General features: G+C 55.2%; 54 protein-coding genes (1 of these 54 only partly in view). 32 read left to right on the forward strand and 22 right to left on the reverse strand.

The features are described from left to right. Positions 1 to 38: 38 nt before the first annotated feature. The gene (locus tag FEM41_RS11805; RefSeq protein ID WP_138096157.1) at positions 39 to 497 is read right to left on the reverse strand and encodes a Cd(II)/Pb(II)-responsive transcriptional regulator; all 459 of its coding nucleotides are present in this window, start codon (positions 495 to 497) and stop codon (positions 39 to 41) included. A gap of 80 nt (positions 498 to 577) precedes the next feature. On the opposite strand from FEM41_RS11805, the gene FEM41_RS11810 reads away from it, so the two are divergent. The 6 genes from FEM41_RS11810 (at position 578) to FEM41_RS11835 (ending at position 8,211) form a co-directional block, all read left to right on the forward strand. Next, a complete protein-coding gene (locus FEM41_RS11810; RefSeq protein ID WP_138096158.1) occupies positions 578 to 2,839 on the forward strand; it encodes a heavy metal translocating P-type ATPase in 2,262 nt (753 codons plus the stop codon). Between the two features lie 495 nt (positions 2,840 to 3,334). After that, positions 3,335 to 3,721 carry an ectoine synthase gene (locus FEM41_RS11815; RefSeq protein WP_138096159.1) on the forward strand — a complete coding sequence of 129 codons (387 nt, stop codon included), beginning with the start codon at positions 3,335 to 3,337 and terminating at the stop codon, positions 3,719 to 3,721. 32 nt (positions 3,722 to 3,753) lie between these two features. Further along, on the forward strand, positions 3,754 to 5,385 hold the full coding sequence (locus FEM41_RS11820; RefSeq protein WP_138096160.1) for an electron transfer flavoprotein-ubiquinone oxidoreductase: 1,632 nt from the start codon (positions 3,754 to 3,756) through the stop codon (positions 5,383 to 5,385). Positions 5,386 to 5,400: 15 nt separating this feature from the next. Continuing rightward, a complete protein-coding gene (locus FEM41_RS11825; RefSeq protein ID WP_138096161.1) occupies positions 5,401 to 6,114 on the forward strand; it encodes an adenine nucleotide alpha hydrolase family protein in 714 nt (237 codons plus the stop codon). Continuing rightward, positions 6,111 to 7,040, forward strand: a complete 930-nt coding sequence (locus FEM41_RS11830) for an electron transfer flavoprotein subunit alpha/FixB family protein (protein ID WP_138096162.1) — start codon at positions 6,111 to 6,113, stop codon at positions 7,038 to 7,040. The genes FEM41_RS11825 and FEM41_RS11830 overlap by 4 nt, the downstream gene beginning before the upstream one ends. Before the next feature lie 436 nt (positions 7,041 to 7,476). Continuing rightward, positions 7,477 to 8,211 (forward strand): response regulator transcription factor, encoded by a 735-nt coding sequence (locus tag FEM41_RS11835; RefSeq protein ID WP_138096163.1) that lies wholly within the window; start codon positions 7,477 to 7,479, stop codon positions 8,209 to 8,211. A gap of 167 nt (positions 8,212 to 8,378) precedes the next feature. On the opposite strand, the gene FEM41_RS11840 is transcribed toward FEM41_RS11835, so the two are convergent. From FEM41_RS11840 to FEM41_RS11850, 4 genes are all read right to left on the reverse strand, one after another. Continuing rightward, complete coding sequence (locus FEM41_RS11840) at positions 8,379 to 9,143, reverse strand: UbiD family decarboxylase domain-containing protein (protein ID WP_138096164.1); 765 nt, start codon at positions 9,141 to 9,143, stop codon at positions 8,379 to 8,381. Further along, positions 9,144 to 9,314 (reverse strand): hypothetical protein, encoded by a 171-nt coding sequence (locus FEM41_RS24525; protein WP_168198786.1) that lies wholly within the window; start codon positions 9,312 to 9,314, stop codon positions 9,144 to 9,146. Then, entirely contained in the window at positions 9,301 to 11,724 is a 2,424-nt protein-coding gene (locus FEM41_RS11845) for an efflux RND transporter permease subunit (protein WP_138096165.1), read from the reverse strand. Before FEM41_RS11845 ends, FEM41_RS24525 begins: the two co-directional genes overlap by 14 nt. Before the next feature lie 68 nt (positions 11,725 to 11,792). Further along, positions 11,793 to 12,665: an outer membrane lipoprotein-sorting protein gene (locus tag FEM41_RS11850; protein ID WP_168198787.1), complete on the reverse strand. Its 873-nt coding sequence runs from the start codon at positions 12,663 to 12,665 to the stop codon at positions 11,793 to 11,795. A 327-nt stretch (positions 12,666 to 12,992) separates the two neighbouring features. On the opposite strand from FEM41_RS11850, the gene FEM41_RS11855 reads away from it, so the two are divergent. The 4 genes from FEM41_RS11855 to FEM41_RS11870 are packed head-to-tail and all read left to right on the forward strand — an operon-like array spanning position 12,993 to position 16,614. Next, the gene (locus FEM41_RS11855) at positions 12,993 to 13,685 is read left to right on the forward strand and encodes a phosphoribosylanthranilate isomerase (protein WP_168198788.1); all 693 of its coding nucleotides are present in this window, start codon (positions 12,993 to 12,995) and stop codon (positions 13,683 to 13,685) included. Continuing rightward, positions 13,678 to 14,475 (forward strand): tryptophan synthase subunit alpha, encoded by a 798-nt coding sequence (gene trpA / locus FEM41_RS11860; protein WP_138096168.1) that lies wholly within the window; start codon positions 13,678 to 13,680, stop codon positions 14,473 to 14,475. The genes FEM41_RS11855 and trpA overlap by 8 nt, the downstream gene beginning before the upstream one ends. Next, the gene (locus tag FEM41_RS11865) at positions 14,465 to 15,334 is read left to right on the forward strand and encodes an AfsA-related hotdog domain-containing protein (protein ID WP_206665526.1); all 870 of its coding nucleotides are present in this window, start codon (positions 14,465 to 14,467) and stop codon (positions 15,332 to 15,334) included. The genes trpA and FEM41_RS11865 overlap by 11 nt, the downstream gene beginning before the upstream one ends. Next, entirely contained in the window at positions 15,331 to 16,614 is a 1,284-nt protein-coding gene (locus tag FEM41_RS11870) for a protoporphyrinogen/coproporphyrinogen oxidase (protein WP_138096170.1), read from the forward strand. The genes FEM41_RS11865 and FEM41_RS11870 overlap by 4 nt, the downstream gene beginning before the upstream one ends. A gap of 655 nt (positions 16,615 to 17,269) precedes the next feature. On the opposite strand, the gene FEM41_RS11875 is transcribed toward FEM41_RS11870, so the two are convergent. From FEM41_RS11875 to FEM41_RS11900, 6 genes are read right to left on the reverse strand one after another with little or no spacing between them, the layout of a single operon-like run. Next, positions 17,270 to 18,562 carry a sensor histidine kinase gene (locus FEM41_RS11875; RefSeq protein ID WP_168198789.1) on the reverse strand — a complete coding sequence of 431 codons (1,293 nt, stop codon included), beginning with the start codon at positions 18,560 to 18,562 and terminating at the stop codon, positions 17,270 to 17,272. Continuing rightward, positions 18,555 to 19,301, reverse strand: coding sequence for a response regulator transcription factor (locus FEM41_RS11880; protein ID WP_138096172.1), 747 nt, complete (start codon positions 19,299 to 19,301; stop codon positions 18,555 to 18,557). The genes FEM41_RS11875 and FEM41_RS11880 overlap by 8 nt, the downstream gene beginning before the upstream one ends. Positions 19,302 to 19,320: 19 nt before the next feature. Beyond that, the gene (locus tag FEM41_RS11885; protein WP_138096173.1) at positions 19,321 to 20,637 is read right to left on the reverse strand and encodes a hypothetical protein; all 1,317 of its coding nucleotides are present in this window, start codon (positions 20,635 to 20,637) and stop codon (positions 19,321 to 19,323) included. Beyond that, positions 20,634 to 21,419, reverse strand: a complete 786-nt coding sequence (locus FEM41_RS11890; RefSeq protein WP_138096174.1) for an outer membrane lipoprotein-sorting protein — start codon at positions 21,417 to 21,419, stop codon at positions 20,634 to 20,636. Before FEM41_RS11890 ends, FEM41_RS11885 begins: the two co-directional genes overlap by 4 nt. A 10-nt stretch (positions 21,420 to 21,429) precedes the next feature. Then, the gene (locus FEM41_RS11895; RefSeq protein ID WP_138096175.1) at positions 21,430 to 22,818 is read right to left on the reverse strand and encodes an ABC transporter permease; all 1,389 of its coding nucleotides are present in this window, start codon (positions 22,816 to 22,818) and stop codon (positions 21,430 to 21,432) included. Further along, positions 22,815 to 23,531, reverse strand: a complete 717-nt coding sequence (locus tag FEM41_RS11900; RefSeq protein WP_138096176.1) for an ABC transporter ATP-binding protein — start codon at positions 23,529 to 23,531, stop codon at positions 22,815 to 22,817. Before FEM41_RS11900 ends, FEM41_RS11895 begins: the two co-directional genes overlap by 4 nt. 458 nt (positions 23,532 to 23,989) lie before the next feature. On the opposite strand from FEM41_RS11900, the gene FEM41_RS11905 reads away from it, so the two are divergent. The 12 genes from FEM41_RS11905 (at position 23,990) to FEM41_RS11960 (ending at position 36,142) form a co-directional block, all read left to right on the forward strand. Continuing rightward, the gene (locus FEM41_RS11905) at positions 23,990 to 25,000 is read left to right on the forward strand and encodes a beta-ketoacyl synthase N-terminal-like domain-containing protein (protein WP_138096177.1); all 1,011 of its coding nucleotides are present in this window, start codon (positions 23,990 to 23,992) and stop codon (positions 24,998 to 25,000) included. Continuing rightward, entirely contained in the window at positions 24,990 to 26,195 is a 1,206-nt protein-coding gene (locus FEM41_RS11910) for a beta-ketoacyl-[acyl-carrier-protein] synthase family protein (RefSeq protein WP_168198790.1), read from the forward strand. Before FEM41_RS11905 ends, FEM41_RS11910 begins: the two co-directional genes overlap by 11 nt. 28 nt (positions 26,196 to 26,223) lie before the next feature. Next, the gene (locus FEM41_RS11915; protein ID WP_168198791.1) at positions 26,224 to 27,369 is read left to right on the forward strand and encodes an acyl-CoA dehydrogenase family protein; all 1,146 of its coding nucleotides are present in this window, start codon (positions 26,224 to 26,226) and stop codon (positions 27,367 to 27,369) included. A 2-nt stretch (positions 27,370 to 27,371) separates the two neighbouring features. After that, entirely contained in the window at positions 27,372 to 28,856 is a 1,485-nt protein-coding gene (locus FEM41_RS11920; RefSeq protein ID WP_138096180.1) for an AMP-binding protein, read from the forward strand. A gap of 25 nt (positions 28,857 to 28,881) precedes the next feature. Continuing rightward, positions 28,882 to 29,136 carry an acyl carrier protein gene (locus tag FEM41_RS11925; protein WP_168198792.1) on the forward strand — a complete coding sequence of 85 codons (255 nt, stop codon included), beginning with the start codon at positions 28,882 to 28,884 and terminating at the stop codon, positions 29,134 to 29,136. A gap of 31 nt (positions 29,137 to 29,167) precedes the next feature. After that, entirely contained in the window at positions 29,168 to 30,214 is a 1,047-nt protein-coding gene (gene trpD / locus FEM41_RS11930; RefSeq protein ID WP_138096182.1) for an anthranilate phosphoribosyltransferase, read from the forward strand. Continuing rightward, the gene (locus FEM41_RS11935; protein ID WP_168198793.1) at positions 30,211 to 30,909 is read left to right on the forward strand and encodes a beta/alpha barrel domain-containing protein; all 699 of its coding nucleotides are present in this window, start codon (positions 30,211 to 30,213) and stop codon (positions 30,907 to 30,909) included. Before trpD ends, FEM41_RS11935 begins: the two co-directional genes overlap by 4 nt. Positions 30,910 to 31,165: 256 nt before the next feature. Then, positions 31,166 to 31,624, forward strand: coding sequence for a (2Fe-2S)-binding protein (locus tag FEM41_RS11940; RefSeq protein ID WP_138096184.1), 459 nt, complete (start codon positions 31,166 to 31,168; stop codon positions 31,622 to 31,624). Then, complete coding sequence (locus tag FEM41_RS11945) at positions 31,621 to 33,867, forward strand: xanthine dehydrogenase family protein molybdopterin-binding subunit (protein WP_138096185.1); 2,247 nt, start codon at positions 31,621 to 31,623, stop codon at positions 33,865 to 33,867. Before FEM41_RS11940 ends, FEM41_RS11945 begins: the two co-directional genes overlap by 4 nt. A 30-nt stretch (positions 33,868 to 33,897) precedes the next feature. After that, on the forward strand, positions 33,898 to 35,226 hold the full coding sequence (locus tag FEM41_RS11950) for a c-type cytochrome (RefSeq protein ID WP_138096186.1): 1,329 nt from the start codon (positions 33,898 to 33,900) through the stop codon (positions 35,224 to 35,226). Positions 35,227 to 35,420: 194 nt separating this feature from the next. Beyond that, positions 35,421 to 35,504: a hypothetical protein gene (locus FEM41_RS25170; RefSeq protein ID WP_421805437.1), complete on the forward strand. Its 84-nt coding sequence runs from the start codon at positions 35,421 to 35,423 to the stop codon at positions 35,502 to 35,504. Positions 35,505 to 35,566: 62 nt separating this feature from the next. Continuing rightward, complete coding sequence (locus FEM41_RS11960; protein ID WP_138096187.1) at positions 35,567 to 36,142, forward strand: nucleotidyltransferase family protein; 576 nt, start codon at positions 35,567 to 35,569, stop codon at positions 36,140 to 36,142. Here the strand turns inward: FEM41_RS11960 and FEM41_RS11965 are convergent. Together FEM41_RS11965 and hpxD are read right to left on the reverse strand one after the other, a co-directional pair. Further along, positions 36,126 to 37,100: a PDR/VanB family oxidoreductase gene (locus FEM41_RS11965; RefSeq protein ID WP_138096188.1), complete on the reverse strand. Its 975-nt coding sequence runs from the start codon at positions 37,098 to 37,100 to the stop codon at positions 36,126 to 36,128. The two genes, FEM41_RS11960 and FEM41_RS11965, sit on opposite strands and share 17 nt — an antisense overlap. Positions 37,101 to 37,114: 14 nt before the next feature. Continuing rightward, a complete protein-coding gene (gene hpxD / locus FEM41_RS11970) occupies positions 37,115 to 38,152 on the reverse strand; it encodes a molybdenum cofactor-independent xanthine hydroxylase subunit HpxD (protein WP_138096189.1) in 1,038 nt (345 codons plus the stop codon). 118 nt (positions 38,153 to 38,270) lie between these two features. On the opposite strand from hpxD, the gene FEM41_RS11975 reads away from it, so the two are divergent. After that, positions 38,271 to 39,176, forward strand: coding sequence for a LysR family transcriptional regulator (locus tag FEM41_RS11975; RefSeq protein ID WP_138096190.1), 906 nt, complete (start codon positions 38,271 to 38,273; stop codon positions 39,174 to 39,176). Here the strand turns inward: FEM41_RS11975 and hpxO are convergent. Continuing rightward, positions 39,173 to 40,327 carry an FAD-dependent urate hydroxylase HpxO gene (gene hpxO, locus FEM41_RS11980; protein WP_138096191.1) on the reverse strand — a complete coding sequence of 385 codons (1,155 nt, stop codon included), beginning with the start codon at positions 40,325 to 40,327 and terminating at the stop codon, positions 39,173 to 39,175. The genes FEM41_RS11975 and hpxO overlap by 4 nt on opposite strands. Before the next feature lie 355 nt (positions 40,328 to 40,682). Between hpxO and FEM41_RS11985 the strand changes: the two genes are divergently transcribed. From FEM41_RS11985 to uraH, 3 genes are read left to right on the forward strand one after another with little or no spacing between them, the layout of a single operon-like run. Beyond that, positions 40,683 to 42,065 (forward strand): nucleobase:cation symporter-2 family protein, encoded by a 1,383-nt coding sequence (locus FEM41_RS11985; RefSeq protein WP_138096192.1) that lies wholly within the window; start codon positions 40,683 to 40,685, stop codon positions 42,063 to 42,065. Then, on the forward strand, positions 42,043 to 42,543 hold the full coding sequence (gene uraD, locus FEM41_RS11990) for a 2-oxo-4-hydroxy-4-carboxy-5-ureidoimidazoline decarboxylase (protein WP_138096193.1): 501 nt from the start codon (positions 42,043 to 42,045) through the stop codon (positions 42,541 to 42,543). The genes FEM41_RS11985 and uraD overlap by 23 nt, the downstream gene beginning before the upstream one ends. Next, on the forward strand, positions 42,540 to 42,875 hold the full coding sequence (uraH, locus tag FEM41_RS11995) for a hydroxyisourate hydrolase (RefSeq protein WP_138096194.1): 336 nt from the start codon (positions 42,540 to 42,542) through the stop codon (positions 42,873 to 42,875). Before uraD ends, uraH begins: the two co-directional genes overlap by 4 nt. A 675-nt stretch (positions 42,876 to 43,550) precedes the next feature. Here the strand turns inward: uraH and guaD are convergent. Further along, positions 43,551 to 44,870 (reverse strand): guanine deaminase, encoded by a 1,320-nt coding sequence (guaD, locus tag FEM41_RS12000; RefSeq protein ID WP_138096195.1) that lies wholly within the window; start codon positions 44,868 to 44,870, stop codon positions 43,551 to 43,553. Beyond that, the gene (locus FEM41_RS12005; RefSeq protein ID WP_138096196.1) at positions 44,867 to 46,375 is read right to left on the reverse strand and encodes an NCS1 family nucleobase:cation symporter-1; all 1,509 of its coding nucleotides are present in this window, start codon (positions 46,373 to 46,375) and stop codon (positions 44,867 to 44,869) included. Before FEM41_RS12005 ends, guaD begins: the two co-directional genes overlap by 4 nt. A gap of 107 nt (positions 46,376 to 46,482) precedes the next feature. On the opposite strand from FEM41_RS12005, the gene FEM41_RS12010 reads away from it, so the two are divergent. Genes FEM41_RS12010 through puuE form a run of 3 tightly spaced genes read left to right on the forward strand, consistent with a single transcriptional unit; the run spans position 46,483 to position 48,879 of the window. Further along, on the forward strand, positions 46,483 to 47,190 hold the full coding sequence (locus FEM41_RS12010) for a GntR family transcriptional regulator (protein WP_138096197.1): 708 nt from the start codon (positions 46,483 to 46,485) through the stop codon (positions 47,188 to 47,190). Positions 47,191 to 47,192: 2 nt separating this feature from the next. Next, on the forward strand, positions 47,193 to 47,930 hold the full coding sequence (hpxA, locus tag FEM41_RS12015) for an allantoin racemase (RefSeq protein ID WP_138096198.1): 738 nt from the start codon (positions 47,193 to 47,195) through the stop codon (positions 47,928 to 47,930). A gap of 7 nt (positions 47,931 to 47,937) precedes the next feature. Further along, positions 47,938 to 48,879, forward strand: a complete 942-nt coding sequence (puuE, locus tag FEM41_RS12020) for an allantoinase PuuE (RefSeq protein WP_138096199.1) — start codon at positions 47,938 to 47,940, stop codon at positions 48,877 to 48,879. Between the two features lie 68 nt (positions 48,880 to 48,947). On the opposite strand, the gene FEM41_RS12025 is transcribed toward puuE, so the two are convergent. The 6 genes from FEM41_RS12025 to FEM41_RS12050 all read right to left on the reverse strand — a co-directional run bounded on the left by FEM41_RS12025 (position 48,948) and on the right by FEM41_RS12050 (position 53,216). Next, positions 48,948 to 49,253 carry an addiction module antidote protein gene (locus tag FEM41_RS12025; RefSeq protein WP_138096200.1) on the reverse strand — a complete coding sequence of 102 codons (306 nt, stop codon included), beginning with the start codon at positions 49,251 to 49,253 and terminating at the stop codon, positions 48,948 to 48,950. Between the two features lie 3 nt (positions 49,254 to 49,256). Next, positions 49,257 to 49,553: a type II toxin-antitoxin system RelE/ParE family toxin gene (locus tag FEM41_RS12030; RefSeq protein WP_138096201.1), complete on the reverse strand. Its 297-nt coding sequence runs from the start codon at positions 49,551 to 49,553 to the stop codon at positions 49,257 to 49,259. A 119-nt stretch (positions 49,554 to 49,672) separates the two neighbouring features. Next, positions 49,673 to 50,047, reverse strand: a complete 375-nt coding sequence (gene hpxZ, locus FEM41_RS12035; protein ID WP_138096202.1) for an oxalurate catabolism protein HpxZ — start codon at positions 50,045 to 50,047, stop codon at positions 49,673 to 49,675. Continuing rightward, complete coding sequence (locus FEM41_RS12040; RefSeq protein ID WP_138096203.1) at positions 50,044 to 51,441, reverse strand: AtzE family amidohydrolase; 1,398 nt, start codon at positions 51,439 to 51,441, stop codon at positions 50,044 to 50,046. The genes hpxZ and FEM41_RS12040 overlap by 4 nt, the downstream gene beginning before the upstream one ends. Beyond that, on the reverse strand, positions 51,438 to 51,620 hold the full coding sequence (gene hpxX / locus FEM41_RS12045; RefSeq protein ID WP_138096204.1) for an oxalurate catabolism protein HpxX: 183 nt from the start codon (positions 51,618 to 51,620) through the stop codon (positions 51,438 to 51,440). Before hpxX ends, FEM41_RS12040 begins: the two co-directional genes overlap by 4 nt. Before the next feature lie 12 nt (positions 51,621 to 51,632). Then, the gene (locus tag FEM41_RS12050; protein ID WP_138096205.1) at positions 51,633 to 53,216 is read right to left on the reverse strand and encodes a gamma-glutamyltransferase family protein; all 1,584 of its coding nucleotides are present in this window, start codon (positions 53,214 to 53,216) and stop codon (positions 51,633 to 51,635) included. A gap of 150 nt (positions 53,217 to 53,366) precedes the next feature. Between FEM41_RS12050 and hpxU the strand changes: the two genes are divergently transcribed. From hpxU to hpxK, 3 genes are all read left to right on the forward strand, one after another. Next, complete coding sequence (gene hpxU / locus FEM41_RS12055) at positions 53,367 to 54,206, forward strand: MurR/RpiR family transcriptional regulator HpxU (RefSeq protein WP_138096206.1); 840 nt, start codon at positions 53,367 to 53,369, stop codon at positions 54,204 to 54,206. A gap of 223 nt (positions 54,207 to 54,429) precedes the next feature. Beyond that, positions 54,430 to 55,665, forward strand: a complete 1,236-nt coding sequence (locus tag FEM41_RS12060; protein WP_138096207.1) for a pyridoxal-phosphate-dependent aminotransferase family protein — start codon at positions 54,430 to 54,432, stop codon at positions 55,663 to 55,665. Continuing rightward, positions 55,662 to 56,609: the 5' portion of an allantoate amidohydrolase gene (gene hpxK, locus FEM41_RS12065; RefSeq protein ID WP_138096208.1), read on the forward strand. The gene runs 318 nt beyond the window's last position; 948 of the gene's 1,266 nt are visible here — the first part of the coding sequence; it begins with the start codon at positions 55,662 to 55,664; the stop codon falls past the right edge of the window. The genes FEM41_RS12060 and hpxK overlap by 4 nt, the downstream gene beginning before the upstream one ends.

Raw genomic sequence — 56,609 nt, forward strand, 5'->3', positions numbered from 1 at the left:
TCAGCGCGGCGGCGGTGGTCATAGGGATTTCTTCTGGCTTAATGGCGGTGCACGCCGCCGGGATGTTCCTGATTCAGCGGGATCAGAGTGTCTTCGCTCTCTCTGGGGCGGGTCAGGGTGTGGACTATTCCACATTCGCTGACCGGCCTGCCAGATCCGCAGTGGTCGCTCAGGGTTTTAAGCTGATGTTCCAGCGCCAGCAGCTCCTGAATACGCTGCTGCACGTGGTGCAGATGCTCATTAACGATGTCGTCGATCTGGCTGCAATCCTCATCGTTACGGCTCAGCGCCTGCAACAGACCGCGAATCTCATCGTGGGTCATATCCAGAGCCCGACAGCGGCGAATAAACAGCAGTCTTTCCAGGTGGCTGCTGTCATAGTGCCGGTAATTATTGGCGCTATCACGCAGCGGCAGGTGCAGCAGCCCCTCTTTTTCGTAGTAACGTACGGTTTCCACCGGGCAGTTTGCCTGGCGGGCCAGTTCACCAATTTTCATTTGTCGCTCTCCCGGGGTTGACCCTGTAGTGACTTCAGGGTTTGTAATGACCAGTATAGAGAACCGACGGGACGAAGAAAATGAGCGACTGTGGAATAAAAAATAAACCGGATCAGGAAGCCGACAACCCTTGCGGCTGCCAGCATTCGTCCGGGCATCAGCACGATCATCAACATTCTCATGACCATAATGGCGACAGTTGCTGCGGGCCTGCGCCGGTCAGCTTTAATCCGCTGGGGGCTTCTCAGGCAGTGGCCGGAGGGCTGCGCACCGATATCCGCATAATGCAGATGGACTGCCCGGTGGAAGAGAACCTGATCCGTAAAAAACTCGGCGGCATGGACGCGGTGAAGGCGCTGGAATTTAACCTGATGCAGCGGGTACTGACGGTGACCCACACCCCGGAAGCGCTGGAGGCGATTCTGGATGCCATCCGAACGCTCGGCTTTGAGCCGGAACTGTCGGTTCAGGGAGAACCTAAGGTTGAAGAAAAGAAAAAGCCCTGGTGGCCGCTGGCACTGTCCGGCGTGGCGGCGATTGCCGCAGAAGTCACCCACTGGGCCGGGTTGCCCGAATGGCTCACCGCCGCTCTGGCGCTGCTGGCGGTGTTCTCCTGCGGGTTCACGACTTACAAGAAAGGCTGGATATCCATCCGTAATGCCAACCTCAACATTAACGCTCTGATGAGTATTGCCGTCACCGGCGCGCTGATTCTGGGTCAGTGGCCTGAGGCGGCGATGGTGATGGTGCTGTTTACCATCGCCGAACTTATCGAAGCAAAGTCGCTGGACCGCGCCCGTAACGCCATTGGTTCGCTTATGAGCCTGACGCCGGACACTGCCGTAGTGCAGCAGCCGGACGGTAGCTGGCAGGAGGTGGAAGCGAAAAGCGTACAGCCGGGAAGCGTGGTGCGGGTTAAACCCGGCGAGCGTATTGGGCTGGATGGTGAAATTGTACGTGGGCGTACCACCGTCAATCAGGCGCCGATTACCGGTGAAAGCCTGCCGGTAGATAAAACCAGCGGCGATCCAGTGTTCGCAGGCACCATCAATGAATCTGGCGTCTTCGACTACCGGGCTACGGCGGCGGCCAGCGATACCACTCTGGCGCGCATTATCCATGCGGTGGAAGAGGCTCAGGGGATGAAAGCGCCGACCCAGCGCTTTGTCGATAGCTTCTCGCGCATCTATACGCCGGTAGTCATCGGCATCGCCGCGGCGGTGGCGGTTCTTCCGCCGCTGTTCGGGGCAGGAAGCTGGCAGGAGTGGATCTACAAAGCGCTGGTGATGCTGGTGATTGCCTGCCCGTGCGCGCTGGTGATCTCCACGCCGGTGACCATCGTTAGCGGCCTGACCGCCGCGGCGCGTAAAGGGATTCTGGTTAAGGGCGGCGTTTATCTGGAGCAGGGCCGTAAGCTTGGCGCGCTGGCGCTGGATAAAACCGGCACCATCACCCACGGTAAGCCGGTACAGACCGATGCCACTATTCTTGATGGCGTGGACGATGCTGAAGGTCGGCTGCTTGCGGCAAGCCTTGCCAGCAATTCGGACCATCCGGTATCGCTGGCGGTAGCCGCGGCCGCGGCGGGGCAGTTTACGCTGCGCGAGGTGGATAACTTCGAAGCGCTGGCCGGGATGGGCGTGTGCGGCGATATCGACGGGCAGCGCTATTACCTTGGCAACCTGCGGCTGGCCCGGGAAACCTCTGGCTGTCCCCCGGAGATCGCCGAACGGGTACAGGCGCTGGAAGGCCAGGGCAAAACCGTGATTCTGCTCAACGACGGTCAGCGGGTGCTGGGGCTGTTTGCCGTGGCGGATACCGTAAAAGAGAGCAGCCGCGAAGCCATCGCCCAGTTGCATGCCCTGGGGGTGAAAACCGTGATGCTGACCGGCGATAATCCCCACACCGCCCGGGCCATTGCCGCCCAGGTGGGGATTGATGAGGCCCGGGGCAATCAGCTTCCCGCCGATAAATACGCTGCCGTGCAGGCTCTTTCCGGCCAGGGCGTCGCCGGCATGGTGGGCGACGGCATAAACGATGCCCCGGCGCTGGCTGCTGCCGATATCGGTTTCGCCATGGGGGCGATGGGCACCGATACCGCCATTGAAACAGCGGACGTGGCGCTAATGGATGATGATCTGGGCAAAATCCCGGCCTTTGTCCGTCTCTCTAAACAGACTTACGCGCTACTGGTGCAGAACATCAGCATAGCGCTGGGAATCAAGGCTCTGTTTCTGGCCCTGACCCTTGCCGGTATGGGCACCATGTGGATGGCGGTATTCGCCGACGTCGGGGCCAGCCTGCTGGTGGTGGCTAACGGGCTGCGGTTGCTGCGTAAATAGCCTTTATCTTTATGGCCCCGTTATGAAGGGAATCAGGCCTGTATGTTTGCAAGGCTTGTTGAGGTGAAAGATTCTCACGATCGCTACCTATAAATCACAGTGGGTTTTCATATTACTTATCATATCGACACCAGGTTTTCGATGGTGTCGATATTTTTCTGATAGATTCGTCGGACCTGTCGATACGCCACATATTACACATCACGCGGTACTACAAAGATATCCTCCCTTACACTATAACTACTGCCTGATATTAATGGGTTGAGGCTGTTTCTTTAGATGTTTTAAGTGGTTTTTTATGTGATTTTTTGTTATCGAGAAATTTATTTTTATTTAATGGCATTAAATATGATTTTTTTAGTATTAAATTAATGGCGATTTTATTTTTGGTTTTGATATAAAAGTAATGTGTTCCAGTAATTGACCGGTTGTGGTTCAGTTGGGTTACTTAACTGGAGCTTTTAATTGTTAATTAGTGATAATAAGGAGATGTATATGATAATTCGTTCGTTGGATGATATAATAAATACTGAACGTGATGTGTCCTGGGGGGCAGGTAAAAGTCGGCGCTTGCTTCTGGAAAAGGATGGTCTTGGTTACTCGATTATGGAAACTATCGTTGAGTCTGGTAGTCAATCTGTACTGGAATATACCAATCACCTTGAAACATGTTACTGCATTGAGGGCGAGGGTTGGGTAAAAGACCTGGCAACTGGAGAGCGGCATGAGATTTATCCCGGTGTCATGTACTCTTTGAATAACCATGATAAACATATCCTTGCCGCAACTACACGGTTAAAACTACTCAGCGTATTTATGCCTGCGTTGATTGGTCCGGAATCGCACAATCTACGCGAAGATGGCGGTAGTTCCAGTTATTAACTCCCCTTCCATTACCGTACGGGATCTAAGATATGGAGCAGTCCATACAGGTAGATGTGCTTATTATTGGTGCCGGTGTGACTGGTTTAACTGCCGCACTTCGGTTGCTACAACAGGCTGAGAGTCATCGGCAGCAGTTGAGTGTTTGTTTGCTGGAAAAGTCCGATGAAATAGGTGGGCATATTATATCCGGTGCGGTAATGGATACTCGTGCATTGGACGAACTGTATCCAGACTGGGAAAAGGAAGCAAGTACATGGTTAACGCCGTGTATAGAAGAAATGCTTCATTTTATGTTGACCCGGAGACAGGTTATCAGTTTACCTGACCATGTTATTCCGGAAGTATTTTTGCATCGCCAGTGTCGGCTGGTCAGTTTATCTGAATTATGCCGATGGCTGGCGGGTAAAGTTATCGCTGCTGGTGGCGATATTCTGACGGGCGTTAGTGGTAGCCAACTGACATTTGATCATGCAGGACGCGTCAGTGGTGTAATCACTGGTGATTATGGCCGGGAGTCGTCGGGTGAACCTGGCCCCGGCTTTATTTCTGGCATGCGGATTCAGGCGCGTCAAACGCTACTGGCGGAAGGTACCCGTGGTTCGCTTAGTCGTGATGCTATCGGGCATTTTGGGCTGGCGGCGACAGCCAGTCAGCCACAGCACTATGCATTGGGATTAAAGGAGCTGTGGCAGATAGATGAGAGTTTGCATTTCCCTGGTCGCGTTGAGCATTTCACGGGGTGGCCGTTGGCACCGCTGAGGGTTAATGGCGGATTGTTTGCTTACCATATGCCGAATTGTCAGTTGGCGTTGGGGATGGTCGCCGATCTGGATTATAGCGATATTCGATTTAATCCTTTCGAAACTTTCCAGCGCGCCAAGCATCACCCCCGACTGGCACAGTTACTGGCTGGAGGGGCACGTATTGCTTTCGGCGCTCGTGCGTTAGCGAAAGGTGGATTAAAGGCCTTACCCCAAATGACGTTTCCGGGCGGTATGCTGCTGGGATGTGCCGCAGGTACGCTCAATCCCCAGCGCATGCAGGGGATTCATACCGCAATGAAAAGCGCTTTATTAGCCGCGGATGTGCTTTATCCCTGGTTACAGGGCCAACCGAACGATGGCCAACTGGCGCAGGCGTTTTCAAATGCCTTTCGGGAATCCTGGCTGTGGAATGAGCTGTATGATGCTCGTGATTTTCCCGTTACAGTGCGACGTTTCGGTACATTGTGCGGTACAGCGCTGTGGTGGGTAAGCGGCTTCTCTTTGGCACGCATCTGGTTGTCGCGACTGACGCCACCTTTGGCGGATCATCGCCATGTTTCTGTCTCCTCGCGCTCCGCGAAGCTGCCGAAATTTGAGCCTGATGGCGTATTGAGTTTTGATCGCGCCTCTTCGCTGTACCTGAGCCGTATCGTCAGCCGTTCAACACAGCCTTGCCATTTGCGGTGTACGAACATGACACAACAACAGAGTGAAATGGCGACACACTACTGTCCGGGCGGGGTATTTGTCTGGCAAGAAAATGAATCCGGGCGGTGCTTACATATCAATGGGCAAAACTGCCTGCATTGCAAAACATGCGACATCAAAGATCCGCAACAAACATTGCGTTGGCACCCTCCAGAAGGGGGAAGTGGGCCACGTTATCAGGATATGTAATCAAGGGATGGGAATATGAAAATTCTGGTGGGGATCCATGAAGCCACAGAGTGGGATGATGCGCGTAAAAACGCGGTAGCGCGAACGGGAAAGCTAGACGAATTTTGCGCTGTTGCTCTGGAACAGGCGTTACGCCTAAAAGAACAGCATGAAGATGTTCAGGTTCTCGCGTTTTGTGCAGCTTCTACGCCGGAGGCCGTGTTGCGCCAGGCACTGGCTTTGGGGGCTGACCGAGCTATCGGGTATCGATTGACCGCACATGATGATCCCTGGCAGGTCGCCCGACTAATAGCCCAACTGGCCAGACAGGAGAACCCAGCGCTGATTTTATTGGGGAAACAGAGTACAGACTGGCAAAGTGGCGTTATGACTGGTCTGGTTGCCGGCCTGTTGAATTGGGCGCAGGCCGAACCGGTGAGCGAACTGCAGTTTGCCGCAGGGAAATGGCGGGCCTTGATCTATAACGAATATCATCAGGTATGTTCGGTGTTGGCACCCCCTGTAGTATTGGGCGTTGAACTGGGGGGAGCGGAGCCGCGTTACGCGACTTTACCGTCTATCCTTCGTTCTCGCCGTTTGCCGCTGGAGTGGTTGTCCGCAGAGCAAATAAACGACTCTTTGCTGACGTATACCGCGTTGACTCCCTGCCAGAGTCGACGCCGGGCGCAACAGTTGCATTCTATCGATGAACTGGTGTCATTACTGAAATATGAGGCAGAGAACAAATGACCATGATTAAGGTTTCCCTCATCATGCGCGTTGAGGAGGTGTCAGGCAGTGCTCTGCCTGCGGTGATAAGTATATTGCAAGGCTGGTCTGCGTCGATCGAGCTGTTGTTACTGACAGAAGCGCCAGTGACGGAGCCTGTAACACTGCCGATTGGTCTGGTGCAGGCACGGTGGGTGGATTATTCGGTTTTCGATGAGGGCGAAGCCAGTCTGGCGCTAACGCTGCATCAGGCTACCAGGGATTCAGATCATTTGCTGGTGTTCGAGGCGCGCGAATTGCGTCCGTTAGCGGCCATGCTGGCTGCGTTGCGGGGGGCTGCGCTGGTTACTGATGTGATCAGCATTGTGGCGGTAGACTGCTGTCAACGCCCCGTTTATGCCGGACAGGCGATAGCGACCGTTAAGACCAGAGCGCATAATCAGATCTGGACGCTACGAAGCCAGGCGTTTGGCCTGAGGGAGAGTGTATCAATGCAACAGACGGTGTTGCAGCGTTGCCCGGTGGTTAAAGCGAGCGGCACGGGCATTAAAGTATCCCGGCAACCGCACAGTTCTGTGCGACCGCCATTATCGCGGGCTGAAATTGTTGTTGGGGCGGGGCGGGGTGTGAGTCTACAGCAACTTTCAGTGCTGAGTGCCATCGCGGATAAATTGGGTGCTGCGTTGGGGGGGACCCGAGCGCTGGTAGAGGCGGGATACTTACCGGAACAGAGTCAAATAGGGCAAACGGGTGAACAAATTGCGCCAAAGGTTTATTTTGCCTGCGGCATTTCAGGTGCTATCCAGCATGTCGCAGGAATTGGCGGCAGTGGCATCATTATTGCCGTAAACAGCGATCCTCTGGCGCCGATAATACGGCATCATGCAGATTATTTTCTGATAGGCGATGTCTCTGAAGTACTTCCCGCCATACTGGATCGAATATGATCATGCATTCCTGAACGCCGTTTTCTGCGGTGGCTATAAAAGGGCGGTTATTTGTGCCAGGTCATATCGGAGCACGCCACGTCGAGCTTATGAAGTGTTGAACCGAGAGATGATGAGGCGCTGGCAACAGGTGTTTTCCAGCGGTTGTATTGATTTGTGCCGCTGACTGACGCAGGGAGCGAAACTTCTTTTAGGAAATGGCTATGGGGGAAAAAGGATATTGATAGATGACATCAGTGTTGAAATGTAAGAATATCATAAAGACTATATATAGAAACGATTCGCCCCTTGATTTTAGGGCGGGGGAGCATGGTAGTAGATGGTGAAAAAACTCTTTAGAATTATTCATCACGAATGTATGACATAATACAGTCATGTTGTTTGACTCTTATATCCGATGGGTTGACATTATGGTATAAAACAGGGAGTACGAACGATGATAGTGCTGATGATCGATGATGATGTGGACTTGGGCGAGACAATGAAACCCGTCTTGCAAATGTACGCTATCGATTTGGATGTGGTGCATTCCCCAGAGGAAGGCCTGGAACGGCTACAATCGAAGACATACGATCTGGTGTTATTGGATGTGATGTTGCCGCGTATTAATGGTCTGGAACTTTGCCGCACTATTCGTAGTCAGGGTGCTCCGTTATGCGACATACCTGTAATTATGCTGTCGGCCAGAACAGAATTGGTAGATATGGTGGTGGGCCTGGAGACCGGGGCTGATGATTATGTTGGCAAACCTTTTGAGCCTCGTGAGTTAATCGCTCGTATTAATGCGGTGCGTCGGCGTTTCAATGACATCAAAATCGAACCGCCGACAGTGACAGAAAAAATCAGAAATGAAATTTTTTTTAGAATTAACAATGATACATTACGTATTGACGTCCCTCGCGCTCGGGCCTTTGTTAACGATCGTCTACTGGATGTGACGTCGATGGAGTTTGAAATTTTGTTAGCGTTAGGGAAAAATCCAAGCCAGGTCCTAAGCCGTGAAGAACTACTATTACGCTGTAATGGCAGTAACGTTATCTATTCGCGTGGGATTGTCGCATTAGTCTATCGCCTGAGAAACAAAATACGTGCGGCAGGCGCGCAGGTCGATTTTATTCGTACCGTGCGTAGTAGAGGATACGCTGTTGTCGGTTACGTTAACTCACCGTAAGCCCGTTGAAATTGGGCTTGCAAGCCATAAGAAAAAGTCGCATTTATCCAGATTCGCTGTGGTGGATAGCCTATAGTGCTTCGCCAGTGGTTTGTAGCCTGAACGGGGTTCATTCGTAACGCGGGATATCCGCTCAGAGAATGGCAATCTAATTCCAGGCAGGGCATTTAGCATACCAGCCAGCCCCAACAACACAGACCGCTCTCTGCCAGGGCCAATTGTCCCCTCTGGTGTCCCCGCATTTTGCTGAGTGTAAACACGGCAAGTTTGCACCTTGCCTTGCCGACATACCCTGAACTGTAACGTGCTGCGGCATTTTCATTTATCCGCTCGACGCCTGGCGCGTCTTCCAGAATTATTCCGCTATCAGCCAGGCATACGGTTGCCTGAGTCTGCGTATGGCATAACCTGACTGGAGAAGCCGCCAACGTGGCTGCCTGCTCCAGCTTGCTCTGGCCTGGTACTCTCTGCCCACCGCTTAGCGATGTCGTTATGGCCGCGGCCGGAGGTATGTCCATATTGATGCTGACCGGTAGTGGACGACCGGAAGCCAGGTACTGTTGATGGATCTGCTCTAATTGACGCCCCGGCAGGATTGAGATCGCCAGTCGTTGATGCGCTGACAGAGAGTCGGTTCCTGATTCCGACTGGCAATAGACGAAACCGGAAGTGATATAGGATCCGGCGTCGTTTGGCGTATGCGTCAGTACCGGTAACTGCCATGGATGCTGAAAATATGGGTTACCCGGTGGTGATTGTTCATGAGGGATGAATACCGGTGCTTTGGCCCTGGCGATTAACCGGTGTACGTTGGCTGTGTTGAATGGGATCGTTAACTTCAACCTGTGACGCACCTTTGTTTCATCACCAAAACAACCCTGCAGAACCGGTAATTGTCCTCTGCTGTCAACAACGGGTAAAAGGTGATCCACTTACATCTCCACCAACGGTTCGCTATTGCGGTTACCGTGCGTCGGTGGTCCGGAATAACGTTGGGCATAATCCATGGCAATGGCGTCCAGGCGCATCAATGAGGTGTACTGGATGATTGGCATTTTCTTGAGCCAGGCTCGCAGTAAGTCAGGACACTCAAGATTCGACATGGACAGCTCCTTTTACCTGGTGAAGGCGTCCCGGCAGCAACATCATGATGGCTGGTATCAGGACTATGTCGATGAGCAAGGCAATTATCACACCAACCATCATCAGGCCGCCAAAACTTCGAATGTTACTCATAGAAGACAACAGGAACACCGAGAAGCTGAAAACAACCACAACAGCGGTCATTAATAGCGCGTTCCCAACTTCATTCAGAGTTGCGAACAGGGCATCCTGGGGGGTTGGGAGCAGCCGCAGGTAATGGCGGAAGGTATAGAACATATGCAAGGTTTCATCGACGATCAACCCAGTCAAAATACCGCCAATCAGGATAGTAAAGGTATCCATTGGGATATCCATAATCGCCATAATAGCCAGCACCATTACATAGGGCAGAACGTTTGGGATCATGCTGATCAGCCCGATGCTGAGACTACGCAAGCAATAGCACATCAGTACGGTAATAATTGCCAGCGTTACCATATAGCTGCTGACCATATTATCCAGCACGGCTTTTGACGTTCGGGCTAACAAATTAATCAATCCAGTAACTTTGACCTGGGCCAGTTCTCCCAGCTCTTGTTCAAAGATGTGCTGTACCTGTTCCGAAATACCGGTATACAGCGTTGCTTCCAGCCATGGCACCATGAAGGTAATACGGCCCTGGCGGTAGTCAAGACTGGCATAACGCATAATGGTGGAGTTGCCTTCTCCTTCCAGCAGGAAGAATTGCTCCCAGATCTGCTCCTGGCTCGGTATTTTCCGCTGGCTGGGATCGCCGTCGTGTATCGCCATATTGACTTCATCCATGTATGAGACCAGGCTGGTATGGCGGCCTATGGGGATCTTCAGTTCAAGATAAACGCGATCTACCGCGCGTTGTATGGCGTCGAGTACGGGCTTGCTGCGAAAGTCATTATTCTGTTGAGGTGTGACAATCAACTCCAGACTGACAGTACCGTGAAAGCGACTGTCGATAAATTCGGTCGCCAGACGAACAGGGTTATTTTTTTCCAGCCATAGCAGAGAATTATGTGAGAAACGCAGATGAGATAATTGTGAAATCGCGCCGATTAACAACAAGGAAAAAATAATAATGACTTTACGTGGGTGATTGATTCCCAGGCTGCCAAGCGCCACGACCCAACGTCCGGTGCGTGCCACATGCGTGCGTTTGTGGTTGGTATAGCGATCGGGCAGGAAGGCGATAGCCTGCGTTCCCCAGAACAACGCAAAGAAATAGCTGGTCAGCGTCACCACCATTCCGAAGATCCCGAGTGCGGCAATGGGGGCCAGGTCGGATGCCAGAAAACCAAGCAGGCCATCAGCGCTGGTCAGGATACTGAACAGGATTGGGTGGTGGGTATGCTTCATCGCATGTTTGAGCAAGCCGATACGTTCAACTCCCGGCTTGCAGAAACTGGCGCTGGCGAGCATAAAGTGAACAAACACGCATAGCATGATGGTGAGTCCCATCGGGATTAGGAACTGGGTCGGTGGTGTGATGGCTACACCACACAGCGCCATCAGTGACAGCATGGTCAGAATACTACAAACGAAAGCCAGTAATGCGGCGATACTGATCACCAGGCTACGGAAGATCAAGGCGATTGCCAGTATTGCGATCAAAATACAGGCGAAGGTGAAACGCGGCATGTCCTGGGAAATGATGCGAACGATTTCGGAGCTGACGACTGGAGCGCCGGAGGTGTGGATAATAAAACCGGGACTGTTAAAACGCTGCGTGACCTGTTCAATTTTTTTTGTCATTTCACTGTACTGTTCCGAACTCAGAAACTGTCGTTTCACCGCTTGTGCGTTATAAAGCGGACATGATTTTCCCGTAGATGGATCGGCGATACAGTCGTGTTTGTTAGGGGAGTAGCGGAAAGGTTCGATAATAATCGCTGTGGTTTTACCTTCTTTATCGATAATAAAGTTCTGGTAAAGCGGTGTTGTCAAAATGCGATTTCTTAGCGTGTGTGGATCATTTTTTTCATGTAATACATTTTTCATCAGCTCTTCAAGATAAATTCCGTTATTTTTGTATTCGATGAATGGAATGTTATACAGACTGAATGTTTCGGAGATATATGGCACCTCATTCTGTAATGCAAGGTGTAGTTCAGAAAATTTTTTTATAAATGATGTTGAAAATATGTCATTGCCGCTAACGGTTATGACAATGGGGTTGTCCTGGCCGAATTGCTTGCGAAAGTCATAGTATTTGATTAATGAAGAATCTTCCTGGTGCATAAATGCTTCAATACGACCATCATGATGCAATTTTGGCATTCCATAACTGATAAAGCCGCCGACCAGAACCAGTAATAATAGTGCGCTTTTTATTCTGTTAACAAACACCCAGAATAGTAATGCCGTCATGGCACGGTCGATGAAATTAATTATCAACATTGTCAATCCCTAATTGAAATACAGATGACCTACAACTTTCTAAGCTGTAGGTCGATTGTTTCAGATCATTATGGTAGCGTTGTTAGTGGAAACTCCGGGGGTCTGTAGCTGCGCCAGGTGGATTGAAGATTGCCTAGATCTTTTACATCATACCATTCTGTTGGCAGGCCAAGGTTGAAACGTTCACCATAGACCTGGAATACAGAATGGGAGACTTTACGACCATCTTTTAATGTTGCTATATTAAATTGATTGGAGACATAAACACCATCGACCCAATGATGATGGAAAGTTTCAAATATTCGCTGCTCATTGGGTGAATCGGCGTTAAACACACTGTAAACCGGCAGGAATGTTGTTTTTTCAACCCAGATTTCGCCGTCTCTGAGCCCCAGACGGATAATTTCCTGCTGGTTATTCGGGTTGACATAAATTTTATATACAGAGAGTCCCTGGTATTCACCTTCGCCTAATGTTTTACAATCATAATCACTTGCCATACGAGTTAACATTTCACCAATATTCATATCAGAGCCGTTTAAGCGGCTACTGAGGTCCTTCGATTGAACATCCAATAGCTTCTTGCTGGCTGGCAGGTATCGCCACACCTTATCATTCTTGCCCTTCTCGAAGTAATCCAGTGCGTAGGCTTCTGTATCAGCCAGCTCATTGGGAACTAACACCCTGCTGCGTAATATACGATTGATGCCGTTATTGCGGTGTGTTGCGGTAATGGTTCGAGTTTTAACATTACCATGCTCATCGCTAATAGTCATTTTAATCATGCGCCAACTATCGTAACCGTTGAAGCGATTTTGAATACCTAATAAAACATCCTTACAGGTTTTGGGTATCGATAGTGGTGTAGCCGCAAATAATGAAGGGCTGAGTAAAATCAGCGAGGTTGCCAGTAATAAATTCGGCAAAGTTTTTTCCTTCATAAAAATCTCCATCCTTGTTTTTGATAATAGTAATGAGTGAAGTCATTAAGCAATGTGAAATTAACGACTTTCCAGTAATAATGGAAATATCCAAATGTGCCAATTTTATTAGCTAATTTTGATTTGGTTCTAATTGTTGTTTTTTTATTGGCATTTGTCGCAAATAGTCACGATAAAATTTCAAGCTCTTTGGCTGAATGCGAGGGGGGAGTGCTACAGACTGGTGTATAGGATTGGTATATGGCTGAATAAGTTTTATGTGATGCTTTGTTATTTTTTGCTTTATAAAAATAGATAATGATTCCCTCAATTTTTTTGGTTCGGCGTATGCTGAAGATCGTTAGGGATAATGAGGGGGTAGTTATGAAAATAAAGATATGTGGCGCTACCATCCTGGATGAGATTGCGTTATTAAACCGCTATGCAGTGGATTATGTTGGGCTATGGACAGGCATTAATGGACACCCTCGTTCGTTAACCGAAATGACATTACGGATATTGGCTGCCGCTTGTGATGGACCTCAACCTATAGCCGTTTGCGTACAGCCTGCTAATCCAGGACTGATGGAAATGCTACACGATTGCAATATTCAGTGGCTGCAGTTGCATGGTTTTACACCGCCGTCGGAAGTTCTTTGCCTGAAACAGCAAGGTATTAATGTCATTAAAACACTACACGTTGATGATAACGGTGTTTGCCCGGAATTGCGGTGGCTGAAGGATTATGACGATGCTGGGGTCGACATCTACCTGATCGATAGATTTGTTAGTCGCCAGCGAATTGGCAGCACTGGTCAGGCATTGCCGCAACGCGTTATCAAGAAAATGGTTGAGCGGCTTCAGGGAAGAAGAGTCTGGCTGGCGGGAGGCATAGGCATTACCACCATAGCCGATTTCGCGGCTATGCCAGGCGTTGAAGCGTTGGATATTGACAGTGCTGCACGCCATGAAGGGCGTATTGGTGTGCCACTTTTACCGTTGCTGCAAGCATTACACGACGGGGTAAATCATCATGGATAGCGTTTTTTGTGCTTTAGAAAACCTGCCGCCTCGCGCGTTATGTATCACGCTGATGGCAGGCGACGGTGGGTTGGAATTAACTCGCCAGCTACTGTCCTGCTGCGTGCGTCAGGGGATCGCAATAGTGGAACTGTGTGCGCCTTTTCCTAATGCGTTTACTGATGGTGAAGTAATGCGGGATGCACACCGTCGGGCACTGGCGGCTGGTGTAGGTTGGCGGGATTTGTTGCCGCTACTGCGGGAATTTTCTTCTCAAATTCATATCGTGGTGTTGTTGGATTACAGCCATGAATTCAGTCGACGTGAGATCTTGCCAATCTTGCAGGCGCTACGTCAGGCCGGCGCTGCGGCTATTTTGCCTCATGGGCTGCCACCCCGAATCCGGGCAACTTTTTATCAGCAAGCCAGGCAGGCAGGGTTAGCGGTGATTGGCACACTATATCCAGATAGTGGTGAAGCAATACGCAGCCAGGTTTTACAGCAATCAGGTGGCTTTATCTATCTGGTTTCGCACTTTGGGCGCTCAGGCCATCAATACGTCGATCCCGAACGCATCCGGCGCGAGATTCAGCGACTTAAAGCGGATTCTACGCTACCTGTGGCTCTGGGGTTCGGTTTGAAAAGCGCCGCAGATGTGGCGGTTGCTTATCGACAGGGTGCTGACATTGCGATTGTTGGTAGTCTGGCTTGCGCCGCGATCGGCGATGCATTGAATAAAGGGCGCGATGCCGTCATCGCGCTGGAAAAAACGCTTATTCCATTGGTTAACCAGAGGGGGAATGATGACTGAGCCACGGCTACTACGCCAACGTGTGGAAAATCAGGTGATTATGCAGATTCAGCGATGCGAAAACGGTGTGCGGGCACAACTGGCTGTTGACCAACAGCACGCTTTTTTCTTCGATCATCCGCATGACCATATTCCAGGTTTGCTGTTGTTGGAAGGTGCACATCAGATTGCTCTACAGCTGTTACCAGGGGAAAAGGCATGGTTCGCTACGGGCTTACAAGCCCGCTTCACAAAGTATTGCCTGTTTGATGGCCCGATTCAATTGGACGCCAGTATGAAGCTTCAGGCAGGAAAGTGGTGTAGTGAAGTTACTGTCAGTCAGCACCAGGTGCCGAGAGCCACGATTTGTTGGCAGTTTGTTGAGTTACCGCCCGGGTTGTTGAGACAGCCGCCCGGCGTGAGTAGCTGTGAGGCGGTAGACAAAAGTCGCGTCAATAAACGTCGAGTAGAAAACGTGATGATCGCTCAGCCATACCCGTTACCGCAGGGGGGCCTTGAATGCCATGCCCTGGCACCGCATCGTGATAATTTGTTGGCCGACAGCGATGGGCAGACGCACCCTCTGGTGCTTCTGGAAACCTTCATGCAGTTACAGCGATTTCTGAATGATATGGAATCGGCGCGTTTGCGCGATGTTTTATTGGGCGTGAGTATGAGCCAGAGTCTGCCGTTGCAGGCAGGCAGCACTTTTTCCATGCGAACCGACATGAAGGAGGAAAAAGAGACTGGCAAATATTTTAGTCGTGGAGCGGATTTGTGGGCAGCAGGTCGTTGTTTCGCCCGATGTGACATTCATACCCTTCGTTCCCTGCGCGTAAAGGAAAAGTCTCTGCAATTAAAGAAAGGAAGCGAGGTATGAAGAAGACTGTACATATTGTTGGTGCAGGCGTTTCAGGATTAGGGGCTGCGCACTATCTGGCACAGCAGGGGATAGACAGCGTGATTTATGAAACTTCGGGGCAACTCGGAGGGCGTGCGGCAGGCGTCGAGGAGGAGGGAACGCTATTTGAAGTGGGCGGCAAGAATTTTTCTTCGCAATGGCTGCGTTTTAATGCGTTGTTGCGAGAATTTGATATTACCGGGTTTGATCCCCAGCATCCGGATTTTCATATCGTACTGAATGACAGGCTGGTTAAACTGGATAAACGTCGCACGTTAAGCGGCGATCTGCGTCTTGCGATGCAGCTGGGTGTGCGCGGCTCGCTACAGCTTAAACGTTTTCTCGATTATTCGCGTAAACACGCCCATGAATTAAATCATAGTCAGGGATTGATTCAGCAGGTTGAAGAACGCTGGGATTATAAACCGGCTGCCGGCCATTTCGCCCCTTCTCTGTTGGCGGGGCCGATACGTATGTTTTCCATTATTATGGGAGCCGCAGAGCCGGAAGAGATCTTCCCATCGCAGCTGATGTTGTTTACTTCCGGCTTTGGAAAGGGAGAGCATTTTGCCATTCAGGGTGGTATACAGCGTTTTCATCAGGCGCTGGCTAATGGGAAACATATCCGTTTTGGTGAACGGGTCGAGCGTATCCTGATTGAACAGGGTAAGGTGAAGGGATTGGTGGTTAAAGGCGCTAAAGGCGAAGAGACTATTATGGCGGATGCCGTGATTTCAGCCGTTCCAGCGCATGTTTTTAAACGCCTGTTGACATTGCCAATAGCGATTAGGGAAGCCTGCGAGCGAATTCGCTATTACCCGTTGGCAATGATTAATGCTTTGTATGATAAGCCCGTATTCCGCGATGGCATTAACTCAATTATGTTTAATCCTGGTTCAATATTAGGGCATTGCTCCGCCAACCGCCAGTATCAACCTGAACAGGTACGTTTCACTTTGTCTGGTATAGCGGCCCGTCAGATCCTGCAATTTCCGGATGATATACTTATTGAGCGGGCAGAGCGCGAGTTTTCGCGATATTTACCGATCTCAGGAAGACGAGTGGCGGTAAAAGTGACGCGTCATATGGGCGGGATTTGCGCCTATGCGCCTTATTTCAGCCGGGTGAAACACATTCTGCTTGGTGGTATCGCAGAAATCGACGGTCTGGAGATTGCCGGAGATTATCTGGAGGGGCATACAATGGAAGGGTGTTTGCATTCTGCTGAGTTAGCGGTACAGCGGTTATTGGCGCGGTAAAAAAACACCCTGCCATGGGAGTCCCCTGTGGTTGCGTTATTATACGCAACCACAGGGGCGTTATTCGCTTAATACACCCCTTATCAGTGTGTTTTTTTTGTGGAGCCTCCCGGGTGAATATTTTCGGATGTTGTTTTCGTAGTCCGTTAAATGAGCCAGGTGTATGGGGGATCGCCAAAGCTGCCATGCTACTTCATATATTTATTTCCTTGTTCATCGAATGGATGGTGCAGACTATCGTGATAACCATCAAAATCCAGCGGTGTCATTTTATAAAGGAGGCACAGCCGGCGGTTGAAAACTGGCGTGGCTTTTAGCCGGTTTTTGCCATCCAGACACAACTCCACCAGACCGTGAAAGTGAAAAACATCGCCGCTGGCATATTCCCGCGGGCGTGGTGAACTGAGGTGGTTGCATACATCGGCAAATCACGGACGATCAGGCACGTCGATTGCGCGTAGCCCGTTTCTGTCCATAGCTTCGTCGTAGACACCGTAGCGGATCCGATCGCGCACGGCACAATACAGTGGATTGCCTGAGCCCGTCGATCATCAACACCGGGCGGTAATATTTGGGCAAGAAAATCCTGAATTTCTGGTGAATAGGTGATCCAGAAAGTCAGTGGCGGACAGTGTGCTTTCAGGGGCGCATGTAATCATCTCTCTGAATCAGTAGCGTTGAAAGCGTTCGGTAAGGTGACCTGCACGCTGGTACCCTGTTTGGGTTTGCTTTCAATTCTTAACTGTCCATGTAAGCTTTCGACAATGGTTTTACAGATATATAGCCCCAGGCCATAGCCACCAGATTCGCGCTGGCGTGATTGATCGGTACGCCAGAAAGGCTCGGTCAGGAAGGGTTGCAATTCCTCTGCGATACCGATCCCTTGATCGGTTACGGTGATAATCAGGCTGTCGTCCATGCGGGCAACAGTCACGGTCACCGGTTGTTCCAGTCCATAGAACACCGCATTGCTAATCAGATTGCGCATAAGGACGACCAACATGACGGGATGACTGTAGAACTGAGTCCTGTCGGTAAAAATCTTTAGTTCAATGGGGCTTTTACCGTTCTGCTGTTCTTCAATGATTTCCTGGAAGATGGAAGGGAGATCGAGCTTGCGTAATACGAGATCTCCCTCTCCGGATTGGGTCTTCTCGGTATAAAGGATGGCGTCAAGAATACGTTCAATATTGACAATATCGCCGAGGATCGCCAGACGCAGTGGCTCATCGGTGATCAGATCCTTACGTACTTTCAGTCTTGCCAACGGTGTACGCACTTCATGGGGAATAGCCAATAGCATATGGCGCCGGGCTTCATGGATATGACGTAACCGGTGCAGCATGTGATTGAAACTTTTTGCTAATATTCGGTATTCGCCATACGTCTTTTCCAACGGAATTTGATAGTTAAGATCGCCCTGATTGGCATGTTTAACCCCGCGACGCAGCTCAATGAATGGACGCGTCAATAGGTGGATCGAGTAGAAGTTCGCCACCAGGATCAGGGCAATGGCGGCAACTAACCAGCCAATCAGATACCAGGCCTGAGAGGTAAGGCTACGGCCAAACCTGGGTAAAATGATGAAGTGGTCGTTGTTGTGTACTGCCGCCATATAGCGGTTGCCGCTGGCAGTCATGGCGATACCATCGGGATCTTGCAGCGCCATATTCATCAGTGACAAATAGGAGGCATAGATGGGGTCATTCATTTTGTTTACCGGAATGCTCAATAGATGGACACCATCGATATCTATTTTCATCAATTGCTCGGGGGTCTTATCGGCAACTAAATTGAAAAATAGGGTTTTGGAAAGGTAGCGCCGCGGATGCTCATCCGCAACGCGTTGCAGGGTAAAAACCAGTACTAGCGTCAGTACACAGGTGGAGATCACGGTATTAATCCATAGCATGGAAAATACTGTTCGGGATAAAAACCACTTAATCATGCAAATCAGTCCCTTGTGTCGAACCCGATAGGCTGGGGGCGCCGCGTAACATATAACCATGAGAGCGGATAGTGTAGATAAATATCTCGTCGCCGGTCACGGCCCGAATTTTGCTACGTAACCGATAAATTAAAGTATCAATACTACGCTGTGTTTGCCGGGCATGTGTCAATATCTGTAGCTCAAGTTCGGCGCGCAGATATATTTTTCCTGGCCTTTGCATCAGTTGGGCAAGGATGGCCATTTCGGTTGAGGTGACTTTTAGAGGTTGATCGTTGACCGTTACCCAGGCCTGGGACATACTCAGCGTAATTTTATGCGGACCACTCGTCACGGTTTCTATATCCGGTATTAAGGCGGTGAGCTGTGGACGATTGCGGCGGCATACGGCGAACATGCGCGCCACCAGTTCGCGGGTTTCGAATGGCTTGCTGACGTAGTCGTCGGCGCCTGCTTCCAGTCCGGCAATCAGATTAACGGTTTCATTGCGCGCCGTTAGCATAATAAATGGCGTATGACGGTTTAAATGTTCTCTGCTCCGCAGCAGGTGGCAGAGCTCAAAACCGCTCATTTCCGGTAACATAATGTCCAGTAGGATTACGTCAAATCGTCGCTGATTGATCAACACCAATAAAGTAGAAGGAAGATGGCAAAGCGTCAGGTTGATGCTGTAGGTAGCCATTTGCTGCTGAAGAAGTTCAGACAGTTCAATATCATCATCAATCAATAATGCCTCCATATGTCATTTCCCTCCGGAATTACAAGGTATAGAAGAATGTCATCATCGCTCCGTTTTTACGTCCGGCGCTGCCATATATTGTGTTGCTGTTACCAAAATAGTGATAGCCTGTTATTTCAATGCGAGAGGTGGGGTGTATGGGGGCACTCAGTGTTATCTGACTGAAACCGCTGCCGTCCATTGGGGTAACGGTAGTGATTAATGAGAGATCGTTATCGTCCCAAAAATCGTTCCACGCAAAGCGGCCAAAGAGTTGCTGCCTGGCTAAGGGCTCCTGTTTTTCTCCGGCTAATGCGGCGATGCGTAATGCTCTGGTGTCGTTTTGCGTAATGGCCTGACGCCAGCTTGCCATTTGTGATTGTTTCAGTCCCGCTTCGTTAAAGTGAAATTCGACACTCAGTGAAATATCCTCGCTACTGGCTATGCTTTCTGGAACAGACCAGGTAACGCCACTCGCTAATTGATGATATAATCGCATCGTACCGTTATTGACGTTCAACGCCTCGTTGGTCAAATTTTGCCTGCGTTGGACGAACCATTCGCTGTATAACACCAGATTATCCCGCATAGCCAGACTCACTTCGGCGCCCAGGCTGGGCTGGTTGCTCTGATACAGGGAACTGACGGTGAGTGAAAGGTTGTTCCATGAATCCGGGGATGGGGCATATTTTACGAACAACGCATCGCGGTTGTTGGTGCGATCCAGTCCTAGCCCTACAATGTCGCTATCGCTGGTTAGGGTATCCGGTTTGGCGCGCAGATCTGGCCGGTATCCGAAACTGAGCAGGTTATCCGCGTGGAGCCAGATGCCCTCCAGCGCAACCACGCCAAGACGATCTTCGCGTCGATCGGCCGCATCAAGACTTTCGAAAATGACCTGGCTATTCGCTTTAAACCAATCGGTTGGGTTAAAACCATTGGCAACGCCATTACGGATGTTAGTGCGCCCGGCCAGCCAACGCCATGTGGAATTGGTGCTATAGCTAAAGGCCAGGGATTGCACATCCACACGGATATCATTTTGGGCCTGATAATTTTTGCGATTGTTTATTTGTGTTCGCAGACGGGTATTTAACTCAATGTTAAATGACTCGTCTAACGAACCCTGGCCGTACAACCGGGCTGAAATGCGCCCGGTAGTAATCGCGCTGTCGTGTTTGCGCCAGTTCGCCATTCCCTGGTTCTTAAACTCCAGATTGAACGGTGCCAGTAAATTCGCTGTCGCCTCCGTCGTTGGCACTGAGTCCGGTAGCGTGGGGAGCTCAAAATCATCCGCATAGACTGTCAGGCTGAGCAAACAGCCCATGAAGGTTAACAGTGAACGTGTCTGTTTCACACGCCCCCCTGCGGGCTAAAATGTGATAGCCACTCTTTATTAAACCATGGCAGGGGCAGATCTTGCTGACGATAGTTGCTCATTTGCATCAGCGTTACCTTATTGGGATTAAAGCCATCGCTGATGAGCACTTCTGTTGGCCGAATGCGGTCAAACACCTGTTGCCATTTGCGATACCAGGCTACTTTCAATAACCTACCGCTGCCGCCGTAGAATTTACCTTTTAGAGGGCGGTCATTCTCTTTATCGACCCACAACTCGATCGCTTTGTAAGGGGCAAAGTCATTGATGGAAGACAGGCGTAATTTCCACGCCGCGCGTGCCTGGCGGTCTCCATCCACGATGCTCTCTTCCCCTTGCAATACGGCCGAATAATCCTGGGTAAAATTTGACGTAATGACGTCACCGTTAGAGGCGTTGCCCAGCAGGCGCTGGCGCGGCGACATACGCACCGAGGCTTTGGATTTCGGATCGTAAAACCACAATATGTTGTCATTACGGAGTAACAACTTGCCGCGGTCGCGACTCGGATAATCAATATGAACGATAGTGAGAAACTGGCCTTTGGTATTCTGGCGTGAATGTGTAGTCACGCGATTCTCATCGGTGAGTTGATTACCTTCGTACTGTTTTAGCGCCACCTTGACCACAAACGAGGACTGCGGGTTACGGATCGCATCAGAACGCTGCAAAATATCCTGCGCCTGCGCCTGCTCCGCAAGGGAGGGCAGGGGGCTAAATGCTGTTATCAGATATAGTAGATGTAAAGGTTTCAGCATCATAAGACTCCTGTCAGGCGTGGTGAATTGCGGAAATCATGTTCATACGCGATGCTTTGTAGGTTGGCCAAATCGCGGCTAATACAGAAAGGCTGAACAGGAAGGCCATGATGCTTAATGTCAGCATCGGGTTTTCCAGAACCATCAGATTAATGACAATTGGCGTAGCATTGCTGGGGGGGGTCCAGTTAAGCTTCATGTTGTTGATTATTGTGCTGGCAATCAGCGCCAAAATCAGAGCCGTCAGGGTGCCGAAGAGCCCCATCAGGGCGCTTTCGGACATAAACATTCGCATGATAAAGCTGCGGCGAAAACCCATGGCCCGGATGGTACCGATCTCACTCACCCGTTCCATGACCGTCAGGTTGATGGTGTTGGTGATAGTGAAAATAATCACGATGCCGAGGAAGAGCGAGACGACGCCAAAGATAAAGGAAAACATGGCGAAGATACGGTCGAATGAGGGATCAACCTCATTGAAATGAAACACCTCCTGATTCATGCCCGCATCGTTTAATTTTCGTTGGATAAGTTGCTTAACCCGTTCAGCCTGGTTTGGATCTTTCAACTGCACTAGTAGCACCGTCGCCCGCGGCTGATCGCCATATAACAGTTCACGGGCCAGTTCGAAATGCATCATGATAAAGGCGTTGTCCAGGGCGCGTTGCGCCTGGGTCTGGGCTTTTTTGACATACACGCTGACGATATTTGGCGCGCCTTCTGCGCTGGCTGCCAGCAGGTTGAGCTGTGTACTTTTTTCATTGTCGATTTGCTGGTTGAGTTGCTCCTTGTCCTCGCCGTCTATCAAACCGCTAACATCGATGCCTTCATCGGCGATGATTTTTTTCAACGATGGTGGATCCTGGCAATTCGGAATCTCCAAAGGCTTGCATAAGCCGAGCAGACGAGCCATGCCAACACCGATGACGGAACCTTCTCGATTGTTTTGTTGCAGGCCGGTAGGGGGAGTTGACACCTGAACATGCCAGCCATCCCATTGACGCATTTTATCGACCGCCTCCGGTTCGATACCGCGCCCCTGGAACGTTTTGCTGTTATCGGTAGTGACAACACCGGCAATACCGGCCAGATAAATCTGTGGCGTGATCACCGAGATTTCTTTTTTTAGTACAGGGTCTCTCAGTAGCAGATCGGTAACCGCTTGATAGTTGTCGATGGCGTAGTTATCAGGATCGGCAGCGCCAAATTTCAGATAGTCTTTTTGATAGATCTGCAACTGCCCTTGCTCCTGAATCATCGAGGTTTGGACGCCGAAATAGATCGACGTAACGAAACCGCCAAACAGCATCATCGCTAAACCGCCAATACCGATAGACGTAATGGTAATAACCGAACGGCGACCGTTCTTCAGTAAGTTACGCAGTGCGATTAGCCAAATCATTGCTTGACCCCAATGTTCTGTAATTTGCCATCGACAATGTGAATCAGACGTCCTGACTCGTTGAGTAAGTTTTCGTTATGCGTACAAATCACAAAGCTGGTATTGAAATGGCTACGCATATCCAGCATTAACTGAATGATTTCATCTGAGGTACTGGAATCAAGATTGGCGGTTGGTTCATCGGCGATGACCAGTGCAGGGGTCGTGACTAAAGCCCGGGCGATAGCTACCCGCTGCCGCTGTCCTCCACTAATCGCGCCAGGGCGACGATCCACATACTCCTTCAGTCCGACGGATTCCAGGTAGTATTCGGCTTTCTCTCGTCGTTCGTGATGTGATAATCCATGATGCAACAGCGGAAATTCAACATTCTCGCGAACAGAAAGTACCGGGAGCAGGTTGAAAGATTGAAAAATAAAGCCGATGTGTTTAGCGCGAAAATCGGCGGCCTGGTTGTCGTTTAAGGCCAGCACATCCTGCCCCAGGATATTGATTTCACCTTCTTCTGGTTTGTCCAGCATTCCCAATATATTCAGGAAAGTGGATTTTCCGCTACCAGAAGGACCGTAAACAAAAGTTATTTCCCCTTTGGGAATGGTGCAACTCACATTATTTATTGCTGTGAGCGGATAACCATCCATGTTGTACTTTTTAACAACGCCTTTAAGGATCGCTATTTTCTCCTTGTCATAAGGAAGGCTACTTTGCTCCATTTGCACCTCTCATGGTCATAATGCTCTCCGTTTCTCTTATGTTAATGCCTTTTATTAAAGGCCTGTCCCACAGCTAATACAATGAATGTTCAGTGATGTTAAATAGCAAAATGACAATGGCCTTTTTTATCATATCGATGATATCTATTTGTTTCTTTTGGGTAAAGTTGTCGGTGCCATCATTAGCTTTGAATGTGTGTGATATTTTTTGTGATAAATCGGTGAGTTTTTGTTATTTATCGTTATTTTGACTTATGCGTTTTATGTCAAAAAATAACGCTGGTTTCCAAAGCCGAGCTCGATGGTTGAAAGCTTTATAATGGGAGCTGATGCCTGCGCCTGAAAAATATAATATATTTTGTGATGCTTGAATATATAAATGGATGCATAAAGATGTTTGTTTTATTTAAACTGAGGTTCTCCAGCTCGGTGAAATTAAGATTACGGCAGGTTGATTTATGAAGGAAAGAATTGTCTTTACTGGCGCAGTGAAATTATTGCCACAACCGGTAGTTGCTGCGAACCATTGCCGCGAAAATACTTCGGTGATTCGTTTTACTGATGATGAAGAGTTATTGGCCCTGTCCCATCAGTCTAAACGTCAGACGCTGCTTTCGATGCTACTGAACCAGCAATGTGAACGCCTGTTTCAACAGGCAGGATTGGGTATCGACGACATACGCGGTACCGATACCGGGCTGGTCTCTGGTTCCTATTACGGTTGTATGAGTACAACCCAGAATATTTCTGATGCTTTATGGCAAAAAGGTCCGCGAGGCGTTGACGTTATTGAATTCGCTAAAGCGACACACAGCTTCCCTTTATCCGCCGCTAGTATTGAATTCACTTTATTAGGTCCTACTGCGGCCGTCGTTTCTGGCGAATTTGCCGGACTGGATGCGCTGATGATGGCGAATGACTGGCTATTGAGTGGGCGCTGTCAGCGAGTGATCGTGGTGGGTTATGAGCATTTTTCTCCGTTGCTGGAAGAGCACTTACGAGAAATCACGGGCGAAGAGCAAGCGGGACTGTATAGCGATAACCTCAGCATACTGCTACTGGAAACCTATAGTAGTGCGGTGGCGCGTCAGGCGTCGGTGATGGCCGAACTGCTTCAGGTAATACGATTGGGCGGCTCCTTGGCAACGTTGCCTGCGCGTTGGCAAAAAATCGCGGCTTCATGGCCGCAAGGAGATGCCGCGATTAACGTGTTAACTAACCACTCTCCTCACCCTGGCGCTCGTCAACTGGAAGAGGAGGTGTTGGGCGGCTATAGCGCTGGTTTCCGCAGGCATAGCGTTCAGGATCTGCCCCAGGCGTTGGGAGCCTGTCCATTATTGCAATTAGCTCATTTCTTCCTCTCTTCGCCAGATATCAAAGGCGAATATTTATTACATCACTTTACCGCTAATGGTGCCGCAGGAGTTCGCTTTAATCTGGGCCAATCAGGAGAAACCTATGCAATTTAAAACGGTTGCAGTGACGGGGATGGGGACGGTAACCCGTGATGCTGTTGGCCTTCAGGCGCTTTGGCGTCATTTGTTGGCTGGTGGCGCTTTACCTGCACCACCGACCTATTTCGACAGCGCCGGTTTCCGTTCTCAGAATACCTATACCGTAGATCCGCAGGCGTTGTGGCAGCGCCAGTTGCAGTCCTGCTGGCCTGCTTCTCCCGCGTTGTATCAACGCTTGCCTTGCGCTGGTTATGGTTGGCTTGCGGCCCGGGAGGCGCTTTGTCAGGCCTCTCTGGACAATGTGGATATCTCTTGCATGGGGCTGAGTCTTGCGACGACCAGCGGCGGTAGCATGGATAGTTTCGCTTCTGGCGGTACGACCGAGGACGCGCGCTATGGTGCTTTGAGCAGTGCCGCTTATTTACTGGCTGAACTCTTGCAACTGGGGGGAAGCGTCAGCGTTTTTTCGTGTGCCTGCGTGAGCGGTGCCGCGGCGCTGAGTCATGCTTTTGAGCGAGTTCGGCAAGGTGATACCCCTCTGATGCTGGCTGGCGGATGCGATCAGGTTCGCGAAGCTGATTTTGCCGGATTTAATGCTCTGCGGGCCGTCGCTCCAGACGCCTGTCGTCCATTTGATGAAAATCGTAAAGGTATGGTGATGGGAGATGGCGCCGCAATGCTGGTTCTGGAAGATTTGGAACACGCCATTGCGCGCGGAGTTCGGCCTTTGGCCATCTTTCGTAGCTTTGGCCTGGCGGCAGATGGCCATCATCTGACTGCGCCGAATCCTGATGGGTTGGTACGCGCCATGCGACAGGCCCTGGCGGGTACAGAGGGGATACCGGGGTATATCAACTGTCATGGAACCGGCACGCAGGCCAATGATAGTAGTGAATTGCTGGCAATGCAGCAGGTGTTTGGCAGCGAACCCAGCGAACAGGTGGTCAGTTCTACCAAAAGCAGCGTTGGGCATTTATTGGGCAGCGCCGGAGCGCTTGAAGCTGTGTTGACGATTAACGTCCTGCGGGAGCAATGCGTTCCGCCGATGACGACCTGCAATCAACCGATGGCGACAATGAACTTTCGCCTGCCCATGCGGGATCGGGCGCTGCCTGTCGTGACTGATTGGGCAATGAGTAATTCTCTGGGATTTGGCGGTCTGAATGGCAGCCTGATCTTTTCACGGCCATCGGGAAATAACCCCATTTAACAGGACATGAGTACGAATGGATAAGGATATGAAGGTAATGACTGATGACCTGCTTGAGGCGCTGCTGTCGGAGGTGGGGAACTGGAGCCAGGCGATTAATCAGGGCTGGCTGGAAGATGAACTGCGGGGACAATTTAGTCAGTCGCGCTGGCAACGGCTGAAAGCGAGCGGTCTGACCGGATTACTTAACAGCCAGAAGGCGGGTGGTCTGGGACTGAATGCCCCTCAGGCGGCGCGTTTTCTGTCCTGTTTTGGCGAACTTTGTCTCGATGGTGGGCTGAGTTTTGCCCTCTGTACGCATTTGTGCAGTAGTTGTCTGCCGATTGAACGCTTTGGTTCTGAAACATTGCGTCAACGTTTGTTGCCCCTTCTGATTGCCGGAGACGCTATTGGTGCTCATGCCATTACTGAGGCTGAAAGTGGTTCAGACGCTTTTGCTATGAACACCACGGCGGTTAAAGTGCCTGGCGGTTGGGTTCTGAATGGCACCAAAATATTTGTCTCTAACGGGCCGATCTCCAGCCATGTGGTGGTTTATGCCTGCACCGATCGCTCTCGTGGTTCACTGGGGGGATATAGTGCTTTTGTGGTTGATACTCACCTGGAAGGCGTCATTACCGGCCCTGCCGGGCACAAAATGGGCTTAAAAACGTCGCCGTTGGGAGATGTTTACCTCACTAACGTCTATGTCAGCGATGAGTGTTTGTTAGGTAAGGCGGGTATGGGATTCGCCATTCTCGATTTCGTGATGAAGTGGGAAGTGCTATGCGTATTTGCCTGTCAGGTCGGGGAGATGAAACGTCGTCTGGCCCAGTGTTTGCTTCAGGCTAAAACGCGTCATCAGTTTGGTGAGCCGATAGGTAAGAATCAGGCCGTGTCGCATCGGCTGGTGAATATGCACTTGCAGGTTGAGACAGCGCAATATTGGCTGCTGCGAGCGGCGGATTCGTTACATAGCGGTAAAAATACCTCCGGTGACATTGCTGCTGCCAAGTTGATAATCAGCGAAAGCAATGTGGCAACCGCTCTGGATGCGGTCAGACTGTTCGGCGGCTCGGGTTATATGGCGGAAATGGGGATAGAGAAACAGCTACGTGACGCGGTGGGAGGCGTCATTTATTCGGGGAGTTCGGACATTCAACGCAATCGCCTTGCCGCGATGCTGGGGTTGTGAAGATGAATGATATCCTGCCCCAACATTTAGCCTCCTGGGTTTTCGCCGCCAGGAATTCGCAGGCCGTTGCCGTACGGTGCGGCGAACGGTGGCTCAGCTATCAGCAGTTAGCGGATGGTGCACACAATCTGGCGCAGGCGCTACCTCCGCTGCAGGTTGAGCGCCCGGTCTACGCGTTAGTGATGAAGAAAAGTATTGACGCGGTTCAGGCTATTGTTGCGGTGTTAAGTATTGGGGGGTGCTATGCGCCATTGGATGCCAGCTATCCGGTGGAACGTTTAAAAGCCATTCTCGGCACCTTGCAACCCCGTGCGGTACTGACGGACAGTCACAGCGATGCGATCGTGCGCGTGATTGCCGGGCAGATGGCGTTGCCTGTTATCAATATTGATAATCCGATTCGCCTGGCAGAGCCTATGAACAGCGCGGTTAGCCAGCCCATGGCGGCGATTCTGCATACTTCCGGCTCTACCGGGTTGCCAAAATCGGTGCATATTGGCGCAGCGCAAATCTATGCTTTTACCGACTGGGTAATCAATGAATTCAATCTGAGTGCTGCCGATCGCGTATTGAATCATGCGCCGCTGGCGTTTGATCTGACCTTTCTCGATCTGTTCGCCACTTTTCGCGCCGGTGCGACCTTAATTTTGACCACAGAAAGCGAAGCCGGTAGCGGCGCCCGGTTACGGCAAATTTGCCACCAGCAGCGCGCCACCGTGTGGCATTCCACCCCGACGTCTCTGCGTTTATTACTCATGAGCGATGAACTGGCGCGTTTTCCTGATATGCGCGCGGTGATGTTTGCTGGTGAACCTATGCAGGGGGAATTACTGACGCGCCTGATTGCGCTGTTTCCTGACGCTGAGTTCTACAACATTTATGGCAGCAGCGAAGCTAACGATACATTTTGCTATCGCTGCCCAAAAACGCCCATCGTCGGTATTGTGCCCCTGGGCTATCCATTGGCCTATACCGATTGGCTGTTATTGGATGACCAACAGCAGCCGGTAGATCCAGTAGCAGGCGGTGAGTTGTGGGTGCACTGTCCAACGTTAATGGCGGGTTATGGCGATGCGCGGTTAACCCAGGAGGTTTTTCGTCAGTTTGACGGTAAACGCTACTTCCGTACTCGCGATCGCGTACGTCGTGATGAACAGGGGATTTTTCACTTCCTGGGAAGATGTGACTGGATCGTTAAGCTGAACGGTTTTCGTGTAGACCTGTTGGATGTGGAACAAATCGCACTGCGCAGTGGCTGCGTAGAAGAGTGTGTGGCGTTTGTCAGTCAGCGAGACGGAGAGCGCCAACTGGAACTGGTGGCCTATGGCAGCGAGGCGTGGAATACATTGATGCTGCGCCAGTATATGGCGCGCTATCTGCCGCCTTATGCGCTGCCGCGCCGTTATCATCAGAGCAAAACACCTTTGGAAAAAAACAGCAACGGCAAGTTATGTCGCCGCAGCATTACTCAGCAGTTTAATCCGTAGTTATTTCATCACAAGGAGACTAAGTATGAATTTCAAGGCAACTATTGCGACTTTTTTAAGTGAAGAATTTGCACCGGATATTCCACCCGAGGAGTTTGATGAGAATCTGAACCTGGTCGATTTCGGAATTATTGATAGTTTGGGCGTATTGAAGCTGGTTGCTTACCTGGAAAGCGATTTTGGCATTGTGGTTCAGCCAGAAGAACTGAGTGTGGATCTGTTCAGTTCGCTGGGGGAAATATCCCGATTCGTCGATCGTAAATTAGAAGCAGTACGTTGATGTGACTGCTACCGGAAGTAAGGAGCGAGAAGTGGCCGATGCTTTTCTCAGTGCTTTAGTGAATCAGCGCCAGCCAGACAGTGAGACAATGATCGATTTCTGGCGCCAGGTGGATCGGGGGGAGCAGACCCCGCAAATGGTGTTAGCCGTGTTGGGGGCGCTTTCCAGCCGACCACTGGAGACTGAAACGGCACTGGCGTTTTTACGCTATGTGAATAGCGCATATCCGAAAACTCGCCTGCCAGTAGTGCAGGACGCCGTGAATATAGTTGGCACTGGCGGTGGTATGGAGACGTTCAATATCTCAACGACCGCAGCCTTTGTCGCGGCGGCGGCGGGAGTTCGGGTGCTGAAAAGCGGCTCCCGGGCATATAGTAGCCGGGTAGGGGCGCAGGATGTGCTGGAGCGCCTGGGGATTCGTGTGCCTGCAGACGACGAGGTACTGATTAGGATGCTGGAAGAGTTGGGCATAGGCTTTGTGCCCGGCGCCCGCTATCCGGCGCTGTGTCGTCGTCTGGTGCAGGCTTGTCAGCCGCTATCGTTCAGGCTGATTGGACAGATCGTCAATCGGTTGGGACCTCTGCTATGTCCTTACGAACTTAAGGGGCAGGTGATTGGTACGGCGAATCCTGAATTGTTACGCGTCCTGGCCTGTGCCGCACAAGAGCTGGCGTTGGATAATCTGCTCTTCACGCATGCGACTGTCGGCGCCGACGAGATGCTACCATTTGGCCTCAATCTGTGTTGGTGGGTACGGCAGCGTCACGGCGCCAGTCAGTGGCACGAATTGGTGGATGGTGTGGGGAAAGAATATCGTTCAGGCGATATCTCTCGGATCCGTGGTGGCAATGTGACTGAAAACGCGGAGCGGTTGCAATGCATACTGGCAGGAAAAGATTGTGACGAAGCGCTTGACGCCGTCGCCTGGAATGCCGCCGCCGCGCTGTTGATTGCCAGACGAGTGGATAAATTACAGGATGGTATGCGGCTGGCGCGCGGGATCCTGGATTCGGGTAAGGCGCTGGTGCTACTCCGGCAGACTCAGGCGTTTTGCCGTGAATTGAGGAGGGCCAGGTGAGGAATGCTTTTATTCAGGCATTGCGGGGTACGGCTGCGCCGTTGATCGCAGAAATTAAACCCTTTTCCCCGGAGTACGGCGACCTGTTGCGCGGGCGTTTTCCGGTAGAGATCGCCCGTCATTATGTGGCTCAGGGGGCGGCTTGCCTGTCGGTGACGACCGGGCGCTGGCATCAGGGATCTCTGGCGCTTTTGCAACAGATTGCTGAAGCCGTGCCTGCGCCAATATTACGTAAAGATTTCATCACGCGAACGGTGCAGCTTCGTGAAAGTCGGGAAGCCGGTGCTGAAGCGGTACTGTTATCCGCTCAACTGCTGCGGCGTCAGGACATATTGCGACTGGCGGAGCAGGCTCTGAATCAGGGGCTAACACCATTTATTGAAGCCAGTGAAGTGACCCAACTTGATGGTTTACACCTCCCCGGTGGTTCGGTGTTGGCGGTATGCAATCGCGATATTCGCCAGCAGGAGAAAGACAATGGCACAGTGGATCACAGTCTGGCGTTGTATTCACTGGCAAGAGGCTGTGGAGCTGAACTTCTTGTCAGCGCCAGCGCTATGCGTGATCCACACGATGCGGTACGGGCGTTAAGTGCTGGCTATGACGCAGTGCTGATTGGCAGCGCATTACTCATGGCGCAGTCGGGGGTTGAGCAAACGACGGCGTCATTCATTCAGGCGTTGACCATGAGGTAAACCCTGTGTCGAGGTCGGTCCGCCAGCAACTAAGGCCGTTGCTGGGTTAATCATTTCTATGTTTTGCGCGGTTCGGTCAAAAATGGCCGACTCCGCGCGTCATCCATGACCCGCGCTATAAGCTGTCTATACTGAAATGGCCTTCGGCTTAAATTCATCGTGTCTTGAGTACGTTAGCTCACGGATACCTGCGGCGGCGTGCGCTCTTTTTTACCGACAGGTCACGCGATGTAATAACAATCACAGCGGGTGAGCAATGAAACTACAAATTAATGACAGCGTCCGGGACGTAGACGCCGATGGCGATACGCCTCTGCTCTGGGTACTTCGTGACGACCTGGGTCTGACTGGGACCAAATATGGCTGCGGTCTTGCCCAGTGCGGCGCCTGCGCCGTGATGATGGATGGACGGCTGGTGCGCTCCTGTGTGACGCCGGTCGAAATGGCGGCAGGTAAGAAGATCGCCACCATTGAAGCAATCGAAGCCGACGATCTCGGCAAGCGCGTAGTGGTGGCCTGGGTGAAGCATCAGGTGCCCCAGTGCGGCTACTGCCAGTCCGGCCAGGTGATGGCGGCCACCGCGCTGCTTAAGCAGAATCCACACCCTTCGGATGCCGATATTGCAGCGGCCATGGGCAATCTGTGCCGCTGCGGCACCTATAACGCCATTCGGGCGGCTATCCAGGATCTGGCGAAAGACGGGGAGCAGGTATGAGCAGAAACGATCGCCTGGGCCGGGCGCTGGCTAACGGCGGGCCGGTAAACCTCTCTCGCCGCCGCTTTTTGCTGACCTCGGCCGGTGTTGCCGCCGGGGCCTTTGTTTTAGGATTTGGTCTGCCCGTTGCTGAAGTTCGGGCTCAGGCCGTCGCGCAGGCCGCGGCGCCTGGTACCCGGATTCCGGCGTTTCTTGAAATCCATCCCGATGGTCGCATTCGCTTTCAGTGCCCCTTCGTCGAAGGCGGACAGGGGATCTTCACCGCCATGGCCCAGATTGTGGGGGAAGAGCTGGATGCCGATCCGGCCCGTTTCCTGGTCGAAAACGCGCCAGCCGGGGCCGACTACCAGGTGATGGACATCGGCAAGCGCCTCACCGGCGGCAGCATGTCGGTGCGCACCAGTTACGACACCATGCGGCGCCTTGGCGCGCTGGCGCGCCAGATGTTGCTTCAGGCCGCCGCCCAAAGCCTGGGCGTACCGGTGGGCGAACTCACGACCGAGCCCGGAAAGGTGATTCACGCCGGTTCAGGGCGTGAGCTGAGCTACGGTCAACTGGCCGCCAGAGCCATGGATCTGCCGGTGCCGTCGCCCGACAGCGTCACGCTCAAGTCGCGGTCGGAATTCCGCTGGATAGGCCAGTCGGTAAAGCGGCTGGACGTTCATCAAAAATCCACCGGCCAGGCCATCTACAGCATCGACTGCCGGGTGGATAATATGCTGCATGCGGCGGTACAGCACGCGCCGCGCCTGGGGTTGACGCCCGGCACTATTCGCAATAAGCAGCAGGTCAGTCAGATGAAAGGGGTGCATTCGGTGCATCAGTTGCCCGGCGCCGTGGCGGTGGTAGCGGAACGCTGGTGGCATGCAAAACGGGCGGCGGAAGCGTTACAGGTCGACTGGCAGGAGCCCGCCGCCGGTGACAAAATCCGCTATATGCCTGCCGATTTCTCTTCCGATGCTTATGCCGAACGGCTGGCGAATAAAGAAGGTCAGGGGGATGATGCTGAGGTGAAAGGCGATGTGGCCGGGGCGCTGGACAATGCGCAAACCACGCTTAGCGCCACGTATCACAGCCAGTACCTGAATCACGCTCAACTGGAGCCACCATCAACCCTGGCCCGCTTTAATCCGGACGGCACCCTGGAACTGTGGACGCCGAATCAGGCGCCGGAGATGTTTCAGGCGGATGTCGCAGCTCGCACCGGGCTGGCGCCGGAAAAAATCATTATTCACTCCCCGCTGCTGGGGGGCTTTTTTGGTCGTCACTTCGTCTACGACACCGCCATGGTCTATCCCCAGGCCATTGAACTCGCCAAAGCGGTGGGGAGGCCGGTGAAGGTTATCTGGAGCCGCGAAGAGGAGTTCCTGCGCGACACCCACCGGCCCATGGCTGCGGTGCGCTTTCGGGCGGGGCTGGATAGCGACGGAATGCCCGTGGCGCTTGAGGCGATAAGCATCTGCGAAGGCCCCGCCGAAGGGCTGGCGGGGAGTAAGGGTGACAAGATCGACGACACCGCCGTCGAAGGGCTGACCGGCAAGGCTTACGCCATCGCCAACCGCCGTATCGCTCAGATTTACGATAAAAGCCCGGTCACGCCGGGTTACTGGCGCTCGGTCGGTAACTCAATGAATGATTTTCTCTACGAATGCTTTCTGGATGAGATAGCCGATAAAGGCGGGCAGGATCCGTTCGCCTTGCGTATGCGGCTGTTAAAGGATAATCCGCGCCTGACCCGGCTACTGAAAGAGGTGGAATCGCTGTCCGGCGGCTGGAAAGCGGGCCCCTTTACGACCCCGGACGGTTCGCGCCGCGCCCGGGGCGTTGCCATGGCATCTCCGTTTGGCACCCAGACCGCCGCCATTGCCGAAGTCTCTATCGAAAACGGCGAAGTTCGGGTGCATGACATCTGGCAGGCTATCGATCCCGGCAGCATTGTGAATCCGGCGATTATTGAAGCCCAGGTCAACAGCGGTGTGGCGCTGGGATTATCGCAGGTGCTGATGGAAGAGTGCGTCTATGAACACGGCAAACCGGTTGGGCGCAACTACGATCTCTACCCGATCCTGCCTGCGGCGCGGATGGCTCGGGTGCATGTGCGGATTGTTGAAAGCGGCGAAAAAATGGGCGGTGTGGGGGAACCACCGCTGCCTGCAGTACCGCCTGCGGTGGCCAATGCTGTCTCCAGGCTGACCGGTCAGCGTATCCGCAGTATGCCGCTGTCGCGCTATACCTTTTCCTAATCCGACGCGCTAAGAATCGGGGATAACACCATGACGAAAAGAAGAGGCATTATCTTCCTTACGCTGCTGTTGCTGGTCATTATTGGCATTGTGCTGTTTGCGCTGCGTCCGCCATCTTCCGCGTTTGATAAACAGGCCAGCGCGCCCACGCCCGGTGAAGATGTGATTCGCCATGGCGAATATGTGGCGCGGCTCAGCGACTGCGTGGCCTGTCACAGCACGCCGGACGGCGCCCCCTTTGCCGGTGGGCTGGAGATGGCCACGCCGGTGGGTAATATCACTACCACCAATATCACGCCGGACAAAGAGACTGGCATTGGCAATTACAGCCTGGCCGACTTTGACCGGGCGGTGCGCCACGGGGTGGCGAAGCAGGGCCACCGGCTCTATCCGGCCATGCCTTACCCCTCTTATGTGAAACTGAGCGATGACGATGTGCGGGCGCTGTACGCCTGGTTTATGCACGACGTGAAGCCGGTCAGTCAGCCGAATAAAGCGAGCGACATCCCCTGGCCCCTGAATATGCGCTGGCCGCTGGCGTTCTGGAACCTGGCGTTTAGCGGTGAGGGCACCTGGCAACCGGACCCGCAGCGTGACGCGCAGTGGAACCGGGGGGCTTATATTGTGGAAGGGCCGGGGCACTGCGGTAGCTGCCATACCCCGCGCGGCGCGGCCTTCAACGAGAAAGGGCTGGATGCCACCAGCCCGCACTTCCTGGCGGGCGCCCTGCTGGACGGCTGGTACGCCCCCAGCCTGCGCGGCGATACCAATACCGGTATGGCCCGCTGGAGCGAGCAGGACGTCTACGATTTCCTGAAGCAGGGGCGCAATAAACACTCGGTGGTGTTCGGCTCCATGACTGATGCCTTTAATAACTCCACCCAGTTTATGACCGATGAGGATCTGCGCGCCGTGGCTCACTACCTGAAGGCGCTGCCGCCGGGCAGCAACAATGCGGATAGGCCCTGGCAGTATCAGGCCGATGCCGGGAATAGCGATCATCCGGGGGCGCCGGTTTACGCGGCCCGCTGTGCCAGTTGCCATGGGGCGGACGGTCGCGGTCAGGCGCCGTGGATCCCACCGCTGGCTGGCGCTACCTCAATGCAGGTCGATAGCGCATCGGCGATTAACGTGACCCTGAACGGCTCCGGAAGGGTGGTGGCCGATGGCGTGCCGGACGCTTACCGGATGCCGCCGTACCGCAGGCAGCTTTCCGACCAGCAGGCCGCGGATGTGTTGAGCTATATCCGTGGCGCCTGGGGTAATAATGGCAATGCCGTGACGGCAGAGCAGGTTAAAACGCTGCGCGCGGCGACCGATCCCGCCAGTAGTGAGGTGATTATTTTGCACATGCGCTGAGTGGGGGAACGACAGCCTTGTCGCTGTGTATATGATTAACGACGGAATATGATGATGCGGTGGGTTGTTCCGTTCACCGGTTCCGAAACTAACATAAGAGAAATCACCTTAAAGTGAACGGAACCTTCGCCAGCGCGGCATATTTCTCATGAATACAGCACCACAGCCCCAGCCTGCATCTGAAAGGCCACTGGCTGGCTGAAGCCGAATTTGAAAGCGTCTGTCTGGCGAAGGTGACCATCGAGCAGGGCAGGATAACGATGTACCCGGCCACTTAATGTTACCTTTACCCCAGGTAAAAGCGGCTTTAATGGCAAGACAAAAAAGGAAGAACCTTGCAATGACCTACGGCATTATCATCCTGGCAGCGGGCACTGGCCGCCGTTACCGGCAAAGCGGTGGCAGCGGCGAAAAGCTGCTGGCGCATTATCCCGACGCGGCAGGCAACCCGCAGCCGCTGCTGGCGCTAACCCTGGCTAACGCCTGCGAAACGGCCATGCCGGTGAGGGTGGTATGCCGCCCGGAAAACGCTGAAATTCAGGCTCTGGTACAGCGCGCTGGGGCGCAAACCACGCTGCTGGCAAGCCGGGGGAGCGGCGAATCCATCGCCGCCGGAGTGAAGGCGATGCCTGACATGGACGGCTGGCTGATAGTCCCCGGGGATATGGGCTGGGTGACGGCGCAGGACTATCTGCGGGTGAGCCAGGCTCTGAATCAGGGGCACCATCAGGTTCGGCTGGCGTGTGCCAATAAGCCCGGGCATCCGGTGGGCTTCACGGCCGACTACCGCCAGGCGCTGATGGCCCTGAGCGGCGATGACGGCGCGAAGCGCCTGCTAAACAGAGAAACTCTGCTGATTTTGCAGGCGCCGGAGCGGGTGATTCGGGATGCCGATTGGTTCAGGGCGCAAGACTGATAGTCAGGTTTTCCGTCAGGCTACGGGAGCAGCACAGGGCGACCTGCTGGCGCGGCCCCGATTTTTCCGCCGCCGACTGTACGCTATCCCGATGATCCACCGTTCCTTCCGTTACCGGCGTCAGGCAGGCGCCGCAGATCCCCATCTCGCAGGAGAGCGGCACGTCGATGCCGTTATCCAACAGCACCCGGGCGATGGTTTGGTCCGCCGCCACCGGCCAGCGTTGGCCAGTGGATGCCAGGGTCACGGTAAAAGCGTTGTCTGATGAGGCCGGGGCCGATGGCGCCGGGGGCTGAAACGCCTCGCTGTGAATATTTTCCGGCGACCAGCCCCGCGTCAGCGCGGACTGGCGCACGTGGTCCATAAAGCCGTCGGGGCCGCACAGATAAAGTCGGGTGCCGGTGGCCGGGCGCGTGAGTGCCTCGGGCAGAGCGTGGCGCGGGCTTTCCCCGGCGCTGCTGTGATAAATCGTACAGTCGCCAAACCGGAAAGGGTGGCCGAGTTGATAGCGAAAGGCGGCCTGTTCCGGGTGGCGGACATAATAGTGCAGGGTAAAGGGCACCCCGGCATCCTCCAGCCGCCTGGCCATGGCGTAAAGCGGCGTAATGCCGATTCCCGCCGCCATCAGTACCACTCTGTCGGCTTTCTCCAGCGGGAACAGGTTGCGCGGTGTGGAGATCGTCAGGCGCTGGCCGGGGCGTAACGACTCATGAATATAGCGCGAGCCGCCGCGTGAATCGGGATCCCGGGCCACGCAGATCAGATAACCACGGCGGCTGGCCGGGTTGCCGGTCAGCGAATACTGGCGCACCAGCCCGCCTGGCAGATGCACATCGATATGGGCTCCCGGCGACCATCCCGGCAGCGCCGCGCCGTCCGGCGCCGTCAGCCTGACGGCCAGATTGCCTTCTCCCTGACGCCAGATTCCCTCCACCATCACTTCAAGGGTGTTACGCATAGCGGCCTCCTCCGTTACACCAGAAAAAATTCGCCGAAGCCCATTTTCTTCAGGCCGCGGCGGTAGGCGATAGAACTGCGATCCGCCGGGATATGCGCCTCCAGCGTCAGATCCAGCGGCAGCTTTTCCGGGCGCTGGGTCTCTACCATTAGCCGGTCCTCTTCAAAGACCCGCAGATTGAAGGCGTGCACCTCCCCGACGGGAATATGCAGATCGAAGTTGCGGGCAATGGGGGCAAACATCCGGGTTTTACGGGCCGATACCGGAGAGGCGGCATTCATAATCACCAGCCTGTCTTCCCCCGGAAAATGCACGGTCAGCGTAGCGGTAAACGGCAGATGCATCTCAAAACGGCGCAGCCAGCGGAAGTCCGGCGGCGCCCTGTCTTCTGCGCCGCTCGGGTAGTTGCTGACCGTGCTCCAGTAGTCGGCGGTGAAACCGTAATCGGTCTCCTGTGGGCTGTAGTCCGGCACCTGTGAATTGTCGGGATCGGCGAAGGTGGCGCTGTGCACCCAGGCGAAATGGGCCACATCCAGAAAGCCTTCCACCTGACGACCGGCAAAGCCGTTGACGTCGAAGGGGGGACAGTTGATTTGCTGGAAGGCGGCGTCGTGCCAGCGCGGCATGGTCGGTAGCGGCGCCGGATTATCGGTGTCCGGCGCCAGACAGGTCCAGACTAACCCGTAACGCTCTTCCACCGGAAAGGTCATCAGGTTTAGTTTGGCGGGAATCGGCTGGTCGGGGCTGGCGGGGATACGGTTACAGCGCCCGTCTTCGCCAAAGCGCAGCCCGTGGTAGGGGCAGATAATACCTGCCTCATCGTGAAATCCCAGGGTCAGCGGCACGCCGCGATGGGGGCAGACATCCCGGGCCACCACTGCCTGACCGTTAATGCGATACAGCACCAGCGGTTCGTCCAGCAGTACCGCCTTATGCGGTTTGTTGTCGACATCGCAGGCTCTGGCGACCGGATGCCAGCAGCGGGCCAGCCGCAGCCAGTCTTCAGGATCGAAACTGCAATGGGCGGGCGGTGTGGGTCGATGGGCTTTCATTGGCGGCTCCCCTGTGGCAGGTGAAAGTAGGTTGTGACCCTATTGTTGTCAGGCTATGGTGTTCACATCCATCACCATTAATTCAGTAATCTGTTGCAAAAAAGTCGACAGGGGAACCATGAGTCCATTTTCACGTTTCGCGCTCTATTTTGCCGAGGTGGCCCGCTGCGGCAGCCTGCGGCGGGCCGCGGAAAAGCTGCATATTTCCGCTTCGGCCATTAACCGCCAGATTTTGCAGGCCGAAGAGGCCTTCGGCATTCCGCTGTTCGAACGCCTGCCGGAAGGGCTACGGATGACCACGGCGGGGGAGCTGCTGTACAGCGATATTTTGCGCTGGCAGCGCGAATTTCGCCTGAGCCGCCAGAAATTTGATGAACTCCAGGGGCTGAAACGGGGAACGGTCAGCGCGGGCATGGTGCAGGCGCTGTCAGAAGGGGCCGTTGCTGGCGCCTTTTCCGCGATCGTCGATGACTACCCCTGGCTGGAGCTGGAACTCAGCGTGGCGGACAGTCGCAGCCTCAGCCAGCGTATTCGCGGCGCGGAACTCGATTTCGGTCTGATTCTGGATCCGGAAGGGCAGGCGGGGCTCGATGTTATCGCCTTCGCTGAACTGGAGATGGGGGTGATTATGCCGGTGGACTGTCCGCTGGCCGGGGCCGAAAACTTGGCGTTGGGCGAACTTTCCGGCGAGCGCCATATCCTGCCGGGGGCGCCGCTTATCGTCCATGAGCGGGTAGCGATGCTCTATCGCCATCACGATTTCGCACCGGGCAATGCCATTACCTGCAACGATATCCGGATGATTAAATCGCTGATTCGCCAGGGAAGCGGCGTCTGTATTCTTAGCCTGCTTGATGTGCTGGAAGAGGTGAAAGCGGGTCAACTGGCGTTCGTGCCGCTCAGGGGTCAGCGGCTGCGACCGCTGACCCTGGCGTTATGTATTGCACCGGCGCGCCAGCTTTCCCGACCGGCGCGGGTGGTGATTCAGCGGATGTCTGAAGTCATCGAGGGACTGGCGCCTTAACCCAGCGGGCCGCCCTGAATGGTGTCACACAGCCCGGCGATGATGCGTTCGCCGGACTCCTGACGCAGCTCTTCGTACCAGGCCTGGGTCAGCGCCATATCCTTTCCGTGGGTGATATCGCAGCGTTTACGCGCTTTAAGCACCAGATCCCGCACCCGATCGCAACGTTGCGCTTCGTAGTCACGCAGCGTCGCCTCAATGGTGTTCTGCGCGCTGAACGCGTTGCCCAGCACCACGGCATCCTCCATGGCGGCGCAGCCGCCCTGGCCGATATCCGGCGTGGTGTTGTGGGCGGCGTCGCCCAGCAGGGCTATCCGGCCGTTAACCAGCCTCCCAAAAGGCTCCACGTCGTGGATCTCAATGCGGTTAATGGTTTGAGTATCGATGGCGGCGATCAGGTGCTGCACCTGAGGGGCCCAGCCGGCGAAGTAGCGGGTCAGATCGGCCCGGGCGCTGGTACGATCCTGCTCCAGCCCCGCGGGCAGCGGTACGTCGAAGAAGAAATAGAAACGTCCGTCGGCAACCGGCATCAGCGAGACGCGCTTGCCTTCTCCTACCCAGGTGGTCCACTGGTCTGCCGGGGCGATGGATTCATCGATAGCCACCAGGCCATTCCAGTTGACGTAACCGGCGTAGCGCCGCTCCGGGGAATAGCCCAGCACAGCGGGGCGGATAACCGAGCGGCTGCCGTCGGCGGCAATCAGAAAGTCGCCGCTGGCCTGGCTGCCGTCGGCAAACCAGGCGGTAACGCCATCTTCATGCTGTTCAACCCGCTCCACTCGCTTGCCGAACTGCACGGCATCGTGACCCCAGTGTTCCAGCATCTGCTGTTGCAGACAGGCTCTGGCGACCGGGCAGGGGCGCTCGCCTACCCGTTCGACCAGCGGCGCCAGGCTAAAGCGCGTCATCGTTTCACCGCGCTGATAGTCCTGGTACGCCATATAGCGCATCTGGCCGCCGAAATCCCGGGGGATATCGCCCATTCCCAGGCGGCTCAGGCATTTTACGCCGTTGGGCCAGATAGAGATGGCAGCACCCACCGGTTTAATTTCTTCCACGGCTTCAAAAACCTCGCAGTCGATACCGACCTGTTTCAGGGCTGCTGCCGTGCTCAGGCCGCCAATGCCTGCGCCAATAATCAGTGCTTTCATGATGCTCTCCGGATGTGTTTGCGTAACAGACCTCAGCAATTTGCGTACCAGGCTGGCATGGCGCGCTATCCGGCGTCTAAGTCGACAATGATGCATTCTGGTGCACTATATTGATGCAATCAGGCGTTGCTTACGCCTTTTTTTGGAACATTTGATCTCACTTGTCTATTTCAAGAATCTAAAGTTTCATTGTGGCGCCAGGGGGAGTAATCCCCGAAATCGAAAAATGCGACAATTTAACATATTGATATTAAAAGAATAAAAACACATGACGGCGTGGTGTGCCATTGGGGAAGATAACCTGGCGTGGTTTGTGCAACACCCGGGTAACTTCTTTTAAGGGGACGGATTGACCATGTCAGACGCAAACAACAACCCGCTGCTTTACGGTCTTGAACAACGTATTGCGCCGCTGCCCGGCTTCTTTAGCGCCCTGCAACACGTGCTGGCCGGGCTTATTAGCATTGTTACGCCGCCGCTGATTATTGGCGCGGCGCTGGGGCTTGGCCCCTGGATGCCGTATCTGATCAGCATGTCGCTGCTGGCGTCTGGTATCGGTACTCTGCTCCAGGCCAATCGCATTCGCGGTATCGGCGCCGGAATGATCTGCATGCAGGGCACCAGCTTTGCGTTTGTTGGCGTCGCTATCTCCGGCGGCCTGTGGGTTAAAGGGCAGGGCGGCGGTCCTGAGGATATTATGGCGATGCTGTTCGGGGTGAACTTCGTTGCAGCGCTGGTGCCGGTACTGATCAGCCGCTTTATCGAGCCGCTGAAGCGGATCTTTACGCCGTTAATCACTGGCACCGTGATCGCCCTGATCGGCATTAGCCTGATTAAAGTCAGCGTTATGAACTGGAGCGGCGGTAAGGGCGCCGGGGACTTCGGCAGCCCGACCAATATTGCGTTGGGGGCCGGTACTCTGGGGGTGATCGTTCTGCTGAGCTGTTCGCCCAATCGCTGGCTGCGGCTGGCCTCTATCGTTATCGGTATTGTGGTGGGCTGCATTGCGGCGGCGCTGACCGGCAACTTTCATCCGACAATGCCTGGCGATAGCTGGTTCCGGTTACCGGCGCTGTTTCCGTTCGGTTTCCAGTTTAACTGGGCTATCTTTCTGCCCATCGCGCTGGTTTCGCTGGTTTGCGTGCTGGAAGCGGTCGGGGATCTCACCGCCAACAGCCTTATCTCCCAACAGCCTATCGATAACGCGGCGTTTCGTTCGCGCCTGAAAGGGGGCATTCTGGCGGATGGACTGAGCTGCATGGTAGCCGCCGCGCTGTGCGCCTTCCCTAATACTACCTTCGCCCAGAATAACGGCGTGATTCAGATGACTGGCGTCGCCAGCCGCTACGTGGGGCGCTATATGGCGGGGATCCTGATTGTGCTGGGACTGTTCCCGCCGTTTGGCGAACTGCTGCGCCAGATCCCGGCGCCGGTGCTGGGGGGCGCGACCATGGTGATGTTCGGCTGCGTGGTGGCCGCCGGTATCCGTATCATCACCCAGAATCCGTTAACCCAGCGCGATATGCTGATCGTTGGGCTGTCGTTCGGTATTGGCCTGGGCAGCGAAGCGGTCCCGGGAGCGCTGGTTCACTTTCCGGATATTGTGGCGACGCTGATGGGCTCGGCGGCGGCCAGCGGCGGTTTAACCGCCATTGTTCTGAATCTGATTATGCCGGGCGAAAAGGCCAGCCCGGCGCTAACCGCAAGGAGTGGTCATGACAGCCCTGATTCCGTTTAATCAACTTTCCGCCGAACAGGCCCGGGCACTGCTTGCCCCCTGTGTGGCTATCCCCCACTGGGTGGAACAACTGGTGGCAGAGCGGCCTTACGCCAGCCGCGGGGCGCTGCTGGATAAAGCCCGGACCCTGGCGGCTGGCTGGGGCGAGGCTGAACTTGCTCAGGCGCTGAGCGCCCATCCGCGCATTGGCGAAAAGCCACAGACGACCGGGGGACACGCTGAATTTTCCCGCCGTGAACAGTCGGCGGTCGACGATAACGACGCCCGACTGACTCAGGCGCTAAAGGAAGGCAATGCGCGCTATGAGGCGCGCTTTGGCCGGGTCTTTCTGATCCGCGCTAAGGGGCGCAGCGGCGAAGAGATACTGGCGGCGCTGGAGCGCCGGTTGAATAACGGCGATGCTGAGGAACTGCGGGAAACCCTGGCGCAACTGGTTGAAATTACGCTCTTAAGACTGGAAGGAGTCATAAGCGAATGAGTAGTCTGAGTTCCCATATTCTGGATATCAGCCGCGGTAAACCGGCGGCGGGCGTGGTGGTTCGGCTGCTGCGCCTGGAAGGGGAGGCTTATCAGGAACTGGGCCGGGCCACTACCAACGATAACGGACGCATCGCCGCTTTTAGCGATCAACCGCTGCTCGCCGGGCGCTATCAACTGATTGCCGAACTGGGCGACTGGTTTGCTGCCCGGGATTTGCAAAGCCTCTATCCCTGCGCCTGTATCGACTTTGTGCTCGGCGAGGGCGATGAACATTACCATCTGCCCTTTACTATCGCGCCCGGGGGATGGTCTACCTACCGGGGGAGTTGAGCATCTGGCTGTCAGGCCAGGGTGTTGTCAGGGTTCATCACGGATAAGCGTGACGCTTTTGAAAACAAAGAGCGGCAGAATATGATGAAACGGTGGGCTGTTCCGTTCACTTTGAGTCACTGCTTCTCTGCTGATTCACAGCCGGTGAACGGGCCTGGGTGGCTCAGTCGCCGCTCCCTGGCAACCCGGGCTTTCCGGCAGTAAAAAACGCCCTTCGGGTCCCCTTCGCTTATCACTCCGGGCTTTTCGGACCGGGCGAGAGCCGCCATCCCTGGCGGCCCCGCCCTGGAGTGACATCCCTGTCGCTCCTCCGGCCCTGCGTGAACGCTCCGGCGTTTTTTAAGCCGGAATAAAACCCCACCGGCTCCGCTGTTTACATAAGCAAAATCACCTTAGGGTGAACGGAACCTTCTCCTGCGCGGCATATTCATCAAGAATGAACAGGCATCAGGACTCCTTGCGTAATGACCCAATCCAGACCACAAAATCATCATCCGTTTTCACCCATTCAGGATGTTGAACCGTTTCGGAACGAATAGCGGATAACAGGGTTTCGACATTCGGATTGAAATACTTATATATCATTCATTCCTTGAGTGTCTGGGGCAAAATAAGCCGAAGCAAATAGTGCCCAATGGTGTCACTGATGGCAATACAGGCTGTTCGGTTGTATCGCTATGTGTGCGTTTCATTGCGCCACGCGCACTCGCCATTCACCCAGGTTTGCACAATATTGCGATCGTCTCCCAATGTCATCAGCGCAAACAGGGTTTCATAAATATCCTTGCAGTGGCTGATTCGCAGGCGTTGCAGGGGTGTGACCTGGGGATCGATAACCACCAGGTCGGCCTCTTTGCCGGGCAGGAAGTTGCCGATATTATCCTCCAGGCACAGCGCCCGTGCACCGCCCAGGGTTGCGTGATAAAACGCCTCGCAGGCAGGCAACCGGTAGCTCTGGAGCTGGGCGACTTTATAGGCCTCGCCCAGAGTACGAAGCATATTAAAGGTGGTGCCAGCCCCCACGTCGCTGCCGATCCCCATCGGCACCCGGCTGCGCCAGCACTGGGCCAGCCGGAACAGGCCGCTGCCCAAAAACAGGTTCGAAGTGGGGCAGAAGGCAAGGGCCGAACCGCTGTGGTGCAGGCATTGCCACTCTTCGTCTTCCAGGTGAATACCGTGGGCGAACACGCTGCGTTTTCCGGTGAGCTGGTAGTGGTGGTAAACATCCAGATAGTGTTGATGTTCCGGCCATAGCTGCTTAACCCAGGTGATTTCGTCCTGATTTTCGCTCAGGTGGGTATGCAGCCAGGTATCGGGAAACTCTTCGCGTAGCTGACGCGCCGCTTCCAGCAGCGCGGGGGAAGAGGTTGGCGCAAAGCGCGGCGTTATCGCGTATCCCAGGCGGCCGCGGTGGTGCCAGCGTTGAATCAGTTCGCGGCTCTGCTGGTAGCTCTGCTGCGCCGTTTCCGTCAGTTCGTCCGGCGCATTGCGGTCCATCATCACTTTTCCGGCAATCAGACGCATATCGATACGACTGGCGGCGCTGAACAGCGCTTCCACCGATTCCGGATGCCGGGTACAGAACACCAGCGCGCTGGTGGTGCCGTTACTCAGCAACTGGTCGATAAAGAATTGAGCGATTTGGGCGGCGTATTCCGGGTCGCCAAACTGCGCTTCTACCGGGAAGGTGTAATTGGTGAGCCACGTCAGTAGCTGTTCGCCGAAGGCGCCGATCATCTCGGTCTGAGGATAGTGAACGTGGGCATCCACAAAGCCGGGCAGAATCAGTTTACCGCGCAGGTCACGATACCCCTGAGCGGGATTCAGATACTGCTCTCCCTCCTGCCAGGGGGAGAGGCTCAGAATATGGCCGTCACGGATAAACAGCAGGCCGTCTTCGATATAGCGGGCATGACGCGCAATATCATCGGGGCTATCGACGGTGGCGGTGATGTCAAAAAAGGCACCGCGCAGCGCATGGTGGTAATCAATCATTGGGATGCGGACTCCTTCTGGATAACCATGGCCGGGCGTGAACGGCCCGGGCGGATGCCTGCGAGTTCGTGTCTGGCCAGCCAGCGATAGGCCAGGCCGCCGGTCAGCACGCCGATAAACCAGTTAAAGCTCGCCAGCGGTTGCAGGGCGGGGACGATAACCATGATAACTCCGATAGCAACCGACGGCAGCAGTCCGCCAATGGCTTTGGGGTTAAAGCCGTTGCGATACCAGTAGCGCCCCTGGGGCGTGGCATTGAATAAATCGTCTACCGAAATTCGCCCGCGATTAACCAGGTAGAAATCCACCAGCAGAATACCGAACAGCGGGCCGATAAAGGCGCCCAGCACATCCAGCGTATAGTGAATCAGCTCTGGCGAGTTGAACAGGTTCCAGGGGGTCAGCAGCACGGAGCCCACCGCCGCAATCATACCGCCGGTGCGAAAGCTGATCTTCTGGGGGGCGCAGTTAGAAAAATCGAAAGCGGGCGAGACGAAGTTCGCCACAATATTAATACCGATGGTGGCGGTGATCATCGTCAGCAGACCAATGGCGACCGCGATATCGTTGCCCACATTACTGACGGTTTCGATGGGGTCGGTAATCATCCGCCCGAACAGCGACCGGGTGCCGGAAACAATCACCACGGTCACCACCGAAAACAGCAGAAAGTTAAAGGGGAGTCCCCACAGGTTGCCGCGTTTGATCTCCCCCATGCTTTTACCGTAGCGGGCAAAATCGCCGAAGTTAAGCAGCGGGCCGGAAAAATAAGAAACCACCAGTGCAGTGGCGCTCACCATCTGCCAGGCCTGTTCCCCGGAGCTCAGGGACTTGCTGCTCAGGGTAAAGGAGATGCCGTTGGGCCCCGCCTTGTACACAATCCAGCCCGCCAGCGCCAGCATCACCACATAAACCGCCGGTCCGGCGATATCGATAAAGCGCTTGATGGCGTTCATCCCATGCCAGAACACCATAGCTTGCAACACCCACATAATGGCGAAGCAGATCCAGCCCAGGGTCGAAAGGCCCAGCGCGCCGCCCTGAGTCAGAGGCGTGAGTGAAGGCCAGAACTTCAGGGCCACCAGCATCAGCGCATTGGCGGCAAGCCAGGTCTGAATACCGTACCAGGCGAAGGCGATAAGCCCGCGGATCACCGCCGGAATATTGGCGCCGAATACGCCAAAGGCCTGTCGGCACACCACCGCGTAGGGAACGCCCGCCATCTGACTGGGGCGGGCCACCAGGTTAGCGCACAGTTGCACGATACAGATACCGACCAGCAGGCACAGCAGCACCTGCCAGCTTGCCAGCCCCAGCGCAAAGAAGCTGGCGGCTACCACGTACCCACCCATGCTGTGCACGTCCGACATCCAGAAAGAAAAGATGTTGTACCAGTTCCAGCGCTGATGGCGATCTGGCGCCAGGTCTTCATTGTAAAGGCGTGGGCTGTATCCCGCGTTGGATCCAGCAGCCTTAATATTTTGCACATCCCGATAGTCTGGCATGAAACCTGCTCCTGTTAATGAAAACCGTTTGTTACGGACTTGTAACGGTCATTGCAGGATTCGGGCCAGCCTGGCGATTTTTGTATACAAGCGCGTGGAGGAGAAGGATGAAGAACCCTCGGCATAAAGCCCCGCAGAGTGGGGACGAGGCGATTTATCAGGCGCTGTTGCGCGCTATTGTCGAGCACCAACTGGTGCCGGGGTGTCGGCTGCCGGAAGAGGCACTGGCCGAAGCCTTTGGCGTGAGCCGCACCGGTATTCGCAATGTGCTGCAACGACTCGCGGCTGTGCAACTGGTGGTGCTGTTGCCCAGGCGTGGTGCACAGGTGGCTATGCCATCGCAGGAAGAAGCGCGGGATATTTTTCGTACCCGGGCTCTGCTTGAAGTGGCGAATCTGCCTCAGGTTCTCGCCCACTGTCAGCCTCCTCATCTGGCGGCGCTGGGGGAGTTGGCGCAACAGGAACGGCATGCCCGGGGCAGGGGCGATGGCCCGGCGGCCATTCGCCTTTCCGCCGAATTTCATATTCAGCTTCAGGCTATTTCCGGCAATCAGGTGCTGACCGGCATGGTCACCCGGCTGTGCCAGCGTTCCTCACTGGTGATTGCCGCGTGGGGCGCACCCTGGCGCCAGGGATGCCGCTGCGATGACCACCAAAGCCTGATTGCGCTGTTGCGCGGCGGTGACCTCCAGCGCCTGAGCGATGCCCTGACTCACCATTTCGACACCATCGTCGCCAGCCTCTGTTTCGAGCGCGGCGGCGTGACACTGCCTGATTTCACCCGGCTGTTCGCCGCCGGACCCAGGGAGATTTAGAGATGCGTTGTATACAAGTGATTAACCCCAACACCAGTCAGGCGATGACCGAAACCATCGGCGCCGCCGCCAGGGCTGCCGCCGCGCCGGACACCGACATTCTGGCGGTCTGCCCGGCAGAAGGAGCGCCCTCTATCGAAGGTCATTTCGATGAAGCCATTGCGACAATTGGCGTGCTGGAACAGGTAAAAGCCGGTCGTGAACAGGGTGTGGCGGGGCACATCATCGCCTGCTTTGGCGATCCGGGGCTGCTGGCGGCCCGGGAGCTGGCCCGCGGACCGGTCGTGGGCATTGCCGAGGCGGCGATGCATATGGCGACCATGGTCGCAACCCGTTTCTCGGTGGTGACCACGCTACCGCGCACCCTGGTGATTGCCCGCCACCTGCTGCGCCAGTACGGCTTCAGCGACCACTGCGCGGGGCTGCATGCCATCGATCTGCCTGTGCTGGCGCTGGAAGATGGCAGTGGTCTGGCGCAGCGCAAAGTGTACGAAGGCTGCGTAAACGCCCTGAAGCAGGATGGCTGTGGCGCCATTGTGCTGGGCTGCGGCGGAATGGCCGACCTGGCTCGCAACCTGACCCGCGAGCTGGGCGTGCCTGTTATCGATGGCGTTAGTGCTGCGGTAAAAATGGTTGAGTCGCTGGTGGCGCTGGAGCTTTCCACCAGTAAACAGGGGGATCTGGCCTGGCCACGTCTCAAACCGTTAAGCGGTCGGTTTCAGTTTTTTAATCAGGAGTAATACGGACATGACACATCAAGACGCTATCCATCATAACTACCCGCGCGATATGCAGGGCTACGCCGGAAATCCGCCCCATGCGGAATGGCCGGACAATGCGCGCATCGCGGTACAGTTTGTTCTGAACTATGAGGAGGGCGCGGAAAATAATGTGCTGCACGGCGATGCCGGTTCCGAGCAGTTTCTTTCCGATATTATCGGCGCCGCCAGCTACACGGAGCGCCATATGTCGATGGAATCCTTATACGAGTACGGCAGTCGCGCCGGATTCTGGCGTATTCACCATGAATTTCGCAAACGCGGCTTACCGCTAACGGTATTCGGTGTCGCGATGGCGCTGGCCCGTAGCCCGGAGGTGGTGGCGGCTATTAAAGAGGCCGACTATGATGTGGTCAGTCACGGCTGGCGCTGGCTTCATTATCAGGATATGGATATCGAAACCGAGCGCCAGCATATGAACCAGGCGGTGGAACTGCTAACGGAGCTGTTCGGTAAAGCGCCCACCGGCTGGTACACCGGGCGCGACAGCCCCAACACCCGCCAGTTGGTGGTGGAACACGGCGGTTTTAGCTACGACAGCGACTACTACGGTGACGATCTGCCGTTCTGGACCGGGGTGGAATGCAGGGATGGCGCGCGTAAGCCGCACCTGATTGTGCCCTACACTTTGGATGCCAACGATATGCGCTTCGCCACCGCCCAGGGTTTTAACTGCGCGGAGCAGTTTTATACCTACCTGAAGGACAGCTTTGACGTGTTGTATGAAGAGGGCGAACAGGCGCCGAAGATGATGTCGGTGGGGATGCACTGCCGTCTGTTGGGGCGGCCGGGGCGTTTTCGGGCCTTGCAGCGTTTTCTGGACTATATCGGCCAGCACGACCGGGTGTGGGTCTGTACCCGCCAGCAGATTGCCGACCACTGGCGTCAGGCGCATCCGTATTTGGGGTAAGGAAGGAAAAATCACGTTTTTCCTTTCTTATCATCAACCTGAACGCCTGGATTCACCAGGCGTTTCACTCAACTTGCAAGTACCGAGAACTGAAAACCCGTTGCGTGAACTACGCTGCGGAGTGTTTTCAGCGTCGGGTTGCCGGTCGGAGATAGAGTACGGTACAGCGATTCACGCGATACACCGGCTTTCTGAGCAATCGTTGCCATTCCTCCCCGAGCCTCAACAACATGACGCAGTGCGAGTAAAAAGGCCTCCTGACCACCATCTTCGTCAATATCAAGGAATGCCTGATGCAGGTAAGCCTGAGCAAAGGCCGGATCTTCCCGGAGGGCATCCACAATGACCTCATCATATAAACGTTCTTTAGCCATACATCACCTCTTTAAATAGTCTTTGAGGCAGGCAATAGCCTCATCTATATCGGCATCCTGCGTTCGTTTGTCGCCCGCCAGAAGTAACAAAACAATTTCCCCTGCTACCAGGCTGTAATAAACGCGGTATCCAGCTCCTTGATCTATTAGAAGCTCCCAGACACCTTCTCTACATGGCTTATGGTCCCCAAAATTTTCAGAAGCCATCCGGTTAATCCGGGAAGCAATCTTTGCTTTAGCAATAGGGTCTCGTAGCTTTTTAAAAAACTCAGCATACAGATCCCGTCCATCTGCGGTTATGTAGCTTAAAAGCTACTTCGTGCCCACGAAATTGAGTTTTTAAGCTACAGAAGTGTGGGCGCGATCAATAGCCGAACAAGGTATCTTCGCAAGGTTTCCATGTAAGCATATTTTTTTATTCACCCCATCAAACTCACCTGCGCCGCCACAATGCGCCAGCCCTCGTCAAAACGTACCCAGGTCTGCTGCTGGCGTCCGATACGCGCCGTTCCCTCGCGGGTAAATTCGGTGCTGCACACGGCATAATCGTGGCCGAAGGTGGTGATGACCGTATTACGCAACTGCCGGTCCAGACCGGCCGAGGGACGGGCGGCGCGGAAGGCGCGGATCGCCTCAATACCGTACAGGTTTTCACCGGCGCCAAGCCGCACCGTCAGTTCGCTGTGCCAGAACAGTTCATCCAGCACGGCGGTATCATTGCTGACCAACGCCTGCTCATAGCGATAGAAGGCGGTACTGACTTCGTCCACCACATTGGGTTGATTGATATTCATGATGTTATCTCCGCAGGACGGGCGTCGGTAATCCCCATCTGCTCCAGCGCCCGGGCGGCGCGCAGACAGGCCTGCTCATTAAAGGGAGCGGCAATCAGTTGTAGACCTATGGGCAATCCGCCGGAGGTGCGCAGCGGCGCCGTGACCACCGGTAGCCCCAGGAAAGAGATGGGCTGGGTCAGCATTCCCATACTGGCGCGGGGCGGTAGCGGCTGACCGTTAATAATCATCTCCTGTTCGCCGATTCGCGTGGCGCTGCAAGGCGTGGCGGGGGCGATCAGTACGTCGGCCTGGGCCAGCAGTGCCTGGAACTTCTGGCGCGCCAGGCGGCGGAAACGCTGGGCCTGAAGATACCAGGTTGCGGGCAGCATGGCGCCTGCCAGCAGGCGCTCCCGTGAGTTGGGCTCGAAAAGTTCCGGCTGGCGCTTCAGCTCTGGCAGATAAAGGTTTCCCCCTTCTGAGGCGGTGATAATAAAGGCCGCCGAGCGCGCCAGCTCCGCTTCAGGGAACTGCAATTCCTCCCGGGCTTCCAGCGCCCGGGCGGCCTTCTGTAGCGCGCTTCTGGCTTCATCGTCGCACCAGGTGGTAAAAAAGCCCCCCAATACCGCACAGCGTAGCCCTTCCATACCGCGATGCAGCAGTGGAGCGGTTGCCTCAACGGGCCGTTCAGCCTGGAAACCGTCGTCGGGATCCTGACCCTGCAACGCGTCATAAACCGCAGCCAGATCCGCCACCCGACGGGCCATCGGTCCGATATGGTCGAGGCTGGCGGCAAAAGGGTGCGAGCCGGAACGCGAAAGGCGGCCAAAGGTGGGCTTCAGCCCGAAGAGTCCGCACAGCGAAGAAGGCACCCGAATTGAACCGTTGGTATCGGTGCCCAGCGCAAAGTGGACGGTGCCAGCCGCCACCGCCGCCGCCGAACCGCCGGAGGAGCCGCCTGCAACGCGGTCGGTATCGTGGGGATTGCGGGTGGCGCCATAGTGGCTGTTTTCGGTGGTAAAGCCGTAGGCGTATGCGTCCATATTGACCATGCCGGAAAGCAGCGCACCGGCGTGGTGAAGCTGGCGTACCGCATAGCCGTCCCGGGCGGCGGCGGGGCGCTTGCTGAGCAGCCGTGCGCCTGCCAGGGTGGTATGCCCGGCCACATCGAACAGATTTTTGGCCGCCCAGGGAACGCCCGCCAGCGCAGGTAGCGGCTGTCCGCTGCGGCGCAGTGCATCGATACGCTCCGCTTCCTGGAGCATGCGCTCTGCGGTGACGGCGGTCCAGGCATTAAGGCGCGGATTCAGGCGCTCGATGTCATGCAGAGTGCGGGTCGCTATCTCCCGGGCGCTGAGTTCCCCCCGGGCCAGCGCGCCGCGCAGTTCATTGATGCTCAGATCCTGTAGTTTCATGGCCGGTACACTCCCGCTACGTCCAGTCGTTCGTCCAGCGGATACTCCATGAGCGGCGCCGCCATGGTGGCGATATGGCGAAAGCGCGCCAGCAGTTCGGCGCGCCGGGCGTCATCCAGTTCAATTTCCAGCATTTGCGCCATAGCGGCCAGCCAGGCCGCCTGTTGTTCGGTGGTCATCGGATTCTCCTGTCAGTAGCCAGCGGCGCTGCCGTTGCTGCGTGGGTCAAATGCCCCTTCAAACACGCCGTCGGGGTGGCGCACGATGGCGCCCGCGTGGCCCACGGCTTCGCTAAATTCCTCGAGCATTTCAACCTCGTGGCCGAGCGTCCGCAGCCGCGCTGAACTTTCCTCGCTAAACCGGCCTTCCAGCTTCAGTGAGTCGGAAGACTGGCCCCAGGTGCGGCCCAGCAGCCAGCGGGGCGCGCGAATGCTCTCCTGCAACGCCATGTTCTGTATGACGTAACGGGTAAAAAGGGTCGCCTGAGTCTGAGGCTGACCGTCGCCCCCCATGCTGCCGTAGACCAGGGTGCGGCCATCTTTCAGACGGGCGGCGGCTGGGTTCAGGGTATGGAACGGTTGTTTGCCCGGAGCCAGCGCCAGCAGGTGTTCGGGATCGAGGCTAAAGGCGGCACCGCGGTTCTGCCACAGCAGGCCGCTGCCGGGGAGCACCACGCCGCTGCCAAATTCATGATAGATGCTCTGAATAAATGAGACCGCCAGACCGCTGTTGTCCATTGCGCCCATCCAGACGGTGTCGCCAGGGCCTTTACCCTTGCCCCATGGGGCCGCCTGAGTCGTGTCGATGGCAGCAGCCATGGCTTCCAGCCATTCGGGGGTCAGCAGACTTTGAATATCCACCTGCAGATGGCGGGGGTCGGTAATGTGGGCATCCCGTAGCCCAAAAGCCTGTTTAGTGGCTTCCACGATGCGATGTACGGTGTCGACCTCATCGGCATCGGCCATTGCCAGCCGGTCGGTAATGCCGAGGATCGCCAGAGAAACCAGCCCCTGGGTCGGAGGCGCCAGATTCCAGAGCGTTCCCCGACTGTGATCCAGGCGCAGCGGCGCGGGGCGTCGCGCCCGGTGGTTTTGCAGATCCTCAAGCGTTATCGGCATGCCCAGACGTTCGGCATCGGCGGCGATGGCGTTTGCCAGCTCGCCGCGATAAAAGCTTTCCAGCCCTTCCCGGGCGAGCTGGCGCAGGGTGTTAGCCAGCACGGGCTGGCGAAAGCGCTGGCCGGTGTGGGGCACTTCGCCATTGAGCAAAAAGGCGGAACTAAAGCCGGGCACATCACGAAGCTCGGCCAGCTTGCTGGCGGTGGCGCCGACCTGGGAGGCCGTCACCGGAATGCCGTGGTCGGCATAGCGAGTGGCATCGTCCAGCAATCGGCTCAGCGGCAGGGCGCGACCGGTCAGGGATTGCGAAATCGTTAGCGCCTCCTGCCAGCCGCTAACGGTTCCGGCCACGGTCAGGGCCGCTTGCGGGCCGCGCTGGGGGATTTGAGCCAGCCCTGCATAGGCATCAGGAGTCGCCAGCGAACCGGCGGCGCCGCTGGCGTCAATGGCGATGGGCTCGCCCTCTGGCGGCACAATCAGCCAGAAGCCGTCGCCGCCCAGGCCGTTCATATGGGGATAGACCACGGCGATGCTGGCCGCGGCACTGACCATCGCCTCAATGGCGCTTCCGCCGTCGCGCAGCACGGCAAGCGCGCTCTGGCTTGCCAGATGGTGTGGCGTCACGACCATGCCGTGGGGCGCCATATTGCTCTGCATCGTTGCTCCTTATCGTTTGATGGAATTCAAACATACACGCCTGCAAAAGCTATTCCACAATTGAGACAAACGTCTCAGCGCAGAATTTTTATCATCTGGCACGGGTTTTGACTGTACGATAACGGTGAAACAAAAGTTACAGGAGTCGTAATGAAGCAACTGGATGAACGCCTGAAAAGCCAGTACAGCACTCTGTCGCCGCAGGAACAGCGGGTCGCCGACTTTATTTTTGACCATTTCGACGATCTGATTAGCTATAACAGCGCCGAACTGGCAAGGCTAAGCGGCGTATCCAAGGCCACCGTCAGCCGCCTGTTTAAGCGCCTGGGCTATGACAAATACCGGGAGATGCGCGAAGAGCTGCGCACCCTGCGCCAGAGCGGCATGCCCCTGACCGATAATCGCGATGCCGTGCAGGGCAACACCCTGCTGGCGCGCCATTACAAGCAGGAGATGGCGAACCTGACCCGCTGGGCCAGTGAGCTGGATGCCGATCAGTTTTCCGGCGCCATTGCCGGGCTGGCAGAGGCCCGTCGTATTCTGATTATCGGACTGCGTAACTCGTGGCCTGCGGCGTTGCACCTGCGTCAGCAGCTATTGCAGACCCGTGGGCAGGTACAGTTACTGCCCCAGCCGGGCCAGACCTTAAGCGAAGAGCTGGTGGATGCCGCGCCCGACGATCTGGTGGTGATGGTGGCGTTTCGCCGCCGTCCGCGCATTGTGCGTCCGCTACTGGAGCAGCTACAGAAGGCGCAAGTGCCGGTGTTGCTGATATGCGAACCTCAGGCCCAGAGCCTGTTTCCGTTGGCCCGCTGGCGACTTTGCGCGCCGCTGGACAGCGTTTCGGCCTACGACAGCTATGCCTGCGCCAACAGTCTGATCAACCTGCTGGCTAACGCACTGCTGCATGAAATGCTGAGCAGCGGCCGCCAGCGGATTCACCAGATTGCCGATCTTTACCAGAAGCTGGACGAACTGGAACAGCGATAATGGTGCGCCACGGCGGTGCCTTGCACACTTGCGGTGCAATTTTATGATGCCGGTTTGCGTGATAAACAGACCGGCATTATCCGATTTCTGATTGTTATTCATGAATTACCGGGAAAAACTGGCGGTGGTTTGGACTATCCTGATGTGGCACATTAGTTGCAATATCTGCCAGTAAAGAACCTTTCGTTTCATTACGGTGAACCCGACATAAAAGGAACCCCTCATGGACATCACGCAATTTCCGCAACTCAATCCGCCCCAGCGTCTGCTGATGGGGCCGGGGCCGATCAATGCCGACCCCCGGGTACTGCGCGCTATGTCGAGCCAGTTGATAGGTCAGTACGATCCGGCCATGACCCACTATATGAATGAGGTGATGGCGCTGTATCGCGGCGTATTCCGCACGGAAAACCGCTGGACGCTGCTGGTGGACGGCACCTCCCGGGCAGGGATCGAAGCTATTTTAACCTCGGCGATTCGCCCGGGGGATAAGGTGTTGGTGCCGGTCTTTGGCCGCTTCGGCCACCTGCTGTGTGAAATTGCCCGCCGCTGCCGCGCCGAGGTGCATACCATCGAGGTGCCCTGGGGGCAGGTATTCACGCCGGATGCCATTGAGGACGCCATTAAGCGGGTGCGTCCGCGGCTGCTGCTGACGGTACAGGGCGATACCTCCACCACTATGCTCCAGCCTCTGGATCAACTGGGTGAGATCTGCCGTCGCTACGGCGTGCTGTTCTACACCGATGCCACCGCAAGCCTGGGAGGCAATCCGCTGGAAACCGACGCCTGGGGGCTGGATGCCGTGTCCGCCGGAATGCAGAAGTGCCTGGGCGGCCCTTCCGGCACATCTCCCATTACTCTGAGTCCGGCCATGGAGGAGGTGATTCGTCGCCGTAAGTGCGTGGAAGCCGGGATCCGCACCGACGCCCACCAGGACGGTGATGACGAGATGATCTACAGCAACTACTTCGATCTCGGCATGATCATGGACTACTGGGGGCCGGAGCGGCTGAACCACCATACTGAAGCCACCAGCGCGCTGTTTGCCGCCCGCGAGTGTGCACGCCTGATTCTGCAGGAAGGGCTGGATAACGGCATCGCTCGCCATAAGCTGCACGGCGATGCCCTGCTGAAAGGGGTGCGGGCCATGGGGCTGGAAACGTTCGGAGATCTGACCCACAAGATGAACAACGTGCTCGGCGTGGTGATTCCCCAGAGCGTTAACGGCGACCAGGTGCGCGCTCTGATGCTGGACGATTTCGGAATTGAGATCGGCACCTCTTTTGGTCCGCTGCACGGCAAGGTGTGGCGCATAGGCACCATGGGCTATAACGCCCGTAAGGCCTGCGTGATGACCACCCTGAGCGCCCTGGAATCGGTCCTCAATCATCTGAAATTTACCACGCCTCAGGGAGCCGGGCTCCAGGCGGCATGGGACCACTACGGGAGTCAGGCATGAGTGAAACGACCATTGCCGCCAGCGCGTCTCAACTGGCCGCAGCCCGGGTGATGGAGCGGGCCGACCACCTGGCGGATATCAGCGAAACGCCCCGGGGGTTGACCCGGATCTATCTTTCGCCCGAGCATCTACGGGCCAATGCCCTGGTGGGGCACTGGATGGAGCAGGCGGGCATGCGGGTCTGGCAGGACAGCGTCGGCAATATCTGCGGGCGCTATGAAGGGGAACAGGCGGGAGCGCCTGCGCTGCTGCTGGGCTCGCATCTGGATACGGTACGCGATGCCGGACGTTACGACGGCATGCTGGGCGTACTAACGGCCATCGAAGTCGTACAGGCGCTGCACGATCGGGGCAGGCGATTACCGATGGCGGTAGAGATTGTCGGTTTTGGCGACGAAGAGGGCACCCGCTTCGGCATTACGCTACTGGGCAGCCGGGGCCTTACCGGCGACTGGCCGTCGGAATGGCTTCAGCAGCAGGATGCACAGGGCATTAGCGTGGCCCAGGCGCTGGCAAACGCAGGGCTGGATGGCGCAAACATTGGCCAGGCGGCCCGCAACAGGGAGGAGATCGCCGCTTATCTGGAGCTGCATATCGAACAGGGGCCGTGCCTGGAGCAGGAAGGGCTGGCGCTGGGCGTGGTGCAGGCCATTAACGGCGCCCGGCGTCTGACCTGCCGCTTCACCGGTCTGGCGGGCCATGCCGGAACGGTGCCGATGAATCACCGGCAGGATGCTCTGGCCGCTTCCGCCGAATGGATGATGGCAGTGGAAAGCATCACAAAGCAGCATGGCCGCCAGCAGGTGGCGACCATCGGGACGCTGAGCTGCGCCCCCGGCGCGGTAAACGTGATTCCGGGCGAGGTTACGCTGACCCTTGATGTTCGCGGGCCGGAAGATGAAGCGCTGGAGGCGCTCCAGCAGGCGTTGCTGGCTCAGGCCGGA

The organism is Jejubacter calystegiae (assembly GCF_005671395.1).
Classification (GTDB): Bacteria; Pseudomonadota; Gammaproteobacteria; order Enterobacterales; family Enterobacteriaceae; genus Jejubacter; species Jejubacter calystegiae.

Bases quoted from the DNA above. Each gene is read 5' to 3' on its own strand.
- hpxO (WP_138096191.1), bottom strand. From the start codon at position 40,327: ATGAAAGCACTGATTATTGGCGCAGGCATTGGCGGCCTGAGCACGGCA.
- FEM41_RS11865 (WP_206665526.1), top strand. From the start codon at position 14,465: ATGATGACTGAGCCACGGCTACTACGCCAACGTGTGGAAAATCAGGTG.
- FEM41_RS11915 (WP_168198791.1), top strand. From the start codon at position 26,224: ATGAAGGTAATGACTGATGACCTGCTTGAGGCGCTGCTGTCGGAGGTG.
- hpxZ (WP_138096202.1), bottom strand. From the start codon at position 50,047: ATGAATATCAATCAACCCAATGTGGTGGACGAAGTCAGTACCGCCTTC.
- FEM41_RS11850 (WP_168198787.1), bottom strand. From the start codon at position 12,665: ATGAAGGAAAAAACTTTGCCGAATTTATTACTGGCAACCTCGCTGATT.
- FEM41_RS11890 (WP_138096174.1), bottom strand. From the start codon at position 21,419: ATGATGCTGAAACCTTTACATCTACTATATCTGATAACAGCATTTAGC.
- FEM41_RS11880 (WP_138096172.1), bottom strand. From the start codon at position 19,301: ATGGAGGCATTATTGATTGATGATGATATTGAACTGTCTGAACTTCTT.
- uraH (WP_138096194.1), top strand. From the start codon at position 42,540: ATGAGTAGTCTGAGTTCCCATATTCTGGATATCAGCCGCGGTAAACCG.
- FEM41_RS11845 (WP_138096165.1), bottom strand. From the start codon at position 11,724: ATGTTGATAATTAATTTCATCGACCGTGCCATGACGGCATTACTATTC.
- trpA (WP_138096168.1), top strand. From the start codon at position 13,678: ATGGATAGCGTTTTTTGTGCTTTAGAAAACCTGCCGCCTCGCGCGTTA.
- FEM41_RS12010 (WP_138096197.1), top strand. From the start codon at position 46,483: ATGAAGAACCCTCGGCATAAAGCCCCGCAGAGTGGGGACGAGGCGATT.
- FEM41_RS11815 (WP_138096159.1), top strand. From the start codon at position 3,335: ATGATAATTCGTTCGTTGGATGATATAATAAATACTGAACGTGATGTG.
- FEM41_RS12025 (WP_138096200.1), bottom strand. From the start codon at position 49,253: ATGGCTAAAGAACGTTTATATGATGAGGTCATTGTGGATGCCCTCCGG.
- hpxA (WP_138096198.1), top strand. From the start codon at position 47,193: ATGCGTTGTATACAAGTGATTAACCCCAACACCAGTCAGGCGATGACC.
- FEM41_RS11985 (WP_138096192.1), top strand. From the start codon at position 40,683: ATGTCAGACGCAAACAACAACCCGCTGCTTTACGGTCTTGAACAACGT.
- FEM41_RS11825 (WP_138096161.1), top strand. From the start codon at position 5,401: ATGAAAATTCTGGTGGGGATCCATGAAGCCACAGAGTGGGATGATGCG.
- FEM41_RS12005 (WP_138096196.1), bottom strand. From the start codon at position 46,375: ATGCCAGACTATCGGGATGTGCAAAATATTAAGGCTGCTGGATCCAAC.
- hpxX (WP_138096204.1), bottom strand. From the start codon at position 51,620: ATGACCACCGAACAACAGGCGGCCTGGCTGGCCGCTATGGCGCAAATG.
- FEM41_RS11835 (WP_138096163.1), top strand. From the start codon at position 7,477: ATGATAGTGCTGATGATCGATGATGATGTGGACTTGGGCGAGACAATG.
- FEM41_RS11950 (WP_138096186.1), top strand. From the start codon at position 33,898: ATGACGAAAAGAAGAGGCATTATCTTCCTTACGCTGCTGTTGCTGGTC.
- FEM41_RS11960 (WP_138096187.1), top strand. From the start codon at position 35,567: ATGACCTACGGCATTATCATCCTGGCAGCGGGCACTGGCCGCCGTTAC.
- FEM41_RS11870 (WP_138096170.1), top strand. From the start codon at position 15,331: ATGAAGAAGACTGTACATATTGTTGGTGCAGGCGTTTCAGGATTAGGG.
- FEM41_RS11895 (WP_138096175.1), bottom strand. From the start codon at position 22,818: ATGATTTGGCTAATCGCACTGCGTAACTTACTGAAGAACGGTCGCCGT.
- FEM41_RS24525 (WP_168198786.1), bottom strand. From the start codon at position 9,314: ATGTCGAATCTTGAGTGTCCTGACTTACTGCGAGCCTGGCTCAAGAAA.
- FEM41_RS11855 (WP_168198788.1), top strand. From the start codon at position 12,993: ATGCTGAAGATCGTTAGGGATAATGAGGGGGTAGTTATGAAAATAAAG.
- FEM41_RS11830 (WP_138096162.1), top strand. From the start codon at position 6,111: ATGACCATGATTAAGGTTTCCCTCATCATGCGCGTTGAGGAGGTGTCA.
- FEM41_RS11900 (WP_138096176.1), bottom strand. From the start codon at position 23,531: ATGGAGCAAAGTAGCCTTCCTTATGACAAGGAGAAAATAGCGATCCTT.
- FEM41_RS11805 (WP_138096157.1), bottom strand. From the start codon at position 497: ATGAAAATTGGTGAACTGGCCCGCCAGGCAAACTGCCCGGTGGAAACC.
- FEM41_RS12060 (WP_138096207.1), top strand. From the start codon at position 54,430: ATGGACATCACGCAATTTCCGCAACTCAATCCGCCCCAGCGTCTGCTG.
- FEM41_RS11920 (WP_138096180.1), top strand. From the start codon at position 27,372: ATGAATGATATCCTGCCCCAACATTTAGCCTCCTGGGTTTTCGCCGCC.
- FEM41_RS11975 (WP_138096190.1), top strand. From the start codon at position 38,271: ATGAGTCCATTTTCACGTTTCGCGCTCTATTTTGCCGAGGTGGCCCGC.
- FEM41_RS11965 (WP_138096188.1), bottom strand. From the start codon at position 37,100: ATGCGTAACACCCTTGAAGTGATGGTGGAGGGAATCTGGCGTCAGGGA.
- FEM41_RS12050 (WP_138096205.1), bottom strand. From the start codon at position 53,216: ATGCAGAGCAATATGGCGCCCCACGGCATGGTCGTGACGCCACACCAT.
- FEM41_RS11810 (WP_138096158.1), top strand. From the start codon at position 578: ATGAGCGACTGTGGAATAAAAAATAAACCGGATCAGGAAGCCGACAAC.
- FEM41_RS11910 (WP_168198790.1), top strand. From the start codon at position 24,990: ATGCAATTTAAAACGGTTGCAGTGACGGGGATGGGGACGGTAACCCGT.
- FEM41_RS11925 (WP_168198792.1), top strand. From the start codon at position 28,882: ATGAATTTCAAGGCAACTATTGCGACTTTTTTAAGTGAAGAATTTGCA.
- FEM41_RS11905 (WP_138096177.1), top strand. From the start codon at position 23,990: ATGAAGGAAAGAATTGTCTTTACTGGCGCAGTGAAATTATTGCCACAA.
- FEM41_RS12040 (WP_138096203.1), bottom strand. From the start codon at position 51,441: ATGAAACTACAGGATCTGAGCATCAATGAACTGCGCGGCGCGCTGGCC.
- FEM41_RS11940 (WP_138096184.1), top strand. From the start codon at position 31,166: ATGAAACTACAAATTAATGACAGCGTCCGGGACGTAGACGCCGATGGC.
- hpxD (WP_138096189.1), bottom strand. From the start codon at position 38,152: ATGAAAGCCCATCGACCCACACCGCCCGCCCATTGCAGTTTCGATCCT.
- puuE (WP_138096199.1), top strand. From the start codon at position 47,938: ATGACACATCAAGACGCTATCCATCATAACTACCCGCGCGATATGCAG.
- hpxU (WP_138096206.1), top strand. From the start codon at position 53,367: ATGAAGCAACTGGATGAACGCCTGAAAAGCCAGTACAGCACTCTGTCG.
- guaD (WP_138096195.1), bottom strand. From the start codon at position 44,870: ATGATTGATTACCACCATGCGCTGCGCGGTGCCTTTTTTGACATCACC.
- uraD (WP_138096193.1), top strand. From the start codon at position 42,043: ATGACAGCCCTGATTCCGTTTAATCAACTTTCCGCCGAACAGGCCCGG.
- FEM41_RS11820 (WP_138096160.1), top strand. From the start codon at position 3,754: ATGGAGCAGTCCATACAGGTAGATGTGCTTATTATTGGTGCCGGTGTG.
- FEM41_RS11875 (WP_168198789.1), bottom strand. From the start codon at position 18,562: ATGATTAAGTGGTTTTTATCCCGAACAGTATTTTCCATGCTATGGATT.
- FEM41_RS11945 (WP_138096185.1), top strand. From the start codon at position 31,621: ATGAGCAGAAACGATCGCCTGGGCCGGGCGCTGGCTAACGGCGGGCCG.